52 protein-coding genes and 2 pseudogenes are annotated in these 54,898 nt (G+C 67.7%); 24 read left to right on the top strand and 30 right to left on the bottom strand.

The window, feature by feature from the left end:
• The 5 genes from VL129_RS03200 to VL129_RS03220 form a co-directional block, all read left to right on the top strand.
• Nucleotides 1-455 (top strand): TIGR00645 family protein (locus VL129_RS03200; RefSeq protein ID WP_325410003.1); only part of this gene is annotated, 455 nt, incomplete at its 5' end.
• 95 nt (nucleotides 456-550) lie between these two features.
• A complete protein-coding gene (locus tag VL129_RS03205) occupies nucleotides 551-832 on the top strand; it encodes a DUF6482 family protein (RefSeq protein WP_325410005.1) in 282 nt (93 codons plus the stop codon).
• 110 nt (nucleotides 833-942) lie between these two features.
• Nucleotides 943-1,560, top strand: coding sequence for a BamJ family beta-barrel-assembly machinery protein (locus VL129_RS03210; protein WP_325410007.1), 618 nt, complete (start codon nucleotides 943-945; stop codon nucleotides 1,558-1,560).
• Between the two features lie 196 nt (nucleotides 1,561-1,756).
• Entirely contained in the window at nucleotides 1,757-2,194 is a 438-nt protein-coding gene (locus tag VL129_RS03215; protein WP_325410009.1) for a GNAT family N-acetyltransferase, read from the top strand.
• On the top strand, nucleotides 2,191-2,874 hold the full coding sequence (locus VL129_RS03220; RefSeq protein WP_325410012.1) for an energy-coupling factor ABC transporter permease: 684 nt from the start codon (nucleotides 2,191-2,193) through the stop codon (nucleotides 2,872-2,874). The genes VL129_RS03215 and VL129_RS03220 overlap by 4 nt, the downstream gene beginning before the upstream one ends.
• A 173-nt stretch (nucleotides 2,875-3,047) precedes the next feature.
• Here VL129_RS03220 and yacG read toward each other — a convergent pair whose 3' ends face one another.
• Genes yacG through yaaA form a run of 3 tightly spaced genes read right to left on the bottom strand, consistent with a single transcriptional unit; the run spans nucleotide 3,048 to nucleotide 4,644 of the window.
• Nucleotides 3,048-3,245 (bottom strand): DNA gyrase inhibitor YacG, encoded by a 198-nt coding sequence (gene yacG / locus VL129_RS03225; RefSeq protein ID WP_325410014.1) that lies wholly within the window; start codon nucleotides 3,243-3,245, stop codon nucleotides 3,048-3,050.
• Complete coding sequence (gene coaE / locus VL129_RS03230; protein ID WP_325410016.1) at nucleotides 3,242-3,853, bottom strand: dephospho-CoA kinase; 612 nt, start codon at nucleotides 3,851-3,853, stop codon at nucleotides 3,242-3,244. The genes yacG and coaE overlap by 4 nt, the downstream gene beginning before the upstream one ends.
• A gap of 11 nt (nucleotides 3,854-3,864) precedes the next feature.
• Entirely contained in the window at nucleotides 3,865-4,644 is a 780-nt protein-coding gene (gene yaaA / locus VL129_RS03235) for a peroxide stress protein YaaA (protein WP_325410018.1), read from the bottom strand.
• Between the two features lie 244 nt (nucleotides 4,645-4,888).
• Here yaaA and VL129_RS03240 point away from each other — a divergent pair.
• From VL129_RS03240 to moaE, 4 genes and pseudogenes are all read left to right on the top strand, one after another.
• A pseudogene (locus VL129_RS03240) lies at nucleotides 4,889-6,264 on the top strand (PhoH family protein).
• A gap of 149 nt (nucleotides 6,265-6,413) precedes the next feature.
• Nucleotides 6,414-6,899 (top strand): cyclic pyranopterin monophosphate synthase MoaC, encoded by a 486-nt coding sequence (moaC, locus tag VL129_RS03245; protein WP_325410020.1) that lies wholly within the window; start codon nucleotides 6,414-6,416, stop codon nucleotides 6,897-6,899.
• A complete protein-coding gene (locus VL129_RS03250) occupies nucleotides 6,896-7,144 on the top strand; it encodes a MoaD/ThiS family protein (protein ID WP_325410021.1) in 249 nt (82 codons plus the stop codon). The genes moaC and VL129_RS03250 overlap by 4 nt, the downstream gene beginning before the upstream one ends.
• A 1-nt stretch (nucleotide 7,145) precedes the next feature.
• Entirely contained in the window at nucleotides 7,146-7,598 is a 453-nt protein-coding gene (gene moaE / locus VL129_RS03255) for a molybdopterin synthase catalytic subunit MoaE (RefSeq protein ID WP_325410023.1), read from the top strand.
• Here the strand turns inward: moaE and VL129_RS03260 are convergent.
• The 4 genes from VL129_RS03260 to VL129_RS03275 form a co-directional block, all read right to left on the bottom strand.
• Nucleotides 7,592-7,756 carry a hypothetical protein gene (locus VL129_RS03260; protein ID WP_325410025.1) on the bottom strand — a complete coding sequence of 55 codons (165 nt, stop codon included), beginning with the start codon at nucleotides 7,754-7,756 and terminating at the stop codon, nucleotides 7,592-7,594. The two genes, moaE and VL129_RS03260, sit on opposite strands and share 7 nt — an antisense overlap.
• A gap of 75 nt (nucleotides 7,757-7,831) precedes the next feature.
• A complete protein-coding gene (locus VL129_RS03265) occupies nucleotides 7,832-8,872 on the bottom strand; it encodes a DUF2157 domain-containing protein (RefSeq protein WP_325410027.1) in 1,041 nt (346 codons plus the stop codon).
• 23 nt (nucleotides 8,873-8,895) lie between these two features.
• Nucleotides 8,896-10,359: an ATP-dependent RNA helicase RhlB gene (rhlB, locus tag VL129_RS03270; RefSeq protein ID WP_325410029.1), complete on the bottom strand. Its 1,464-nt coding sequence runs from the start codon at nucleotides 10,357-10,359 to the stop codon at nucleotides 8,896-8,898.
• A gap of 179 nt (nucleotides 10,360-10,538) precedes the next feature.
• Complete coding sequence (locus tag VL129_RS03275) at nucleotides 10,539-11,198, bottom strand: alpha/beta hydrolase (protein ID WP_325410031.1); 660 nt, start codon at nucleotides 11,196-11,198, stop codon at nucleotides 10,539-10,541.
• A gap of 314 nt (nucleotides 11,199-11,512) precedes the next feature.
• On the opposite strand from VL129_RS03275, the gene VL129_RS03280 reads away from it, so the two are divergent.
• The 4 genes from VL129_RS03280 (at nucleotide 11,513) to VL129_RS03295 (ending at nucleotide 15,700) form a co-directional block, all read left to right on the top strand.
• On the top strand, nucleotides 11,513-12,541 hold the full coding sequence (locus tag VL129_RS03280) for an amino acid ABC transporter substrate-binding protein (protein ID WP_325410033.1): 1,029 nt from the start codon (nucleotides 11,513-11,515) through the stop codon (nucleotides 12,539-12,541).
• A 99-nt stretch (nucleotides 12,542-12,640) separates the two neighbouring features.
• Nucleotides 12,641-13,822: an amino acid ABC transporter permease gene (locus VL129_RS03285; RefSeq protein ID WP_325410035.1), complete on the top strand. Its 1,182-nt coding sequence runs from the start codon at nucleotides 12,641-12,643 to the stop codon at nucleotides 13,820-13,822.
• A gap of 2 nt (nucleotides 13,823-13,824) precedes the next feature.
• The gene (locus VL129_RS03290) at nucleotides 13,825-14,922 is read left to right on the top strand and encodes an amino acid ABC transporter permease (protein ID WP_325410037.1); all 1,098 of its coding nucleotides are present in this window, start codon (nucleotides 13,825-13,827) and stop codon (nucleotides 14,920-14,922) included.
• Nucleotides 14,923-14,932: 10 nt separating this feature from the next.
• On the top strand, nucleotides 14,933-15,700 hold the full coding sequence (locus VL129_RS03295; RefSeq protein ID WP_325410039.1) for an amino acid ABC transporter ATP-binding protein: 768 nt from the start codon (nucleotides 14,933-14,935) through the stop codon (nucleotides 15,698-15,700).
• Between the two features lie 69 nt (nucleotides 15,701-15,769).
• Here the strand turns inward: VL129_RS03295 and mvaT are convergent, their stop codons facing one another.
• Entirely contained in the window at nucleotides 15,770-16,144 is a 375-nt protein-coding gene (gene mvaT / locus VL129_RS03300) for a histone-like nucleoid-structuring protein MvaT (protein WP_325410041.1), read from the bottom strand.
• 358 nt (nucleotides 16,145-16,502) lie between these two features.
• Between mvaT and purU the strand changes: the two genes are divergently transcribed.
• From purU to VL129_RS03315, 3 genes are read left to right on the top strand one after another with little or no spacing between them, the layout of a single operon-like run.
• Nucleotides 16,503-17,354 (top strand): formyltetrahydrofolate deformylase, encoded by an 852-nt coding sequence (gene purU / locus VL129_RS03305; protein WP_325410043.1) that lies wholly within the window; start codon nucleotides 16,503-16,505, stop codon nucleotides 17,352-17,354.
• Nucleotides 17,351-17,560 carry a hypothetical protein gene (locus VL129_RS03310; protein ID WP_325410045.1) on the top strand — a complete coding sequence of 70 codons (210 nt, stop codon included), beginning with the start codon at nucleotides 17,351-17,353 and terminating at the stop codon, nucleotides 17,558-17,560. Before purU ends, VL129_RS03310 begins: the two co-directional genes overlap by 4 nt.
• 38 nt (nucleotides 17,561-17,598) lie before the next feature.
• Complete coding sequence (locus VL129_RS03315) at nucleotides 17,599-17,832, top strand: hypothetical protein (RefSeq protein ID WP_325410046.1); 234 nt, start codon at nucleotides 17,599-17,601, stop codon at nucleotides 17,830-17,832.
• A gap of 223 nt (nucleotides 17,833-18,055) precedes the next feature.
• On the opposite strand, the gene VL129_RS03320 is transcribed toward VL129_RS03315, so the two are convergent.
• The 4 genes and pseudogenes from VL129_RS03320 to VL129_RS17120 form a co-directional block, all read right to left on the bottom strand.
• Nucleotides 18,056-21,109, bottom strand: coding sequence for a multidrug efflux RND transporter permease subunit (locus VL129_RS03320; protein ID WP_325410048.1), 3,054 nt, complete (start codon nucleotides 21,107-21,109; stop codon nucleotides 18,056-18,058).
• Nucleotides 21,110-21,116: 7 nt separating this feature from the next.
• Complete coding sequence (locus VL129_RS03325) at nucleotides 21,117-22,223, bottom strand: efflux RND transporter periplasmic adaptor subunit (protein WP_325410050.1); 1,107 nt, start codon at nucleotides 22,221-22,223, stop codon at nucleotides 21,117-21,119.
• Nucleotides 22,224-22,319: 96 nt separating this feature from the next.
• Nucleotides 22,320-23,090 (bottom strand): methyl-accepting chemotaxis protein, encoded by a 771-nt coding sequence (locus VL129_RS17115; RefSeq protein ID WP_414705128.1) that lies wholly within the window; start codon nucleotides 23,088-23,090, stop codon nucleotides 22,320-22,322.
• Between the two features lie 102 nt (nucleotides 23,091-23,192).
• Nucleotides 23,193-23,948, bottom strand: a pseudogene (locus VL129_RS17120) (HAMP domain-containing protein); the annotation flags it as partial.
• Between the two features lie 318 nt (nucleotides 23,949-24,266).
• Here VL129_RS17120 and VL129_RS03335 point away from each other — a divergent pair.
• Complete coding sequence (locus VL129_RS03335; RefSeq protein ID WP_325410054.1) at nucleotides 24,267-24,467, top strand: hypothetical protein; 201 nt, start codon at nucleotides 24,267-24,269, stop codon at nucleotides 24,465-24,467.
• 16 nt (nucleotides 24,468-24,483) lie between these two features.
• On the opposite strand, the gene VL129_RS03340 is transcribed toward VL129_RS03335, so the two are convergent.
• The 7 genes from VL129_RS03340 to VL129_RS03370 form a co-directional block, all read right to left on the bottom strand.
• A complete protein-coding gene (locus VL129_RS03340; protein WP_325410056.1) occupies nucleotides 24,484-25,581 on the bottom strand; it encodes a DUF1513 domain-containing protein in 1,098 nt (365 codons plus the stop codon).
• A 170-nt stretch (nucleotides 25,582-25,751) separates the two neighbouring features.
• Complete coding sequence (locus VL129_RS03345) at nucleotides 25,752-26,816, bottom strand: imelysin family protein (protein ID WP_325410058.1); 1,065 nt, start codon at nucleotides 26,814-26,816, stop codon at nucleotides 25,752-25,754.
• A gap of 9 nt (nucleotides 26,817-26,825) precedes the next feature.
• On the bottom strand, nucleotides 26,826-28,247 hold the full coding sequence (locus VL129_RS03350) for a di-heme oxidoreductase family protein (protein ID WP_325410060.1): 1,422 nt from the start codon (nucleotides 28,245-28,247) through the stop codon (nucleotides 26,826-26,828).
• 145 nt (nucleotides 28,248-28,392) lie between these two features.
• Nucleotides 28,393-29,721 carry an imelysin family protein gene (locus tag VL129_RS03355; RefSeq protein ID WP_325410062.1) on the bottom strand — a complete coding sequence of 443 codons (1,329 nt, stop codon included), beginning with the start codon at nucleotides 29,719-29,721 and terminating at the stop codon, nucleotides 28,393-28,395.
• Nucleotides 29,722-29,841: 120 nt separating this feature from the next.
• On the bottom strand, nucleotides 29,842-31,941 hold the full coding sequence (locus VL129_RS03360) for a putative bifunctional diguanylate cyclase/phosphodiesterase (protein ID WP_325410064.1): 2,100 nt from the start codon (nucleotides 31,939-31,941) through the stop codon (nucleotides 29,842-29,844).
• Between the two features lie 177 nt (nucleotides 31,942-32,118).
• Entirely contained in the window at nucleotides 32,119-32,700 is a 582-nt protein-coding gene (sodB, locus tag VL129_RS03365; RefSeq protein ID WP_325410066.1) for a superoxide dismutase [Fe], read from the bottom strand.
• A gap of 170 nt (nucleotides 32,701-32,870) precedes the next feature.
• On the bottom strand, nucleotides 32,871-33,482 hold the full coding sequence (locus VL129_RS03370) for a LysE/ArgO family amino acid transporter (protein ID WP_325410068.1): 612 nt from the start codon (nucleotides 33,480-33,482) through the stop codon (nucleotides 32,871-32,873).
• Between the two features lie 99 nt (nucleotides 33,483-33,581).
• Here VL129_RS03370 and VL129_RS03375 point away from each other — a divergent pair, with 99 nt between their 5' ends.
• Nucleotides 33,582-34,472 carry a LysR family transcriptional regulator ArgP gene (locus VL129_RS03375; protein WP_325410070.1) on the top strand — a complete coding sequence of 297 codons (891 nt, stop codon included), beginning with the start codon at nucleotides 33,582-33,584 and terminating at the stop codon, nucleotides 34,470-34,472.
• On the opposite strand, the gene VL129_RS03380 is transcribed toward VL129_RS03375, so the two are convergent.
• Complete coding sequence (locus tag VL129_RS03380) at nucleotides 34,473-34,760, bottom strand: hypothetical protein (protein WP_325410072.1); 288 nt, start codon at nucleotides 34,758-34,760, stop codon at nucleotides 34,473-34,475.
• 229 nt (nucleotides 34,761-34,989) lie between these two features.
• On the opposite strand from VL129_RS03380, the gene VL129_RS03385 reads away from it, so the two are divergent.
• The gene (locus VL129_RS03385) at nucleotides 34,990-35,835 is read left to right on the top strand and encodes an ATPase (RefSeq protein WP_325410074.1); all 846 of its coding nucleotides are present in this window, start codon (nucleotides 34,990-34,992) and stop codon (nucleotides 35,833-35,835) included.
• Between the two features lie 303 nt (nucleotides 35,836-36,138).
• Here VL129_RS03385 and sbcB read toward each other — a convergent pair whose 3' ends face one another.
• From sbcB to VL129_RS03400, 3 genes are all read right to left on the bottom strand, one after another.
• A complete protein-coding gene (gene sbcB, locus VL129_RS03390; protein ID WP_325410078.1) occupies nucleotides 36,139-37,578 on the bottom strand; it encodes an exodeoxyribonuclease I in 1,440 nt (479 codons plus the stop codon).
• A 42-nt stretch (nucleotides 37,579-37,620) separates the two neighbouring features.
• Entirely contained in the window at nucleotides 37,621-37,986 is a 366-nt protein-coding gene (locus VL129_RS03395) for a PilZ domain-containing protein (protein ID WP_325410231.1), read from the bottom strand.
• 188 nt (nucleotides 37,987-38,174) lie between these two features.
• Nucleotides 38,175-38,543: a tetratricopeptide repeat protein gene (locus VL129_RS03400; RefSeq protein ID WP_325410080.1), complete on the bottom strand. Its 369-nt coding sequence runs from the start codon at nucleotides 38,541-38,543 to the stop codon at nucleotides 38,175-38,177.
• Nucleotides 38,544-38,714: 171 nt separating this feature from the next.
• On the opposite strand from VL129_RS03400, the gene VL129_RS03405 reads away from it, so the two are divergent.
• The 3 genes from VL129_RS03405 to pyk all read left to right on the top strand — a co-directional run bounded on the left by VL129_RS03405 (nucleotide 38,715) and on the right by pyk (nucleotide 42,013).
• On the top strand, nucleotides 38,715-39,515 hold the full coding sequence (locus VL129_RS03405; RefSeq protein WP_325410082.1) for a tetratricopeptide repeat protein: 801 nt from the start codon (nucleotides 38,715-38,717) through the stop codon (nucleotides 39,513-39,515).
• A gap of 67 nt (nucleotides 39,516-39,582) precedes the next feature.
• Nucleotides 39,583-40,506: a universal stress protein gene (locus VL129_RS03410; protein WP_325410084.1), complete on the top strand. Its 924-nt coding sequence runs from the start codon at nucleotides 39,583-39,585 to the stop codon at nucleotides 40,504-40,506.
• Nucleotides 40,507-40,561: 55 nt separating this feature from the next.
• Nucleotides 40,562-42,013, top strand: coding sequence for a pyruvate kinase (gene pyk, locus VL129_RS03415; protein WP_325410086.1), 1,452 nt, complete (start codon nucleotides 40,562-40,564; stop codon nucleotides 42,011-42,013).
• Nucleotides 42,014-42,043: 30 nt separating this feature from the next.
• Here the strand turns inward: pyk and VL129_RS03420 are convergent, their stop codons facing one another.
• Complete coding sequence (locus VL129_RS03420) at nucleotides 42,044-43,093, bottom strand: acyltransferase family protein (protein ID WP_325410088.1); 1,050 nt, start codon at nucleotides 43,091-43,093, stop codon at nucleotides 42,044-42,046.
• Between the two features lie 195 nt (nucleotides 43,094-43,288).
• Here VL129_RS03420 and VL129_RS03425 point away from each other — a divergent pair, with 195 nt between their 5' ends.
• Nucleotides 43,289-44,167, top strand: a complete 879-nt coding sequence (locus tag VL129_RS03425) for an SGNH/GDSL hydrolase family protein (protein ID WP_325410090.1) — start codon at nucleotides 43,289-43,291, stop codon at nucleotides 44,165-44,167.
• A 7-nt stretch (nucleotides 44,168-44,174) separates the two neighbouring features.
• On the opposite strand, the gene VL129_RS03430 is transcribed toward VL129_RS03425, so the two are convergent.
• The 4 genes from VL129_RS03430 to VL129_RS03445 form a co-directional block, all read right to left on the bottom strand.
• Nucleotides 44,175-44,528, bottom strand: a complete 354-nt coding sequence (locus tag VL129_RS03430; RefSeq protein WP_325410092.1) for a DUF1428 domain-containing protein — start codon at nucleotides 44,526-44,528, stop codon at nucleotides 44,175-44,177.
• Between the two features lie 88 nt (nucleotides 44,529-44,616).
• Entirely contained in the window at nucleotides 44,617-45,786 is a 1,170-nt protein-coding gene (locus VL129_RS03435; protein ID WP_325410094.1) for a polysaccharide deacetylase family protein, read from the bottom strand.
• The gene (locus VL129_RS03440; RefSeq protein WP_325410097.1) at nucleotides 45,786-46,976 is read right to left on the bottom strand and encodes a YfaP family protein; all 1,191 of its coding nucleotides are present in this window, start codon (nucleotides 46,974-46,976) and stop codon (nucleotides 45,786-45,788) included. Before VL129_RS03440 ends, VL129_RS03435 begins: the two co-directional genes overlap by 1 nt.
• 137 nt (nucleotides 46,977-47,113) lie before the next feature.
• Complete coding sequence (locus VL129_RS03445; RefSeq protein ID WP_325410099.1) at nucleotides 47,114-48,472, bottom strand: SEL1-like repeat protein; 1,359 nt, start codon at nucleotides 48,470-48,472, stop codon at nucleotides 47,114-47,116.
• 143 nt (nucleotides 48,473-48,615) lie between these two features.
• On the opposite strand from VL129_RS03445, the gene VL129_RS03450 reads away from it, so the two are divergent.
• Complete coding sequence (locus tag VL129_RS03450; protein ID WP_325410101.1) at nucleotides 48,616-53,334, top strand: DEAD/DEAH box helicase; 4,719 nt, start codon at nucleotides 48,616-48,618, stop codon at nucleotides 53,332-53,334.
• On the opposite strand, the gene VL129_RS03455 is transcribed toward VL129_RS03450, so the two are convergent.
• Together VL129_RS03455 and VL129_RS03460 are read right to left on the bottom strand one after the other, a co-directional pair.
• Nucleotides 53,303-53,809 (bottom strand): hypothetical protein, encoded by a 507-nt coding sequence (locus tag VL129_RS03455; RefSeq protein WP_325410103.1) that lies wholly within the window; start codon nucleotides 53,807-53,809, stop codon nucleotides 53,303-53,305. The two genes, VL129_RS03450 and VL129_RS03455, sit on opposite strands and share 32 nt — an antisense overlap.
• 364 nt (nucleotides 53,810-54,173) lie before the next feature.
• Nucleotides 54,174-54,884: an RNA pseudouridine synthase gene (locus VL129_RS03460; protein ID WP_325410105.1), complete on the bottom strand. Its 711-nt coding sequence runs from the start codon at nucleotides 54,882-54,884 to the stop codon at nucleotides 54,174-54,176.
• Nucleotides 54,885-54,898 lie beyond the last annotated feature (14 nt).

Here is a 54,898-nt window from a genome sequence, read left to right on the forward strand (position 1 = left end):
TGGCGCCCATCTATCTGGGCCTGTCGCTGGCGTTGCTGGCACTGTCGCTGAAGTTCTTTCAGGAAATCTTCCACCTGCTGCCCCATGTGTTCGAGCGCACCGAAGCGGACCTGATCCTGGTGCTGCTATCGCTGATCGACATGGCGCTGGTCGGTGGCCTGCTGGTGATGGTGATGATTTCCGGCTTCGAGAACTTCGTCTCGCAGCTGAATATCAAGGCCGGCACCGAGAAGCTGGACTGGCTGGGCAAGATGGATTCCGGCTCGCTGAAGATGAAGGTGGCTGCCAGCATCGTGGCGATCTCCTCGATCCATCTGCTGCGCATGTTCATGAATGCGCAGCACATCGAGAACGACAAGCTCATGTGGTACGTGATCATGCACATCACCTTCGTGGTCTCCGCCTTCGCCATGGGCATGATGGAGAAGGGCAAGGGCAGCGCGCAGGCGCTCTGAGCGCGGCGGGCATACGTCCGAAAGCGGACGCAGCGGCTGGCGGCCGGCGCAGGCTGGGCGAGACTGAAAGCTCATCCCGCTAAGAGGTATGCCCGATGAACCTGCATGAACTGAGCACCCGCGCCCGCGCCGGGCAGATCGAAAGCGCCAACCTGGTCTGTCTCGAAGGCGGCGCCTACCTGATCGAGGCGCGGGTCGGCTCCCGCCTGCTGACCCTGCAGGACGCCGACGGGCAGCCGATCAAGGTGCCGTCTCTCGATCAGGCCCGCGACCTGCTCAAGGGCGTGCCGCTGACCCTGGAACTCGAGCAGGCCGACGCCAGCGAGGAGATGTGCGGCTTGCGCGAAACGCCGCTGCGCAGCCACCCGGCCGGTTGAACAAGCGCTGCCTGTCCTGGAGGAGGCGCCTCAGCGGCAACCGGGCAGCCGCCACTCGCTTCCTGCTGTGATAGTCTGGCCGCCCTTTTTAGCCTGGCGGGAGCCCGACCATGTCCCAACTCGACCTTTCCACTGACGAAGCCCGTGTCAGCTACGGCATCGGCCGTCAGATCGGTGAACAACTGCACGACAACCCGCCGCCCGGCGCCAGCCTGGACGCCATCGTCGCCGGCCTGCGCGATGCCTTCGCCGGCAACGACAGCCAGGTCAGCGCCGAGGACCTGAACGCCAGCTTCCAGGTGATCCGCGAGCGCATGCAGGCCGCCGCCGATGCCAAGGCCGCCGCTGCTGCCGAAGCCGGCAAGACCTACCTGGCCGAGAACGCCAAGCGCGAAGGCGTGACCGTGCTGGAATCCGGTCTGCAATATGAAGTGCTGGTTGCCGGCGAAGGCGCCAAGCCGTCCCGCAACGACCAGGTGCGAACCCACTACCACGGCACCCTGATCGACGGCACCGTGTTCGACAGCTCCTACGAGCGCGGCCAGCCGGCCGAGTTTCCGGTCGGCGGCGTGATCGCTGGTTGGATCGAAGCCCTGCAGCTGATGAACACCGGCAGCAAGTGGCGTCTGCACGTGCCCAGCGAATTGGCCTATGGCGGCCAGGCGGTCGGCAGCATCCCGCCGCACAGCGTGCTGGTGTTCGACGTCGAGCTGCTGGACATCCTGTAAGCCGCCCCTCGGCCGGGGTAAACCCGGCCGTCTACGGCAGCTCCTGTAGGGCCGGCAGCGGAGGCGACGCCCGGCCTGCCCGAGCCGGCGCCGCTGAAGCACCTCCTACAGGGTTCGGTGGGGCAACCACCGCCGGCAAATCCCCGATGGCCTGATAAACTCCGCTTCCCAATCGACATTCAGGGGGGGCGCGGTCATGCCGACCTTCGGCCACATGCGCGAAATCGTTACCACGGACCATGCCGCGCTGCTGGCGCTCTGGCAGCGCACGCCCGGCATCCAGGTGCGCGACGAGGACGCCTACGCGCCGTTCTGCGCCTATCTGCAACGCAATCCCGGGCTGAGCCTGCTGATCGAGGCCGATGGCCAGCCGATCGCCTGCCTGATGGCCGGCCATGACGGTCGGCGCGGCTATCTGCAGCACCTGCTGGTCGACGAGGCCTGGCGCGGGCGCGGCCTGGCCACCCGGCTGCTGGACGAAGCGCTGCGCCGGCTGGCCGAGCTCGGCATCCACAAGTCCCATGTGTTCGTGCTGCGCGACGCGCCCGAGGCGCTGGCCTTCTGGCACGGGCGTGACGGGTGGGGCGCGCGGCAGGACATCGCGGTGTTTTCCACGCGGGCAGTCGGCGCGTGATCGCCGCCGAACTGCTGGCTTCGCGCACCCTGCTGCTGGGCTGGGCGCTCTACCTGCCCGTGCTGCTCTGGGCCGCCGCTCGTGCGCCCTGGATCGAACTGTTCAGCGACCTGCGCCGCCAGCACCTGCTGTTCGGCACCGTGGTGGTGCTGTTCCTGCTCTGGCTGGTGCGCCGCGATTTCGCGTCCGGGCTGTCGATGCACTTCATCGGCATGACCGCCGTGACCCTGCTGCTGGACTGGCCGCTGGCGATCCTCGCCGGGCTGCTGGCGCAACTGGGGCTGATCGCGGTGGGCCGGCCGGACCTGGCCTCGCTGGGCATCAACGGCATCCTGCTGGTGCTCATCCCCGTCGCCATCACCGAGGCCTGCGCGAACCTGGTGGAGCGCTTTCAGCCGGACAACCTGTTCGTCTACATCTTCTGTTCGGGGTTCTTCCCGGCGGCGCTCACGGCGATTGCCTGCGTATTTGCCGGGCTGGGGCTGCTGCTGCTCGACGGCCGCTACGAGATGCCGCCGTGGCTGGAGGATTTCACCGGCTACCTGTGGCTGCTGGCGTTTCCCGAGGCCTTCATCAACGGCATGGTGATCGCCGGGCTGGTGGTGTTCTGCCCGGACTGGCTGGAAACCTTCAACCGCAGCCGCTACCTGGCGGCGCCGTGGAAGGACGAGGACAAGTAGCGGCACCGAAACCCTGGGGGCCGGCTTCATGCCGGCCGACGAAGGTGAGGGCGACAGCACGGCGGCGGATTCGACTCCGCTGGCCGGCATAAAGCCGGCCCTACAGGCTGAGGGAGGGTCGGCGCCTTTCCGGCCGCCGTCGGCTACGGCACGGTGGCCAGGATGGACCCACCCTACGAATGCTTGTCCAGGTCCTCGGAGAACAGCTCGTCGTTCAGTGGGTCGCCGGGAATCGCGTGTTCCTCGGCCGCCCAGGCGCCGAGGTCGATCAGTTTGCAGCGTTCCGAGCAGAACGGCCGGGTTGGCGTCGCCTCGTTCCATTCCACCGGGGCGCCGCAGGTGGGGCATTTGACGATCAAAGGTTTGCTCATTGGGGCTGGCCTCCACGCAGGGTCAGGTAAAAACGGTGCAGGCGTTCGACTTCCTGCTGCAGCCAGGACAGGTCACGGTCGTTGACGATCACGTCGTCGGCCTTGGCCAGACGTTCGCTGCGTGAGGCCTGGGCGGCCATGATGGCGCGCACCTGCGCCTCGTCGTTGCCGTCGCGCGAGACGGTGCGGCTGATCTGCACGGCCTCGGGCACGTCGATCACCAGCACGCGCTGGCACAGCTGAGACTGGCCCGACTCGATCAGCAGCGGCGATTCGAGGATTGCATAGGGCGAGGTGGCGCGCGCCAGCACCTCGATGATTTCCTGACGAATCAGCGGGTGCAGCAGCCGTTCCAGCCAGCGGCGCTGTTCGGCATCCTGGAAGACGCGCGCGCGCAGGGCGGCGCGGTCCAGGCTGCCGTCGGCCTGCAGGATGTCCGCACCGAAATGTGCGGCGATCTGCGCCAGCGCCGGGCGACCGGGTTCCACCACCCAGCGCGCGGCCTGGTCGGCGTTCACCAGGTCGATGCCCAACTGGGCGAAATGGGCGGCGGCGGCGCTCTTGCCGCTGCCGATGCCGCCGGTCAGACCGAGAATCCAGGGTTGCATGGCAGCTCCAGTCAGTCTTCGGGATGGTCGCGCAGGAACACCAGCTTGTCGGCGCTGGACTGCTCTGCGCTGAAGCGGTAGCCCTGCTCGGCGAAGTCCTTCAGGCGTTCCGGGTCGCTGATGCGTTCCTTGATCACATGGCGCGCCATCAGGCCGCGGGCCTTCTTGGCGTAGAAGCTGATGATCTTGTACTGGCCGTTCTTCAGGTCCTTGAATTCGGTGTCGATCACCCGCGCCTTGAGCGCCTTGCGCTGCACGGCGCCGAAGTACTCGTTGGAGGCCAGGTTGAGCAGGACGTCGTCGCCCTGCGCGGCCAGCGCCTCGTTCAGCCAGCCGCTGATGCGCTCGCCCCAGAAGGCATACAAGTCCTTGCCGCGCGGGTTGGCCAGTTTGGTGCCCATTTCCAGCCGATACGGCTGCATCAGGTCCAGCGGGCGCAGCACGCCATACAGTCCGGAGAGCATGCGCAGGTGCTCCTGGGCGAAGGCGAAGTCGTCTTCGCAGAAGTCCTCGGCATGCAGGCCGGTGTAGACATCGCCCTTGAAGGCCAGCAGTGCCTGCTTGGCGTTAGCCGGGGTGAAGTCCGGCTGCCAGCTGCCGAAGCGCGCCACGTTGAGCGCGGCCAGCTTGTCGGACAGGTGCATCAGCTCGGCGATCTGCTGGGGGGAATACTCGCGCAACTGCCGGATCAGCGCCTGGCTGTGGTCCAGGTGCTCGGGCAGGGTGAAACGCTCGGTCACCGGCGGCGTGTCGTAGTCGAGGGTCTTGGCGGGGGATATCACCAGCAGCATGGGCAGTCTCCGGAAACAATGCGGGCGATTGTAGGGAGCATCGGGTCACGACTCCACCTATCGGCACCATTGGCGGGCGGCTGGACACGGAACTGTCATCCGCGCCGGTGACTATCGACAGCGGCCCGTCTCTTGCTTGACCAACGGGCAGTCCGGCGGGAACGAGCAGGACGCGGGACTATCCTTTCCCTGGGCAAGCAGGACGGCGATGGCCGCCTGTCCCCGTCAGCAAAGGTGATTGCCAATGGATGACCACGCAAAGCCGATCCTCTACGTCCTGGACACCAACGTGCTGATCCATGACCCCAACGCGCTGCTGAATTTCCAGGAGCACCAGGTCGCCATCCCCATGACGGTGCTGGAGGAGCTGGATCGCCTGAAAACCGGCAAGCACAGCACGGCGGCCGAATGCCGGCAGGCGATCCGCCTGATCGACCGCACGCTGGGCGAGGCCACGCCCGAGCAGGTGGAGCAGGGAGTGCCGATCCAGCGGGGCAAGAGCGGGCCGCGGGGCAGCCTGTCGATCCTGATGAATCGCCCCGGTGCGCAGGCAAGCCCGCTGCCGGAGACCATCAACGACAACCGCATCATCAACCAGCTCCTCGACCTGAGCCAGCGCAAGCCGGAGTTGGACGTGGTGCTGGTCAGCAAGGACATCAACATGCGCCTCAAGGCGCGCGCCTGCGGCATCGCCGCCGAGGACTACCAGACCGACCAGCTGGTCGACGATGTCAGCCTGCTGTCGCGCGGTTACCACAGCCTCCCCGGCTCCTTCTGGGAGCGGGTCGGCAAGGTGGAAACCCGCCAGGAGCTGGGCCGCACCTGGCATCGGGTGCGGCTCACCGGCAACTTGCCGGCGGTGAACCTCAACGAGTTCATCCTCGATGAGCAGGGCTTCGTCGGCTGGATCAAGCGCATCGACGGCGACGAACTGCTGATCCTCGACCTCTACCAGGAGAAGCTGCTCGGCCTGGAAGCCTGGGGCCTGCAGCCGCGCGACATCTACCAGGCGCTGGCGCTGTATGCGCTGCTCGACCCGGACATTCACCTGGTCAACCTGTCCGGGGCCGCCGGCTCCGGCAAGACCATCCTGGCGCTGGCCGCCGCCATCGAGCAGACCCTGGTCAGCAAGCGCTACCGGCGCATCATCGTCACCCGCAGCGTGCAGGCCTGGACGAGGACATCGGCTTTCTGCCCGGCACCGAGGCGGAGAAGATGGAGCCCTGGCTGGGCGCCATCACCGACAACCTGGAGGCCCTGCACATGGATGACGAGAGCACGCCGGGCAGTGTCGACTACCTGCTGCAGCGCGTGCCGCTGCAGTTCAAGTCGCTCAACTACATCCGCGGCCGCAGCTTCCAGCAGAGCCTGCTGCTGATCGACGAATGCCAGAACCTCACGCCGCACCAGATGAAGACCATCATCACCCGCGCCGGCACCGGCACCAAGGTGATCTGCCTGGGCAACCTGGCGCAGATCGACACGCCCTACCTGTCGGCCACCAGCTCGGGCCTCACCTACCTGACCGAGCGCTTCAAGGACTTCGCCCATGGCGTGCACATCACCCTGCAGGGCGTGCCGCGCTCGGTGCTGGCCGAGTACGCGGAGGCCAATATGTAGTCCTGTGGGAGCGAATTCATTCGCGAGCTTTTGGTGCGGATTGCAGGAAGAGCTCGCGGACCAGTCCGCTCCCACAGCTTGGCTTGACCAGACGCAAGCCCGCCACCGGGGTGGCGGGTAGAATGGCCCCTCGTTCCGAGGAGAATGCGATGAGCCTGACCCATCTCGACAACCAGGGCCACGCCCGCATGGTGGATGTCACCGACAAGGCGGTGACCTTCCGCGAGGCGGTGGCCGAGGCGCGGGTGCGCATGCGTCCGCAAACCCTGGCGCTGATCCAGCAGGGCGGCCACCCCAAGGGCGACGTGTTCGCCGTGGCGCGCATCGCCGGCATCCAGGCGGCCAAGAAGACCCACGAATTGATCCCGCTGTGTCACCCGCTGCTGCTTACCGGCGTGAAGGTGGAACTGCGGGCCGAGGGCGAGGACTGCGTGCACATCGAGGCGCGCTGCAAGCTGGCCGGGCAGACCGGCGTGGAAATGGAGGCGCTGACCGCCGCCAGCATCGCGGCGCTGACGATCTACGACATGTGCAAGGCCGTGGACAAGGACATGACCATCGAGCAGGTACGCCTGCTGGAGAAGGCCGGCGGCAAGAGCGGCCACTACCGGCGCGCGACGGAGGACACCCCATGATTCGCCTGCAGTATTTCGCCCGCTACCGCGAGGCGCTGGGCAGCGACGGCGAGCAGTTGGACTGGCAGGACGGCTTCGCCACCCTCGGTGCGCTGCGCGATCACCTGCTCGCCCGCGGCGGCGCCTGGCAGGTGCTGGCCGAGCGCAACCTGATGTGCGCGCGCAACCAGGAACTGTGCGGGCTCGACGAACCGCTGGAGGATGGCGACGAAGTGGCCTTCTTCCCCACGGTCACCGGAGGCTGAGATGAGTGTTCGCGTACAGACCGCGCCCTTCGACGCCGGTGCCGAGCTCAACGCGCTGCACGCCGCCCAGTTGGGCATCGGCGCGGTGGTCGGCTTCGTCGGCTATGTACGGGATTACAACGACGGCCAGGACGTCGCCGGCATGTACCTCGAGCACTACCCGGGCATGACCGAGAAGGCGCTGGCCAAGATCGTCGCCGAGGCCGAGGCGCGCTGGCCGCTGCTGCGCGTCGAGGTGCTGCACCGGGTCGGCGCGCTGACCCCGGGCGAGCCGATCGTCTTCGTCGGCACCGCCAGCGCCCACCGGCAGGCGGCGTTCGCCGCCTGCGATTTCATCATGGATTACCTGAAGACCCGCGCGCCGTTCTGGAAGCGCGAGGACACCGCCGAAGGCGCGCGCTGGGTCGAGGGCCGCGACAGCGACCAGCAGGCCGCCGCGCGCTGGGATCAGTAGAGGATGGTGTAGAGCTTGAGCAGCACGGTGGACAGGGTGACCACGATGCCCATGGCCATCAGGCAGACGCCGACCAGATGGTCGCGAAAGTTGAAGCCGAAACCCAGCAGCAGGAAGCCGGTGACGATCAACAACAACATCCAATGAAGGCTTTCCACAAGAATTCTCCGGCAATCGATAGCAGCGCAATGATATCTCACTCGCTGATCGGCGGCCTGACTTGTATCAACGCGTCAACGGCGCAGCGCGGGTAGCAGGTTCACCAGGCTCGCCGGCAGCCGGTGCCGCAGCCGGGTGGTGAGCGGGCCACGGTGTTTCTGATACAGCAGGCCCAGGGCGATGACGCCGAGGCCGATCAGGCTAAGGACGACGGGAAACAGCAGGGAGTTCTTGAATACATCATGGGCCAGCCAGGTCAGGTAACCGGCCACGCCGAGCCCGCCGAACACCATGAACATCGGTCGGCGCAGCAGGATCGCGCAGGCCATCAGCCCCAGGTTGATCAGGCAGTACAGCGCCTTGCCCCAATGACTGTCGCTCTCCATCAGGCTCAGACCACCCCAGAAGGCCAATAGCCCCGCGAGGTAGCCCCAGAAGGCGAAATCGCGCGGGAAGCGCCCATCCACCAGCAGGCTGGCCAGCAGTAACGCCAGACCGAACCAGAACGATACGTCGCGGCGCTCTTCCCAACTGAAGGACTCGCCATGCAGCAGGGCGGTCAGGTCCATGGACAGAAACCAGAGCGCCAGGGCGATGGGCATGACGATGAAGGGGAAGGGCAGCAGGCGCAGCATCAGCAGGCCGACCAGCACTGTGGCCAGCTCCATGGCCAGCCAGCCGTCACGGATGTAGCGGTAATAGTCGTTGAAGGTGTCCGGGTCGTCGGCCAGCGGCCCCAGGCCGGTCAGCCGCTGCAGGGCGAAGACCGCCAGCGGTGTCAGGCTGACCGCCACGGCGCCCAGCAGGCCGCCGGGAATCGGCTGGCCGCGGCGCCAGAGCAGATGGCCGCCGAGGGTGAGCAGTGCGATATAGAGCAGCGAGACGCCGAACAGCGCCGCGTAGCCGATGCGCATCCAGGCTTCAGTGAGCAACCAGCCGAGGGCGGCCATGATCAGCAGCGCGCCGAAGTAGAAGGCCACATGGGCCAGTTGCAGCGAAGGACGCCGGGCGTCCTGCGGCTGCAGGAAGGCGAGCAGGGCCCGGGCCTGCTCGTCGCGCAGAATGCCCGCCGCCACGGCGCGGGCCAGGTCCTTGCTGTCGACCTCGATGGCCATGCGCGACCTCCTTGTCGGCGGGATCAGTGCTTGCGCGGCACCGGCTTGAGCAGCTCGTCCGGCGGCGTCTCGCACTGGATCTTGCGGCCGATCAGCGTCTCGATGGGCGGCAGGGCGAAGGCGTCGTCCTCCCCGGCGAAGCTGATCGAGGTGCCGGTGGCGCCGGCGCGGCCGGTGCGGCCGATGCGGTGCACATAGTCGTCCGGCACTTCCGGCAGGGTGAAGTTGATCACGTGGCTGATGCCGTCGATGTGGATGCCACGGCCGGCCACGTCGGTGGCCACCAGCACGCGGATGTTGCCCTCACGGAAGCCTTCCAGCACCTTGATGCGCTTGTGCTGCGGCACGTCGCCGGACATCTGCGCGGCGCTCACGCCGTCGCGGGTCAGGCGTTCCTCGATGCGGCGTACTTCATCCTTGCGGTTGGCGAACACCATCACCCGGCTCCAGTCGTTCTGGGTGACCAGGTTGTAGAGCAGCTTGTACTTGTCCTTGCTGGCCACGGCATAGACGTGCTGCTCGACGGTCTCGCTGGCGACGTTTTCCGGCTCGATCTCGACGATGGCCGGATCGACCGTCCACTGGCCGGCCAGGTTCATCACGTCGTCGGTGAAGGTGGCGGAGAACAGCAGGGTCTGGCGCTCGCCCTTGAACGGGGTCTGGCGGATGATCTGGCGTACCTGGGGAATGAAGCCCATGTCCAGCATGCGGTCGGCCTCGTCGAGCACCATCACCTCGACCATGTCCAGGTGCACCTCGCCACGCTGGTGGAAGTCCAGCAGGCGGCCGGGGGTGGCCACCAGGATGTCGCAGAAGCGCTTTTCCAGGCCCTTGAGCTGCTTGTCGAAGTCCATGCCGCCGACAAAGTGCATCACGCTCAGGCCGGTGTACTTGGTCAGATCCTCGGCGTCCTTGGCGATCTGCACCACCAGTTCGCGGGTCGGCGCGATGATCAGCGCGCGCGGCTCGCCCATGTAACGCTCGCGCGGCGGCGGGGTCTGCAGCAGCTGGGTGATGATCGACACCAGAAACGCGGCGGTCTTGCCGGTGCCGGTCTGGGCGCGGCCAATGGCGTCCTTGCCCCTGAGGGTATGACCCAGTACCTGCGCCTGGATCGGCGTGCAGTAGGTGAAGCCCAGATCCTGGATGGCGTGCATCAGTTCCGGGGCCAGCGGGAAGTCGTGGAAACGGGTCTTGCCTTCGACCGGCTCGACCTTGAAGTCTTCCGGGTTCCAGGGCGCGGCGGGCGCCTTGGGCTTGCGCGGCGGGCGCTCGCGGCGCGGCTTGTCGGCTTCCGGCGCGGCCTGTTGCGGCTGTTCGCTCTTGGCGGCGCGCGGCGGACGGCTGGTGCGGGTCTCGTCGCGGGGCGGGCGGGGCGTCTTGGCACGCGGCGCCTGGCCCTCGGGGGCATTCTGACGCTCGGGGGCGGTGGGCGTTGCGGCGGGTTCTTCACCCTTCTTGAACATGTTCTTGAGTGCTTTGAGCACGGTGATCTCGATCGCTGGTTAAGGAATGAACGCCGGCAGTGTAAAGCAAGACGCCCTTCGGGCGAAGGGCCATGCCAAGGCTGGCTTGACGGGATTCTCAGGTGCGGCTTGTGGGGTGGCGCTTCCGGTTCAGCGGCCTGCGCTGGCGTAACGCCGGCCCCACAGAAAGGCTGGCCGTGTCAGGACAACCGTTCCTGCAGCCACTGGCCGATCGCCTCGATCTCCGCCAGGCAGACTTCGTGGCCCATCGGGTATTCGCGCCACTGCACCGGCACGCCGCGTGCGGCGAGGAAGTCATGGGCGGCGCGGCCGAGGAAATAGGGCACCACCTCGTCACGGTTGCCGTGCAGACAGAGCACCGGCACGGCGCTGTGACTGGCCTCCAGTTGCAGCGCCGCTTCGAAGGTCGGCGCGTAGGTGGACAGCGCCAGCACGCCACCCAGCGCGCCCTGCCAGCGCAGAAAGGCGGTGTGCAGCACCACGGCGCCGCCCTGGGAGAAGCCGGCCAGGAAGATGCGCGCGGGATCGATGCCGCTGTCGCGCTGCGCCTCGATCAGGCGGATCACCGTCTGTGCCGAGGCTTCCAGTTGAGCCTTGTCGATGGTGCGGCCATCGGCGCCCATGCTGAGGATGTCGTACCAGCTGGGCATCGACCAGCCGCCATTGATGGTTACCGGCTGGCTCGGCGCCTGGGGCAGCACGAAGCGGGTGGTGTGCAGGGATTCCTGCAGCTGTTCGGCCACCGGCTCGAAGTCGAAGCGGTCGGCGCCCAGGCCATGCAGCCAGATCACGCAGGCATCGGCGGGCTGGCGGGAAGGGAGGATCAGCGGCTCGGTCATGGTGGCTCCAGGTCGGTGCGGGTGCCCCGTTCGGGGGCGTGCCGGGCGACAGTCCCGGCGTGATGTTCGGGTGGCAAGGATACGCCGCTGGCGCCTTTGCGGGTAACCACCGTTCTGGTACGGCCCTTGCTCTGCAGGCAGGGGGCCGGGTGACTCCGGCCGGAGAGGGGATTCTGGTCGGGCGTGGTTTGCCAACTAGACTGCTGAGCGAGGTTTGCACGGATAACCGTTAACGCCGCCATTCAATCGTTCGAACAACCAGGGAATGGTGTGTGCCGAGAATCCAACACAATAAAAAGCAACCGGAGGTTCGAATGAAAAGGCTCAACTCCATGCTGGCCGCGCTGAGTGCCGTTGCGCTGCTGGGTGCGGCGGGCGCGGTCCAGGCCGGCGCCACCCTGGATGCGGTAAAGAAGAAGGGCTTCGTGCAGTGCGGCGTCAGTGACGGCCTGCCCGGGTTCTCCTATGTGGATGCCCAGGGGCGTTATCTGGGCATCGATGTCGACGTGTGCCGGGCCGTCGCGGCAGCAGTGTTCGGCGATGCCGGCAAGGTCAAGTACAGCCCGCTGACCGCCAAGGAGCGCTTCACCGCCCTGCAGTCCGGCGAGGTCGACGTGCTGTCGCGCAACACCACCTGGACCAGTTCGCGCGACTCGGCCATGGGTCTCAATTTCACCGGCGTTACCTACTACGATGGCCAGGGCTTCCTGGTGAACAAGTCACTCGGCGTATCCAGCGCCAAGGAACTGGACGGCGCCACGGTGTGCATCCAGGCCGGCACCACCACCGAACTGAACCTGGCCGACTACTTCCGCGCCAACAACCACAAGTACACCCCGATTACCTACGACACCTCGGACGAAAGCGCCAAGTCGCTGGAGTCCGGCCGTTGCGACGTGCTCACTTCCGACCAGTCGCAGCTGTATGCCCAGCGCATCAAGCTGGCCAAGCCCGACGATTACGTGGTGCTGCCCGAGGTCATCTCCAAGGAACCGCTCGGCCCGCTGGTGCGCCAGGGCGACGAGGAATGGTTCGACATCGTGCGCTGGACCCTGTTCGCCATGCTCAATGCCGAGGAACTGGGGGTCGACTCGAAGAATGTCGAGCAGATGGCCAAGAGCGCCAAGAACCCGGACGTTGCCCGCCTGCTGGGTGCCGAAGGGGAATATGGCAAGGACCTCAAGCTGCCCCGCGACTGGGTGGTGCAGATCGTCAGGCAGGTGGGCAATTACGGCGAGGTGTTCGAGCGCAACATCGGCAGCGGCAGCCAGCTGAAGATCGAGCGCGGCCTCAACGCCTTGTGGAATCAGGGCGGCGTTCAGTACGCACCACCGGTGCGCTGATCGCTGGCAGTCCGCCGCCCGCTGGCGGGCGGCGGTTCCCATCGTGCCCGCGCCGTGGCCCGAGTCGGGTGGCGGTGCAGGGCTTTCGAGAGAATTCCCATGCCAGTAGCAACTTCTCCCGGGCGTCGCGGTTCGCTGTTGACCGATCCGCAGGCGCGCGCCTGGATCTTCCAGATCGTCGCGGTGGCAGCCGTGGTCGCCTTCGGCTGGTTCCTGTTCCACAACACCCAGGCCAACCTGCAGCATCGCGGCATCACCTCCGGCTTCGGCTTTCTCGATAACGCCGCCGGCTTCGGCATCACCCAGCACCTGATCGACTACCGCGAGAGCGACAGCTACGGCCGGGTGTTCTGGGTCGGCCTGCTCAACACCCTGCTGGTCAGCGTGATCGGCATCCTCCTGGCCACCCTGCTGGGCTTCATTCTCGGCATTGCCCGGCTGTCGTCCAACTGGCTGATCCGCCAGCTGGCCACCGTCTATATCGAGATCTTCCGCAACATCCCGCCGTTGCTGCAGATCTTCTTCTGGTACTTCGCGGTCATCGGCCCGCTGCCGGGGCCGCGCGACAGCCTGAGCCTGGGCGGCCTTATCTTCCTCAACAATCGTGGTGTGCAGATGCCGGCGCCGAGCGCCAGCGACGCATACGCGCCCTTCATGCTGGCGCTGCTGGCAGCCCTGGCGTTGGTGGTGCTGCTCAGCCGCTGGGCCCGGGCCAGGCGGCTGGCCACCGGCGCGCGCTTCCCGGTGTTCTGGGCCAGTCTGGCGCTGGTCGTGGCCATTCCCGGCGCCTGTGTGCTGCTGTTCGGCTCGCCGGTCAACTGGTCGGTGCCCGAGCTGCAGCGCTTCAACATCCGCGGCGGCTGGGTGGTCATCCCCGAGCTGGTGTCGATCGTCATGGCGCTGTCCATCTACACCGCCGCCTTCATCGGCGAAACGGTGCGCTCGGGCATCCAGGCGGTCAGCGGCGGGCAGACCGAGGCGGCTGCCTCGCTGGGCCTGCGCCCCGGCCAGGTCCTGCGCCTGGTGGTCATTCCCCAGGCCCTGCGGGTAATCGTGCCGCCGCTGACCAGCCAGTACCTGAACCTGACCAAGAACTCCTCGCTGGCGGCGGCCATCGGCTATCCGGACATGGTGTCGCTGTTCGCCGGCACGGTGCTCAACCAGACCGGTCAGGCCATCGAGACCATGGCCATCACCATGAGCGTGTACCTGGCGATCAGCCTGAGCATCTCGCTGCTGATGAACTGGTACAACGCGCGCATCGCGCTGGTGGAGCGCTAGCTATGGATAACCACGTCTTCAAGCCCGATCTGCCCGCGCCAGCGCTGAGCGTGGGGCCGCTCGGCTGGTTGCGCGCCAACCTGTTCTCCAACTGGCGCAACACGCTGTTGACCCTGCTCGGCCTGTACCTGGTCTGGCAGGTCGTGCCGCCGCTGATCGACTGGGCGTTCATCGAGGCCGACTGGAGGGGCGAAACCCGCGCCGACTGTTCCCGCGAGGGGGCCTGCTGGGTGTTCATCGGCGAACGCTTCGGTCAGTTCATGTATGGCTTCTACCCGCAGGACCAGCGCTGGCGGGTCGACCTCTGCGTGCTGCTGGCGGTGCTTGGGGCGGCGCCGCTGTTCGTGGCCGCGTTCCGTCACAAGGTGCGTTACGGGCTGGCGTTCCTGCTGGTCTATCCGCTGCTGGCCTGGTGGCTGCTGCACGGCGGCCTGCTCGGCCTGCCCAGCGTGCCGACCAGCCAGTGGGGCGGCTTGATGCTCACCCTGGTGATCGCCGCCGTCGGTATCGCCGGCGCCCTGCCGCTGGGCATCCTGCTGGCGCTGGGCCGGCGCTCCGAGCTGCCGGCGATCAAGGTCATCAGTGTCACCTTCATCGAGTTCTGGCGCGGCGTGCCGCTGATCACCGTGCTGTTCATGTCCTCGGTGATGCTGCCGCTGTTCTTGCCCGAGGGCATGAACCTGGACAAGCTGCTGCGCGCCATGCTCATGGTGATCCTCTTCGAGGCCGCCTATATCGCCGAGGTGGTACGCGGCGGATTGCAGGCCATCCCCAAGGGCCAGTACGAAGCCGCCCAGGCATTGGGGCTGGGCTACTGGCGCATGACGGGGCTGGTGATCTTGCCGCAAGCCCTCAAGCTGGTGATTCCCGGCATCGTCAACACCTTCATCGCGCTGTTCAAGGACACCAGCCTGGTGATCATCATCGGCCTGTTCGACTTCCTCAACAGCATCAAGCGCGCCACTGCGGACCCGGCCTGGCTGGGCATGTCCACCGAGGGCTATGTATTTGCGGCGGCGGTCTACTGGATCTTCTGTTTCGGTATTTCTCGTTATTCGCAGCACCTGGAGCGAAGACTGGAAACCGGGCACCGGCATTAAGGAGCGGACCATGACACAAGCAAGTACGCAGGCGGCGCCCGACGGGAAGCTGATGATCGAGATGGTCGACGTGAACAAGTGGTACGGCCAGTTCCACGTGCTCAAGGACATCAATCTTCAGGTTCATAAAGGTGAGCGCATCGTCATCTGTGGGCCGTCCGGCTCGGGCAAGTCCACCGCCATTCGCTGCATCAACCGGCTGGAGGAACATCAGGCCGGGAAGATATTCGTCGAAGGCGTGGAACTCACCCGCGATCTGAAGCAGATAGAAGCGATCCGCAGCGACGTGGGCATGGTGTTCCAGCACTTCAATCTGTTCCCGCACCTGACCGTGCTGCAGAACTGCACGCTGGCGCCCATGTGGGTGCGCAAGTTGCCGCGCCGCGAAGCCGAGGAAGTCGCCATGTATTACCTGGAAAAGGTGCGTATTCCCGAGCAGGCCAACAAATACCCCGGGCAATTGTCCGGTGGGCAGCAACAACGGGTGGCTATCGCCCGGGCGTTGTGCATGAAGCCGAAGATCATGCTGTTCGACGAACCGACTTCCGCCCTTGATCCGGAAATGGTCAAGGAGGTGCTGGATACCATGATCGCGCTGGCGGAAAGCGGCATGACCATGCTGTGCGTGACCCACGAAATGGGCTTTGCGCGCACCGTGGCCAATCGGGTGATCTTCATGGACCGTGGCGAGATCGTCGAACAGGCCGATCCGGAAACCTTCTTTCATCATCCCCAGAACGAGAGGACTCGCCTGTTTCTCGGGCAGATCCTGTACTAATTCCGCCGGGAAACCCGGAAAACAAAAACGCCAGCATTGCTGGCGTTTTGTTATGGCGCGGCGGATAACTCAGCCGAGTACGGTCGCCCAGCCTTCCACTTCGTCAGAGCCCCACTTGGCCTTCCACTCCTTGAGGGTCTTGTGGTTGCCGCCCTTGGTCTCGATGACTTCATTGGTGTGCGGGTTGCGGTATTGCTTGACCTTGCGCGCGCGCTTGGCGGCCGGAGCGGCCTTGCCGGCGGCACGGCTGGCGCGGGTCGAAGCGGGATCGAGAATGGCGATGATATCGGCCAGCGACTTGCCATATTGGCCCATCAGATCACGCAGGTTCTTCTCGAATTCGATTTCCTTCTGCAGCTTGCCATCCAGTTGCAGCGCCTTCAGGCGCTCCTGCAGTTCCTTGATGGCTTCTTCGGTGGCGCGGAATTCGGAAATAAGGGACATGGTTCTTTCCTGTATGGAAATGGGACGGGAGTCGTGGGCAAATGATAGTCAGGCAAATCCATCAAGTAAATGGAAAGTCTGCTCATGAATGAAGGTTTTATCGGGCTGGCTTCACATTATCGGGGCGCAAACATTGCAATCGTTTAGTCGTGTTCGAGCAACTCCGCTGTATTGATGGCTGGTATTCGACGAACGCCATAAGCGGTAATGCTCCGCTCGTTTAAATAATGGCGAGTTGCCGCTCAGGCTGGCGATGGCGGATTTCTGTCCGGCAGGCGGACGCGCCAGGCAGACGTGGCTATGCAGTCCTTCGCGGGGCTGGCTAGAATTGCCCCCTTTGCAATTCTGGAGCTCCCCCATGCGTACGTTCCGGCTGGTAATCGCCTGCCCTGATCGCGTCGGTATCGTCGCCAAGGTCAGTAATTTCCTGGCGACCTATAACGGCTGGATTACCGAGGCCAGTCATCACTCGGATCATCACAGCGGCTGGTTCTTCATGCGCCACGAGATCCGCGCCGACTCGCTGCCCTTCGATCTGGACGGCTTCCGTCAGGCCTTCGCGCCCATCGCCCGCGAGTTTTCCATGGAATGGCGCATCGCCGATTCCGCGCAGAAGCGTCGCGTGGTGCTGATGGCCAGTCGAGAATCCCATTGCCTGGCCGACCTGCTGCACCGCTGGCGCAGCGACGAGCTGGATTGCGAGATTCCCTGCGTGATTTCCAACCACGACGACCTGCGCAGCATGGTCGAGTGGCATGGCATTCCCTTCCACCATGTGCCGGTCGATCCGGCCAACAAGCAGCCGGCCTTCGAGCAGGTGTCGGCGCTGATCGATGAGTACAGCGCCGACACCGTGGTGCTGGCCCGCTACATGCAGATCCTGCCGCCGGACCTGTGCCAGCGTTACCGCCACCAGGTGATCAACATCCACCACAGCTTCCTGCCCTCGTTCGTCGGCGCCAAGCCGTACCACCAGGCCTCGCTGCGCGGCGTGAAGCTGATCGGCGCCACCTGCCACTACGTCACCGAGGAACTGGATGCCGGCCCGATCATCGAGCAGGGCGTGGAGCGCGTAACGCACCGCGACAGCATCGAGACCATGGTGCGCCTGGGCAAGGATGTGGAGAAGCTGGTGCTGGCGCGCGGCCTGCGCTTCCACCTGGAGGACCGCGTGCTGGTCCACGACAACAAGACCGTGGTGTTCGATTGAGCGATCCGTTCGAGCGTGCCGCCGCCAGCGCGCCGCCGACCCTCGGCGAGGGCTGCCTGCGCCGTTTCGATCCCGAGCACATGGGCGAGGAGCTGGGTGCCGAATTCGGCGCCGCCGCCGCGCTGTGGGCCGAGTGGCGGCAGGCGGCCGAATCCGCAGAGGACCATCGGTCACGAGACGGCGTCCCGCCGGCCTCGCTGGACTAAGGTTTTCAGGGCTGTACTGGCACCCAGAGGAAGCTGCCATGAAGCCTGGCAACGCACGGGGCCTGTTCCTCGTGTGTGCACTGGGCGTGGCCTCGGCGGCGGCGGCCGCCTGGCACGAACCGGGATCGGGGGTTGTGCGTGGAGCCAGCAAGGGAATGCAGCAATGCCCGATGCCGCCCAATACGCGCGCGAAAATGGCCCAGGTTGAACCGGGAGATGGACTGCTGCTGTTGCTGTTCGCATTGTCGCAGGGACGCCGGTCGGACGGATAAGACCGGCGGCGACGGAAAGACGAGCCAGTAGCACTCGAGAGCCCCGCGGCACTTTGCCGGCGGGGCTTTTCATGGGTGGGCCACCCGGCCAGGCAGCGCGTTGGATGTGCTCCCTTGTGGGGCCGGCTTTATGCCGGCCCGCACTGCAGCTTCGTGCCCACCGCTGTCGGCCGGGATAAACCCGGCCCCACAGTTGTTTCCCCAACCACGGGCTCTCGCAATCCTAAACAGGTTCGCCCGCCGGCTCGGTGGCCGGCGCATGCCGGCCGGCCAGCAGGGTATAGACGCTGGGCAGCACGAACAGGGTGAACAGGGTGCCGATCGTCATGCCGCTGGCGATCACCAGGCCGATGTTGAAGCGGCTCACCGCACCGGCGCCGCTGGCCAGCAGCAGCGGGATCATGCCGCAGACCATCGCCGCAGTGGTCATCAGCACCGGGCGCAGGCGGATGGACGCCGCTTCCGCCACCGCCTGGCGGGCGTCCCAGCCATGCCGCTCGCGCAACTGGTTGGCGAACTCGACGATCAGGATGCCGTGCTTGCTGATCAGGCCGATCAGTGTCACCAGCCCCACCTGGGTGTAGATGTTCATGCTGGCCAGGCCGAGGAACAGCGGGATCAGCGCGCCGCAGATCGACAGCGGCACCGTCACCAGGATCACCAGCGGATCGCGGAAGCTCTCGAACTGCGCGGCCAGCACCAGGAAGATGATCGCCACCGCCAGGGCGAAGGTCACGTACAGGGCGCTGCCTTCCTGGACGAACTGGCGCGCCGGCCCGGCGTAGTCGAAGGTGTAGCCGCGCGGTGCTTCTTCCCGGGTGATCTGCCGCAGGGTCTCGATGGCCTCGCCCATGCTGACGATCGGCACGCCCTGGATGGTGGCCGCGTTGAGCTGCTGGAACTGGACCAGCTGGGTGGGGCGCGCGCGGTGGTAGGTGTGGATCACGGTGGACAGCGGCAGCATCTGGCCCTGCTCGTTGCGCACGTAGTAGCTGGCCAGCCAGCCCGGATCGGCGCGGAACTCCCGCTCGACCTGGGCGATCACCTTGTAGCTGCGGCCTTCCACGGTGAAGCGGTTGATCTCGCCCTCGCCGAGCAGGATCGCCAGGGTCTGCCCCAGGCTTTGCATGGACACGCCCATCTGCGCCGCCTTCTGGCGATCGATCTCTACCACCAGCTCCGGCTTGTCGAAGGCCAGGTTGACGTCCAGGAAGGCGAACTTGCCCGACGCCTCAGCGCGCTTCTTCACCCGTTCGGCCACATCCAGCAGCAGCTCGTAGTCGTTGGCGGTGTTGATGATGAACTGGAAGGGCAGGCCCTCGCCGGTGCCGGGCAGCGAGGGCAGGTTGAAGCCGAAGACCTGCAGGCCGGGTATGGCGTTGAGGCGTACCTGCACTTCAGGCAGCAGTTCCATCTGCGTGCGCTGCCGTTCGTCCCAGGGCTTGAGCAGGAAACCGCCGATGCCGCTCTGCACGCCGTCGAAGCCGTTGATCTGGAAGGCCGAGTAGTACTCGGGGAAGTCCTGGAAGATCGGCTGGAAGGCTTCCGTGTACTTGTTCAGGTAGTCGAGGTTGGTGGCCTGCGGCGCGCTGGACATCATGAAGATCACCCCCTGGTCCTCGTCGGGCGCCAGTTCGCTCTGGGTGAACATCAGCAGCGCCGGAATCAGCGCCAGGATCAGTGCGGCGAACACCAGCACCACCGGGCGGCTGTCCAGGGTGGAAGCCAGCGTGCGCCGGTAGCGGTTCTTCAGGCCTTCGAACAGCCGGTCGATGCGCTGGGCCAGTCCGGACGAGGGGCTGTGCGGGCGCAGCAGATGGGCGCACATCATCGGCGAGAGGGTCAGCGCGACGATGCCGGAGATGATCACCGCGCCGGCCAGGGTGAAGGCGAATTCCTTGAACAGCACGCCGGTGATGCCGGTCAGCAGGCCGATCGGCGCGTACACCGCCGCCAGCGTGATGGTCATCGACACCACCGGCAGGGCGATCTCGCGCGCGCCGAGCAACGCCGCCTGGTAGGGCGTGTGGCCTTCCTCGATATGCCGGTGGATGTTCTCCACCACGACGATGGCGTCGTCCACCACCAGACCGATGGCCAGCACCATGGCCAGCAGGGTGAGCAGGTTGATCGAGTAGCCCATCAGCTGCATGAAGAACAGCACGCCGATCATCGACAGCGGGATGGTCACCACCGGGATGAGCACCGAGCGCAGCGAGCCGAGGAACAGGAACACCACCAGGATGACAATCAGCACGGCCTCGGCCAGGGTCTTCACCACCTCGTCGATGGAGGCCTGGATGAAGCGCGTGGCGTCGTAGGCGATCTCCATGCGCAGGCCGGGCGGCAGCTGGGCCTGCAGTTCCGGCAGCAGGGCGCGCACACCGTCGATCACGTCCAGCGGGTTGGCGCTGGGGGTGCCGTTGATGCCGATGTACACCGAGGGAATGCCGTTGAAGGAGCTGACGCTGTCATAGCTTTCCGCGCCCATCTCCACCCGCGCCACGTCGCGCAACAGCACCCGGCTGTCACCCTCGGTGCGCAGGGGGATGGCGGCGAAGTCTTCGGGGGTCTTCAGGTCGGTGTCGGCGTTGAGGCTGGTGACCACGTACTCGCCCTTCACCTCGCCGGCGGTGGACAGGAAGTTGTAGCGGCGCACCGCCTCGGCCACGTCGCCGGCGGTGAGGCCGTGGGCGGCCAGGCGCACCGGGTCGATCCACAGGCGCATGGCGAACACCTGGTTGCCGAGGATCTCCGCCTCGGCGATACCCGGCAGGGTGGACAGCTTGGGTTGCACCACCCGCGACAGGTAATCGGTGATCTGCGGGTTGGACAGCGATTCGCTGAACACGCTGATGTACATCAGCGCCGTGGAGTCGGCGGCCTGGCGGGCCAGCACCGGGTCCTCGGCCTCCTGCGGCAGGCGGTTCTTCACTTCGTTGGCCTTGGCCAGCAGCTCGGTGAACAGCCGGTCGCCATCGCTGCCGATGCGCGCATAGATGGAAATCACCGAAACGTTCTGGCGGCTCACCGAGGTCATGTAGTCGATGCCTTCGGCGCTGGCCAGGCTCTGCTGCAGCGGCTGGGTGATGTAGCCTTGGATGGTCTCGGCGTTGGCCCCCGGGTAGGCGGTGGTCACGGTGATCAGCACGCTTTCCATCTGCGGATACTGGCGGATCGACAGGCTCTGGAAGGCCTGCGTGCCGAGCAGCAGGAGCAGCAGGCTGACCACGCTGGCCAGCACCGGGCGGCGGATGAAGGGATCGGTCAGGGCCATGGCTGCCTCAGGGTGCTGCCGCGCGGGCGGCCGCCGGCGCCAGGGTGACCGGACTGCCGTGGTCCAGCTTGAGCTGGCCGGAGGTGACCACCCATTCGCCGGCCTGCAGGCCCTGTTCGATCACCACCAGCCCGTCGCGGCGCTCCCCGGTGCTGACGAAGCGACGTTCCGCCACCTGCCGCTTCTGTTCGCCCTCGCCGTCCTGCTCGTCGACCACATACAGCGCATTGCCGTACAGGCTGTAGGTCACGGCGGTTTCCGGCACCACGATCTGCTGGCGCTCGCCCGGCAGCACCACTTCCAGCTGGGCGAACATGCCGGGCAGCAGCCGCTCCTCGGGATTGGCCAGGCGAGCGCGCAACTGCAGGTTGCGGGTGCTGTCGTCCACCCGGGGGTTGATGGCGATGATCTCGCCCTCGAAACGCTCGTTCGGGTAGGCGGCCACGCGGATCAGCACCCGCTGGCCGACCGCGAGTTGCGGGGTGCGGTTTTCTGGCAGGGAGAAGTCCACCTCCAGGCTGGACAGGTCCTGCAGGGTGGCGATCGGCGCGCCGGCGGCGAGGAAATCGCCGCGCTCCACCCGGCTCAGGCCGATGCGCCCGGAGAACGGGGCCAGCACGCGGCGCTTTTCCAGGGTAGCGCGCAGTTGCTCGACGCTGGCCTTGGCTTGTAGCGCCTGGGCGTCCAGGCGGTCGTACTCGCTGCGGGAAATGGCCTGCCGGCCCACCAGGTTGCGCGCTCGCCCGAGCTCGATATTGGCCAGCGCCAGGGCGGCCTCGGCGGATTTCAGGCTGGCCTGCTCCACCTCGCTGCTCAGGCGCAACAGCGGCTGGCCGCGTTCCACCCGCTGGCCGGACTGGAACAGCAGCTCGCTGACGGTGCCGGGGATTTCTGCCGTCAGGTCCACACCCTGCACGGCCTTCAGGCTGCCGATGGCCGGCAGGCGCTGCTGCCAGGCGAGGGCGCGCGCCGGTTCGGCCTCGACGCTGATCGGCGGAGGCGGGGCGGAGAACATCTGGACCTGCTGGTAGATCGAGTAGCCCTTGTAGGCAGCCAGTGCCAGGACCACGAGAACCACTGCGGCCAGCATGAGCAGCATGCGGCGGAGCACCATGGGGAACGCTTCCTGCGAAGGTGCATCAACCTTAGACAGCGGATATAGAGGGGTCAAAGCGCGCCGGCGGTTGTTCGTCGGCGCGCAGGAGGGACGTCAGTCGAGGTGGATCTGGCGGGTCACCGTGCCCAGCTCGGCGGAGATTTCCAGCAACTGGCCGGCGGCCTGGTGGGTGCGCTCCACATGCTGCTGGTTGGCCTTGGCGATGCCGGTGATGTCGGTGAGGCTGTGGGTCATTTCATCGGCCACGGCGGTCTGCTCCTCGGCGGCGGTGGCGATCTGCCGGTTCATGTCGCGAATCGCCTCCACTGCCTCGCTGATGCCGCGCAGGATTTCCACCGCGCGGTTCACCTGCTCGACGCCGTCGTCGCTGCTGCGCTGGCCGCTTTCGATGGCCTGCACGGCGTTGCGTGCGCCGCCCTGCACGGCCTCGATGATCTGCTGGATCTCGGCGGTGGATTCGGCGGTGCGACGCGCCAGGTTGCGCACCTCGTCGGCCACCACGGCGAAGCCGCGACCCTGCTCGCCGGCGCGCGCCGCCTCGATGGCCGCGTTGAGGGCCAGCAGGTTGGTCTGCTCGGCGATGCCATGGATCACTTCCAGCACCGCGCCGATACGCGCGCTGTCGTTGGCCAGGCTGTGCACCACGTCGGCGGTGTGGCTGATTTCCTCGCGAATGCTGGCGATGCTGCTGACCATCAGGCGCATGGCCTGCTCGCCCTGCTCGCAGGCGCTGTCGGCGGCGTCGGCGGCCTGCGCCGCCTCGGTGGTGTGGCGGGCGACTTCCTGGGAGGTGGCGGACATTTCCTGCATCGCGGTGGCCACCTGGTCGGTGCGCTCGAACTGCGTGCGGCTGTCGCTGGCCATTTTGCGCGACACCGCCTCCAGGTCGCGGTTGGCGCTGTCCAGCTCCGCGCTGCTGTGCTTGAGCTTCTTGAAGGTCTCGGTGAGGAACTCGCGCAGGCGGTTGGCGGCCTGGGCCAGACGGCCGAGTTCGTCCTGGCGGCGCACCTCCAGCGGCTGGCCGAGGCGACCCTGGCTGAGGGCGTCGATATGGCCGATCAGGCGGTTGATGGGCTCGATCAGCTGACGGCGCAACAACAGCTGTCCCAGCACGAAGACCACCACGGCCGACCCCAGCATGAACAGCAGGCCGAAGATCACCGTGTTGCGCGTGCTGCGTTCCAGCACCGGCACCTGTTCCTGGGTCCGGTCGCGCCAGGCCTCCGTGAGGTTTTCCAGCTGCTCGCTGAATTCCCGATCGATGCCGCGCACGACCTTGTCACCGGCCGAGGCGTCGAAGCCGCTGTTGAGGAACGCCTCGCGACCGCGGCGGTAGGCCTCGCCGATGCGCCGGTGTTCCTGTTGCAGTTTCTGCAGCTGGCCGCGCAGCTCCGTGGTCAGTTGCGGCATGCCCAGCAGATCGCTCATCTGCCGCTGGACCAGCTGCTCCTCCTGCTCGAAGCGGCGCCAGTAGTTGGCGGCGTCGTCATTGTTGTGGCCGCGCAGCAGCAGGTTTTTCCATTCCTGCACCTGGGTCTTGAAACCGATATCCGCTGCAGCCACCCGCAGGCTGATGGTGGCGGGCCCCTCCAGCAGTCGCTGGTAGGCGCGGGCGCTGTCGTTGAGCATCTGGAAGCTGGCGAGGGTGAGCAGCAGCATCAGCAGCAGGCTGCCACCCAGCAGGGTGAGCACCTGGCCGCGCAGGGAGCGAGCAAATGGCATGGCATAGTCCGTTGTGTGAGTACTGGCCTGGATTGTTCCGGATCGTGCGGGGATTTTTGTTGTTTGGCCGCGACAACGTTTTCGGCGTGCGGCGCGCGAACTTGAAGGCTTTTCCGAAGGGCGGCAGGCCGCCGGCGCGCCCGAAACTGTGATCCGGTCCGCAAAAACCCACCATCCGCGTCACCGTGGCGCTTCACAAATCGGTGCCGGCTGTCGCTTGTCACCTCAGAGGGGCAATCTATCGTCCCGGACGCTGGCGCACGCCGGCGCTGGGCGCTTTCATTTCTGCCAAGTCAGCCCCTGCGAGGGATTCGAAAAATGAGACCACTTGTCATGCAGTGGCTGCTGCGTTCCTTTGACAAGACCGCGATCGTGGCGGCGATTGCGCTGTGCTGCCTGTGGCTGATCGGCCAGCCCGGTCAGCGTGTGCTGATCATGCTCGGCGCGGTGTGCGCGGCCGGCACGCTCGGCGGGCTGCTGACCCGCCGAGCGATTGCCCGGGGCATCCAGGAGGGCTGATGGTCGCGCCAGGCGGTCAGGCCAGGCGCAGGTGGTTGTCCCACAGGCCGGCCGGCAGTTCCAGGTAGTCGCTGACAATCCGGCTTGCGCGACAGTCGTAATGCCGGCAGCGGCCGATGCCGGCGCTGACCACGAAACCGTCGCGCGAGGCGGCCACGCCGGCGCAGTCCGGCAGCGGCGCGTCGAGCAGCAACTCGGCGCTGTCCAGGTCCCAGATATAGAAGCGATTGCCACGCGGCGCGGTGACGGCCAGGCGGCGCAGTTCGCTGTGGATAGCCACGCTGGCGGTGTACTGGTGCATCGCCTGGCGCTGCGCCTCGCCCAGCGGGAAGGGCTGGAACGGCTGGCCGGGACGCTTGATGGCCAGCAGCGGCACCGCGTGTTCGGGATCGCCCTCGTATTGCTGGCCGGTGACCACCGTGCCGTCGCTGGCCACCGCCATGTGGCGCACGCTGTTCATCGGCTCGGCCAGCTGTTCCTTACTGAGCAGTGTGCCGTCGCGGCGCATGAGCACCAGGCTCGGTTCCATGTTGTCCAGGTTGAGCATCGCGCGGCTGTCGGCCTCGGTGCGGATGCCGCCGTTGGCGACCGCCAGGGTTTCGCCGTCGGGCATCCACAGCAACTGGTGCGGGCCGATGCCATGGGTGGGCTGTTCGGCGACGCGCTCCAGTTGGCTGTTTCCCTGCAGGCGATAGACGCCCAGCACGCCGCGGCCCGGGTCAGCGGTGTCGTTCTCGGTGCTGTAGAACCACTCGCCATCGGCATGGAACACGCCATGGCCGTAGAAGTGCCGCTGTTCGGGGCTGGCCAGGGTCTGCAGCAGCCTGCCGTCGCGGGTGTCGATCAGGTAGCTCTCGCGGCTCGGCCGCCGGCCGACGAACACCGCCAGCGGCAGGCTGGGGTGCGGCACCACATCGTGGCAGCGCTCATTGACCCGCGTGCGGAAGGCCTCGCGACCATCCAGGTAGTAGCCCACGGCGTAGTGGTTGCCGTCGGCGTCGTTGCGCGCCGAGAGCAGCAGCGGGGTGGCCTGGCGCTGGACCAGCGTCCAGCCGCCGAAGGTGCCGGCGGCGGCCAGCAGGCCGCCAAGGGCGAGGAAGGTGCGGCGTTGCATGATGGGCAGGAACCCTCGATTAAGTGGCGGTACCGCTGCGGAGAAGAGGCCGGCCTTCACCTTGTGGGGGCCGGCTTTATGCCGGCCGCCGCGGGCAAGAACAACGGCATGGGTGTGGGGCTTCCTCCGCTGGCCGGCATAAAGCCGGCCCTACAGAGGCGGGGCGTGGCTCAGTCCCCGTCGTGGGCGTTGAAGCCGATCTGGATGCCCAGCGCACGGGCCAGCTCGCCTTCCTGCAGGCGATGCAGGCGGTTCAGGCTGTCATACAACTCGTTCAGCGCGCTGCGCCCGGCTTCCTCGCGCAGCAGCTGACCGAGCGGCTGGTTCAGCGCGCCCTGGCGCTGCCGGGTGTCGGCGTAGGCCGCGTCGATGCGCGTGGCCAGCTCGCTGTGCTCGCTGCCCAGCAGGCTGCGCAGGCCGTCCTGGTTGGCGCCCCGCCAGAGGCGCTCGGCGCTGTCCACGGCGGCGGCCAGGATGGCCAGGCTGTCGCCGCTGCGCCAGGCTTCGGCCTGGTAGGGTTGCGGCACGCCCTTGCTTTGCCGGCCGAGTGGCGCGCCGAGCCTCTTCTTCAGGCCGTCGATGGCCGAGACCTGGGTGCGCAGCAGGTCGGAAATGGCTTCCTGGGCGTCGGCGTAGCGGTCGTTGGGGAAGCTGCGCAGGCGTGCCTGCATGCCGTCCGCGCCGTTCCAGCGTGCCAGCACGTCGGCGCTGAGCGCCTGCTGGTGGTTGCCGATGGCGACCAGCAGCGGGCAGTAGCGCAGCTGGGTGGCGCTGTCGGCGAGGTCGATGTTCGGGTCGAACAGCACGTACTCATAGGCAGTGAGGCCCTGGACCACCACGCTGCCCTTGTCCAGCTCGGCCTGGGTCAGCTGCGGCTGGCTGTTGAGCAGAGCCTCGACCTGGCGGGCCACCAGGTTCTTCTTGTCCGGCCAGAACTGCACCTGCCAGGCCAGGTTGTTTTCGCTCAGCGGGCCGAGTTGCAGCGGCTGCAGCGCCGACCAGCCGCGGTGGGCGGCCAGGTAGCCGGCGCGGGCCTGCTCCAGGCTCTGCTCGCCGGCGCAGAAGGCCTGGGCGCTGTCGGCCAGCTGGCGGTCGGCCTCGGCCCAGGCGGCGTAGGCTGGCAGCAGCACACCGTCGGTCAGCGCGGCGCTGACCCGGCTGTGCGGATCCTCGGCGCCACAGCCGGCCAGCAGCAGGCCGAGGAGGGCGGCGGCGAGTGGGGTGCGTTGCAACATGGAGACTCCTCAGAGTGAATTCAGGAAGGCCAGCAGCGCCTCGCGCTGTTCGGCATTGAAGTTCAGCACCCGCTGCTTCGCCGGCTCGGCTTCGCCGCCGTGCCAGAGCACGGCCTCGAGCAGGTTGCGGGCGCGGCCGTCGTGCAGGAACTGGGTATGGCCGTTGACCGCCTCGGTCAGGCCGATGCCCCACAGCGGCGGCGTGCGCCATTCGCGGCCGCTGGCCAGGAACTCGGGACGGTTGTCGGCCAGGCCCTCGCCCATGTCGTGCAGCAGCAGGTCGGTGTAGGGGCGGATGGACTGGTTGGCCAGCTCCGGCTCGGCGGCGTCGGCGCGCGTCACGTGGCTCGGCGTGTGGCAGGCGACGCAGCCGGCGGCATGGAACAGCTGCTTGCCGGCCAGCACCTGGGCGTCGTCGACGCTGCGGCGCGCCGGCACGGCCAGGTTGCGGGTGTAGAACAGCACCTGGTTGAAGATGTTCTCGCTGATTTCCGGGTCGCCGCCGTTGGGCAGCGTCCGGCAGGCGTCCTGGCCCGCGCTGCAGTTGTCGCCGCGCAGCAGCGGGGTGGACAGGCCCATGTCGTTGAGGAAGGCATCGGCGTTCTGCTGGGCCAGGCTCGGCTGGCCGGCCTTCCAGCCGAAACGGCCGAACACCTGCTCGCCGGTGGCCTGATCGCGCACGTAGTTGGGCCGGCCGGAAATGCCGTCGCCGTTGCGGTCGTCCGGATCGGCGTTGGCCAGCAGGGTGTCCTCGGCGATGGCCTCCAGCAGGCCGAGACCGATCATCGGCGGCGCGATGCGCGCGGAGAACAGCGTGTCCGGGTGCAGTGGGCCGTAGCCGAGCTGGTCGATCTGCAGACGCGGCTGGCGCAGTTCTACCGCGAAGCCGTCGGCGAAATGCTCGGTGCGGGTGTCGTAGGCCACGCGCACACGGCCCTCCGGGGCCACGCCGGGAATCGCCATGTCCTGCAGCTGGCCGCCGTACACCGGCTCGGGCACCACCCCGGCCTGGGCGAGCAGCGCGGCGTGCTCGGGGCCGGCCGGCAGTGACAGGCGCACCAGCATCGACACGCTGTGGCTGGCATCGCTGGCCGGCGGATGGCCGCGGCCGTCCTTGATGTGGCAGTTCTGGCAGGCGTTGGTGTTGAACAGCGGACCCAGGCCGTCGCGCGCCGTGGTGCTGGCCGGGGCGATCACCCAGGGGTTGCGGAAGAAACTGTTGCCGACGTTGAAATCCAGGCGGCGGCTGGGCGGCAGGTTGGCCGACGGCAGTGAGAAGGCGTTGACGTCGCTGCGGTTGACCGTGGCGGCGCCGCCGGACAGGGCTTCGCCGGGTTCGGCACGGGTGAAGTCGAGGGCGGGTGGCTGTTCCTGGCAGGCGGCCAGCAGAACGGTGATCAGCAGCAGGCTACAGCGGGGGAGGGCGGACATCGAAAACGCTCCGGTGCGGGAAGGCGCACAGGGTAACAAGGCAAATGGGAATGGTTTCTATCTTGAAGTGAGGTAAAAGGTCGCAAGGCTGAAAGGAACCTGCGGAAGCGGCTGACCGCTCCCGCAGGGGTGTCGGGGTGGACGATCAGAACGCGTGATCGGCGGTGTCCGGGTTGAGGTCGCCGATGCCCAGCTTGGCGGCAGCCTGCTCGATGGCGGCGGTCTGCTTGACCAGCGCGGCGATGCCATCGCGGATCAGCTGGTTGCCGGCGGCGTTGTCGGCGGCGATCAGCTGGTCGTAGTGCACGCCCTGCGCGGCGCTGTCCACCAGGGCCTGCAGTCGGGCCTGGCTGGCGTCCAGGTCGGCCTTCAGGGTGCTGTCGGTCGCGGCGTCGATCTTGGCCACCAGCGAAGACAGGCTCGGGCCGCTCAGCAGCTCACCGTTCACGCGGCGGTACTCGCCCAGATAGACGTTGCGAATGCCCAGTCCGTTGTAGAAATGCGAGTTGTGGGTGTTGTCGCTGAAGCAGTCGTGCTCGTCCTCAGTGGAGTTGGCTTCCAGCGAGACCTTCATGCGCTCGCCGGCCAGCTCGCCCAGGGACAGGCTGCCCATGCCGAACAGCATCTTGCGCAGGCCGTTCTCGGCCGATTCGGCTTCCAGGCTGGCGCGGTAGTTGTCGGCGTCCGGTTGCCACTGGGCGACCATGTCCTCCAGGTCGGAGACCAGCAAGTCGGTGGCGGCCTTCAGGTAGTCGCGGCGACGTTCGTTGTGGTCGCCGGTGGCGCCTTCGCCGACCAGGAAGTCGCTGTAGGGGCGCTGGCCGGCGCCGGCTGTGGTGCCGTTGAGATCCTGACCCCAGAGCAGGAATTCGATGGCGTGGTATCCGGTGGCGACGTTGGCTTCGGAACCGCCCAGCTCGTTCAGGCTGGCCAGCAGCTCGCCGTTGATGGTGCTGACGTCGAGCACCTCTTCGCCGACGCGAATCTCGCTGTTGGCAATGATGTTGGCGGTGGCGCCGGGGTTGCCCAGGGCATGCTGGTAGTCGCCGGCCACGTAGTCGATCAGGCCCTCGTCCAGCGGCCAGGCGTTGAGCTGGCCTTCCCACTCGTCGACGTTCGGGTTGCCGAAGCGGAACACTTCGGTCTGCATGTAGGGCACGCGAGCGGCCAGCCAGGCCTGCTTGGCGGCATCCAGGGTGGCCTGGCTGGGCGCGGCGAGGAAGGCGTCGACGGCGACCTGCAGGTCCTTGGCGGTGCTCAGTGCGTCGCCGAAGACGGCGGCGGCCAGTGCGGCATAGTGCTTGACCACGGCCTGCGCCTCGGCCTGATCGAAGGCGGCCGCCACCGGAGCGTTCTGCTGGCTGGCGGGCGCGGCGGACTGGCTGGCAGGGGTGGCGTTCTGGTCATCGCCACAGCCGGCCAAGGCAATGGCGAGGGCGAGCAGGCTGGCCGAGGCCAGGGGCAAACGGGGCATGGCTGAATCCTTTGCGGGTGTTGGGGGAGGTTCCTCGTAACCCGGCAATAATGCGAAAGATTTGCATCCTTGCACAAGAGCTAATTGAGACTCGCCCTCATTTACTCGCCCGGCGTTCGCCTATATGGCGCCCGTATGCCCGGCGCCCGTTTGCACGGCGCCCACTTCCCTTGGGCGGGACGCTGGCTGGCCATGCAGCAGCGCCGCCAGCTCGCGGGCCGGCAGCGGCTTGCTGTACAGGTAGCCCTGGCCTTCGTCGCAACCCTGGCCGATCAGGTAGTGTTCCTGCTCGCGGGTTTCCACCCCTTCGGCGATGACCTGCAGGTCGAGGTTGCGCGCCAGCTGGATAATGGCGCGCACGATGGCGGTGTCGCCCTCGCTGGCCGGCTCGGTCTTCAGGTCGCGCACGAAGCTCTTGTCGATCTTGATCTTGTCCAGCGGCAGGCTCCGGAGGTAGCTCAGCGAGGAGTAGCCGGTGCCGAAGTCGTCGATGGCGATCAGCGCACCGGCCTGACGCAGGCGCAGCAGATGCTCGGCGGCGGCCTGCACGTCCTCCATCAGGCAGGTCTCGGTGATCTCCAGCTCCAGGCTGCCGGCCGGCAATCGGTGGCGCTGCAGCAGCTCGGCGACCAGGACCGGCAACTGGCCGTGATGCAGTTGCACGGCGGACAGGTTGACCGCCATGCGCAAGTGGGCGAGGCCCTGGTCGTGCCACAGACGCAGTTGCTGGCAAGCCTGATCGAGCACCCAGGCGCCGATCGGCAGGATGCTGCCGTTCTGCTCGGCCAGCGGAATGAAGTGGTCCGGGGCGATGGGACCGTGCAGCGGATGCTGCCAGCGCAGCAGCACCTCGACGCCGCAGATGCGCTGCGTGCGGTAGTCGATCTGCGGCTGGTAGACCAGGTGCAGTTGCTCGCTGGCCAGCGCCTGCAGCAGATCCTTGTCCAGCTCGCGGCGTCGGCGCATCTCGCGGTCGACGCTGGCGACATAGAACTGGTAGCGGTTGCGTGCGCGGCGCTTGGCCAGCGTCATGGTCAGCTCGGCCTTCTGCAGCAGATCGCCGGAGTCGGCACCGTCCTCGGGGTAGAGGGCAATACCGAGGGTGGCGCGCAGGGTGACCGGCTGGCCGTCCAGCTCGAACGGCTCGTCCAGGCTGTCGAGGATGCTCTGCGCCAGCTCGGCGGCCTGGTAAGGCTGAGCCAGATCGTTCTGGATCAGGGCGAACTGGTCGCCACCCAGGCGCGCCAGGCACTGCACCTGCTCGGCGTAACGGCGCAGCCGCTCGCCGACGGCGGCCAGCAACTGGTCGCCGCAGGGGTAGCCGAACTGCTCGTTGATCTCGCGAAAATCGTCCACGCCCAGGCACAGCACCGCCACCTGGTGCTGACGCTGGCCGGCCTCGGCGAGGATGCGCTGCAGGCATGTCTGCAGTTGCAGGCGGTTGGGCAGGTCGGTGAGCGCATCGTGCTCGGCGGCATGCAGCAAGTTGTCTTCGGCCTGCTGGCGCCGCTGGCTGTGGTGCTCGATGGCGCCAAGCAGGCGATTGGCGGTATGCACCCACTGCCCCAGCTCGTTGTGCTCGTGACCCCTGGGCAGTGGCAGCTGGTACTCGCCGGGACGCTCCGGGTTGATACGGCCCAGGTGATCGAGCAGACGTTCCAGCGGCCGGGTGAGCAGCCACTGGTAGATCAGGTGCAGCAGCAGTGCCAGGCCCAGGGCGCGCAGGATGCTGGTGAGCATCAGCAGCAAGGCATCGCGCAGGAAGGCCTGGCCATGCAGCGCCGTGTCCAGGCTCAGGCGCAGTTCGCCGGGGTGGGCTTCATTGGGGGCCGGTTCGCGCAACACCACACTGAGCAGATGCTCGCGGCCCAGCAGCAGGTCGGTGAAGGCGCGTCCGGGCAGCTCCAGCAGCGGGCGGCTGCGCTCGGCCAGCGGCGGCTCGCCGGCGCTGCCGATGAAGGCATGGCGAACCGATTCGTGGTTGAACAACCCTTCGATCACCTGTTCGGCCATGGCGCTGTCCAGGGTCAGTACGGCCTGGGCGGACGGGTCGCGGAACATGCTCAGGATGCGCTCGGCCTCGCTGTCGAGTGTCTGGCGGGCCTGCTGCAGGGTGTAGAGGATCTGTACGGTGCTCAGCAACAGGCCGACGGCCAGGGCGCACAGCAGGGCGACCTGGAGCAGTTTGCGGGACAGGCGGCGGTGACGTACCTGCGTCAATGCTTGGATTCCTGAACAACGGCATGAAGGACAGGGCAGACGGTTTGCGCGCTGTCGGTTCTTTCTGTGTCGGAAGACGGGGCGCGGACTTTAATGCGCCGGAGTGTCGCGGTACCGGCGTGAGCGCCGGGGAGGAGCGGGGGACTGCGGCGGTCGGGGACCGCCGCAGGGGGAACGTCAGGCAGCGTAGTTGGCGGCCACGAAGTCCCAGTTCACCAGGTTCCAGAAGGCTTCGACGTACTTCGGACGCAGGTTGCGGTAGTCGATGTAGTAGGCGTGCTCCCACACATCGCAGGTCAGCAGCGGGGTGTCGCCGCTGGTCATCGGGTTGCCGGCGCCGATGGTGCTGGCCAGGGCCAGGGAACCGTCGGCCTTCTTCACCAGCCAGGCCCAGCCGGAACCGAAGGTGCCGATGGCGACCTTGGTGAATTCTTCCTTGAACTTGTCGAAGGAGCCGAAGGCGGCGTTGATGGCGTCAGCCAGGGCGCCGGTGGGCTGGCCACCGCCGTTGGGCTTCATGCAGTGCCAGTAGAAGGTGTGGTTCCACACCTGGGCGGCGTTGTTGAAGATGCCGCCGGAGGAGCTCTTGACGATCTCTTCCAGGGACTTGCCTTCGAACTCGGTGCCCGGGATCAGGTTGTTCAGGTTGGTGACGTAGGCCTGGTGGTGCTTGCCGTAGTGGTATTCCAGGGTCTCGGCGGAAATCTGCGGGGCCAGGGCTTCCTTGGCATACGGCAGCGGCGGCAATTCAAAAGCCATCGAATTTCTCCTCTCTTCAGGGGGCAAGGCAGGCGGCTGGCGGGTTTGCCAGCAAGGGTCTCGGGAGTGTGACTCCCTGTTCTATGAGCTCGGGAATCATAGCATCGGCCCCCCGGCATATCCACGCGCGAACCGTGCGGGAAGGCTCTGGCGCAACGGCTGCGCTGGCTCTACGCGCCCAGCGCCAGGCGCGCGGCGATGCCCAGCAGGGTGGCGGCCACCGCCAGGTCGATCAGCCGCCAGGTCAGCGGCCGCGCCAGCTTCGGCGCCAGCCAGGCGGCGCCCAGCGCCAGGCTGAAGAACCACAGCAGCGAAGCGCTGGCCGCGCCCGCCACATAGGCGCCCGGCGCCGCTTCGCGGGCGCCCACCGAACCGATCAGCAGCACCGTGTCCAGATAGACGTGCGGGTTGAGCAGGGTCACCGCCAGCGCGGCGAGCAGCACCGCGCGCAGCGAGCGCGGCCTGCGCCCGCTGTCCTGTTCGAGACCCTGCGGGCGCAGTGCACGCAGTAGCGCCAGGCCGCCGTAATAGAAGAGGAACGCCGCGCCGCCCCAGCGCGCGACGGCCAGCCACGCCGGATGGCTGGCCAGCAGTCCGGCCAGGCCGAACACGCCGATGGCGACCAGCACCGCATCGCAGGCAACGCACAGCAGCGCCACCGGCAGGTGGTGCTCGCGACGCAGGCTCTGCGCCAGCACGAAGGCGTTCTGCGCGCCGATCGCCATGATCAGGCCGGCGGCGATCAACAGGCCGTTGAAATAGCTTTGCCAGAGGGCGTGCATCCGAGGAAATCCGCGTTGGGGAGAAAACGCTGGCCATTCTCCTCGGCGGATCTATATAAGAAAAACAAATCCTCTTTATGTCTCATTAGGAGAAGCGATTTGTTCGACTACAAGCTGCTCGCCGCGCTGGGTGCGGTGGTCGAGCAGGGCGGCTTCGAGCGGGCCGCCCAGTTGCTGGGGCTGTCGCAATCGGCGGTGTCCCAGCGCATCAAGCTGCTGGAAACCCGGGTTGGCCAGCCGGTGCTGGTGCGCTCGACGCCGCCGGCGCCGACCGAGATCGGACGGCGTCTGCTCAACCATGTGCAGCAGGTGCGCCTGCTGGAGGGCGAACTTGGCGCGCTGCTGCCCGGCCTTGATGAGAGCGGCCTGCCGGATCGCCTGCGCATCGCGCTGAGCGCCGACAGCCTGGCCACCTGGTGGGCGCCGGCGCTGGCGGACTACTGCGCCGAACAGGCGCTGCTGTTCGACCTGCTGGTCGAGGACCAGGACGTGGGCCTCAAGCGCATGCGCGCCGGCGAGGTGGCGGCCTGCCTGTGCGCCGTGGAGCGCCCGGTGGCCGGGGCGCGCAGTGTGCCGCTGGGGCGGATGCGCTACCGGGCGCTGGCCAGTCCGGCCTTCATCGCCCGGCATTTCCCGGACGGGGTGACGGCGCGCGGGCTGGCCCAGGCGCCGGCCATCGTGTTCGGTCCGGACGATCGTCTGCAGCACCGCTACCTGGCGGCGCTGGGGCAGGAGGGCGGCTTCCTGCACCACCTCTGCCCATCCTCCGAGGGCTTCGTGCGCCTGATCGAGAACGGCATCGGCTGGGGGCTGGTGCCGGAAATCCAGGTGCGCGAGGCCCGCGCCGCCGGTCGCCTGCGCGAGCTGCTGGCGGAGCGGCCGATCGAGGTGCCGCTGTACTGGCACCACTGGCGCAACGGCGGCAGCCTGCTGGTCAGCCTGACCCGCCACCTGCAGCGGCGCGCGGGCGACTGGCTGCTGCCGGGCTGATCAGCCGAGCACGCGCTGTCCCCGGTAGATGCGCACGCGCACAGTGTCCGGCGGGCTCTCCGCCTGATGCACCGCCAGGGCCGCGACCGCAGAGGGTTCGTCCGCCTCGATCAGCCGGGCCAGACGTTCCCCCAGCTCGTGGGTCTGCGGGTCCCGCGAGGTGCGACTGGCCATCAGCAGCGCGGCGATCGCATCGGCCTGATGCAGGTGAATATCCAGGCCCTGCTCGTTGCGCACGCGGCGGCGCAGCAGCTGCATGCAGTCGATGAGGGTCTTGTTCATGTCCATGAATGGGTCTCCCGAGCAGCGAACCGATGGAACCACCGACTCCGCCCGGGGTAGAAGCAAGCGGCATACCAGACCGCCAGCGCCGCGCCCGGCGGGCTGGCGGGGTGTCGGCCGGCCGGTCGCGCACCGCGCCGGTGCGCGGGGTATTCGCATGGTGCGGGCTGCCGGGGGCGGGTCGGCGTGGTTATACTTTCGCCGTTTGCGTCCCTACGTCCCCCAAGAGCTGCCCATGCGTAACGATGCCTTTGATGAAGTTGACGATCTGCCCAGCCTGAGCGTCGAGCCCCGTGACCGGGACGCGGTCCCCCCGCCGTTCGCCGAGCCGCGCCGTGACCACCGGCCGGTAGCCGAGCCGCCCGCGCGCAATCCGATCAACGGCCTGCTCTGGGCGCTGCTGCTGGCGGCGCTGATCGCCCTGGCCGGGCTGGCCTGGTGGAGCTACACGCAGATGAGCCTGATGTCGCAGCAACTGGTGGCCACCCAGGAAAGCTTCGCGCGCATCAGCGAAGAGGCGGCCGGCCGCATCCAGGACATCAGCGGCAAGGTGGTCGCCACCGAGAGCAGCATCAGCGCCGGCACCGAGACCCTGCAGCGCCAGTTGCGCCAGGTGGAGGGCAAGCTTGAGGCCCTCAGCCGGCAGATGCGCGTACAGGAAGCCAAGCAGGACAAGCGCCTGGATGCCCTGGAAGGCGAACTGAAGGCCCAGCTGGCTGCCGCCGGCAAGCTCGACGAGCGCCTGAAGACCCAGGGTGGCGAATTGGCCGCGCTGAAGGGCGTGCCCGAGCAGCTTGGCAAGATTCGCAGCGAGCAGGGCAAGCAGGTCGAGGCGTTGCTGGCCCTGGACAAGGTGCTCAAGACCCTCACCAACGACGTGCAGGCGCTGAAGAAGCTCAACGCCGGCCCGACCCTCAAGCGTCTGGAGCAGGACCTGCTGGTGCTGCGCAGTGAAGTGGCGGGCCTGCCGAGCGGCACCGGCACCACCGAGTTCGACACCTTCCGTGCCCAGGTGACGCGCAACATCACCACCCTGCAGACGCAGATCCAGACCCTGCAGCGGCAGATCGACGGCCGCTGAGGCGTTTCGTAGGGCGGTCAAGGCAGCGCCTTGGCCGCCGAGGGATGCCTGTAGTCCGTAGGGTGGACAACGCTTTCCTTGTCCGGCATGGCAGTCGCGCGATGGCCTGTCGGCGGCCAGAACAGCGCTGACCGCCCTTCGCTTCGCATCGAACGCGTGGGAGCGGCTTTAGCCGCGATGCTTTCGTGCCGACCACCCCTAGGCGGGCGCCCCAAAGCTCGCGACTGAAGTCGCTCCTACAGGTATGTGCCGCGCCGCTTTTTGTAGGAGCGGCTTCAGCCGCGATGCTTGCCGTGCTGGCTCTCAGGCGCAACCCAGGCGCCGGGCCAGCTCTTCGGCATACGCCTGCCAGTCCAATAACAGCGCGCGCCGGCTGCCCTCGGCGTCGGGCAGCAGGCTGTTCAGCTCGCTCGCGAAAGATTCCAGGGTAATCGGCGCGCCCCGCGCCGGATCGAGCAGGCGCTCGCGGCAGAACGTCTGCCAGCGAGCCCGCTCCTCCGCCGTCAGGCTGTCCGGCAGGTTGCGCGCCCGGTAGCGAAACAGCAGCTCGGGCAGGCGCGGGTCGTCGAACGACCAGGACGCTTTCGCCAGCGCCGGCGGCTCGCTGAGGCGCACCTGTTCGCACAGGCGGCGATCACGCTCACCGAGGAAACCGCCGTACAGCTGCTGCTCGGGGTCATCCTGGCCGTTACTGGCGAAGGCTTCCTCGGCATACAACGCGGAAAGCTTGTCGCGCCATTGCACGGCATGTTCCTGCAGCAGCGCGGCGCGCTGCTGGCACAGCTCCAGGTCCAGCCCCAGGCGCTCGCGGTCCTCGCCGCGCAGCACGTTAAGCGGCGCCAGCACCGGGCACTTGTTGATATGCACCAGCTTGAGCGGCACGGGCAGCTGGCCGTCCGCCAGTTCATCGCGCCGCGTGTACAGCCGCTGGCGCAGGGTCTCGGCGTCCAGCTCCAGCAACGGTGCGGGGTCGGCCTGCAGGTCGCAGACGATCAGTGCGTTGCGGTTGCGCGGGTGCCAGGCCAGCGGCAGCACCACCGCCAGGTAATGGCGGTCGGCGGCGAAGCGCCCGGAAATGTGCACCAGCGGTTGCAGCAGGCGCACCCGCTCCATGACCTGATGCTTGCTGCGCAGCTGGTACAGGTAGTCGTAGAGACGCGGTTGCCGCTCGCGCAGCAGGCGGGCCAGGCCGATGGTGGCCGTGACGTCGGACAGCGCATCGTGGGCCTGGCCGTGGTCGATGCCGTTGGCCTGGGTGAGCAGTTCCAGGCGCAGGCTGACGCGGCCGTCCTGTTGCGGCCAGACGATGCCTTCCGGGCGCAGCGCATAGGCGGCGCGCACCAGGTCGATCAGATCCCAGCGGCTGTTGCCGCCCTGCCATTCGCGCGCATAGGGGTCGAAGAAGTTGCGGTACAGCCCGTAGCGGGTGAACTCGTCGTCGAAGCGCAGCGAGTTGTAACCGGCGCCGCAGGTGCCCGGGCGCGCCAGCTCTGCATGCAGGCGGGTGATGAAGTCGGCCTCGTCCAGACCCTGCTCGCGCAGGGTCTGCGGGTGGATGCCGGTGATCAGGCAGGCGGCCGGGTGGGGCAGGATGTCGTCGGCCGGGCGGCAGTACAGGTTGACGGGGTCGCCGATGATATTCAGCGCTTCATCCGTGCGCAGGCCGGCGACCTGCAGCGGGCGATCGCGACGCGGATCGGTCCCGGTGGTTTCGTAGTCGTACCAGAAGATGCTCGGGGTCACGGTGGCCTCCTGTTGCCGAGGCCGCGAGTGTAGAGGCTTTTTTCAGTGCGCGGGCTTGTGGCCGGTGAAGGCGAAGTAGTCGCGCAGCGCTTCGACCAGTTCGAGGAACTCCGCCGGCGGCGCGTCGAGGTGAAAACCGGAATCGAAGCTGCCCGGGGTGACATCTTCCCGGCTCCACTGGCAGGTGGCATGGAAGTCGATGGGGCGCCAGCCGCCGTCAGCGGCGGGAATCTTCAGGCGCATGTCGAAGCGCGCGCCCACCAGCAGCGGCCACTGGCTGATCAGCATCAGTCCCTCGCACGACAGGTTGCCGAGGTAGCCCAGCGGCTTGTCGGTGATCCGGTTGAAGACCTTGAGGTAGTAGGGCAACTGCTGACGCTGAATGCGCCGCCGACCGTCGCCGGGCATGGCCTGGGCGTGGCTGACACGCGCTTCGCTCGACTTTTCCAGTTCAGGCACTCGTACCTCCAGTTCACCGGGAACACCCTACGGCGCGCATGCGGAGGGGGCAGGTACTCCGCATGGGTCAAGGTGTCGGCGGAGAGTAGCCGCTATCGGCGTCGATCTCCAGTGGTTGGGCCGGGGTGCGACACTCTTCAGCGTGCTCCGACGGTCTTCTCCGGATCGAAGTGGCCGAGCTGGCGCAGGGTCTCCAGACGGGCCTTGGCGCGGTAGGAATATTCGCTCATCGGGAAGCGATTGATGATGAACAGATAGGTCTGGGTGGCGTCCACGAACAGGCTCTGCCGCTCCAGGCACTGGCCACGCAGCATGGAGATTTCCGGCTGCATGTAGACGCGCGAACGGCTGGCGCGCTCGGCCAGCGACAGCTCCAGCATCACCTTCTCGCAGTTGCCGTCGTCATAGGCGCGATAGGCGGAGTTCAGGTGCTTGTCCAGATCGGCGCGGGTGGTGCAGCCGGCGACGGCCAGGCTCGCGACCAGCAGGATGAGGGGAAGTTTCATGAGGGAGGGTCTCCTGTGCTTTGCCACCATATCGACAGCACCGGCGATTTCTTCAATCGAATCACGCGGCTTTTTGTCCCAACCTCCGTTGGGTGTGATCCCTGCGCGTGCCCGCCCGACGAGCGGCGTTGCTAGACTCAGGCGCCTCCGCATCTGCCAAGGAATGCCCCCATGCGCCCCCTGTGCCCCAGCCTGCTCCTGCTGCTGTTTCTGGCCGGCTGCTCGCCGACCACGCCGCTGTTCGTGGCCCATGTCGCCACCCACGAAGTGGTGGAATACAAAACCCTGAAGAGCAAGCGCATGGCCGCCGCGGTCGAGGAGGAGGGCGATCTGCTCACCTACAGTGCCCTGGCCATCCGCGACGCCCACAGTCCCCAGGCCGAGCAGCTCTACCTTTCGGGCTACCGGGATCGCGGCCTGAGCGACGAGGTGCGCGCCATCGCCCTCTACCAGATCGGCCTCATCTATATGAGCCGCTACAACGATCAGCGTGACGACGCCACCGCCCAGGCCTACCTCAACCGCGTGCTCGATGAATTCCCCGGCACCCGCGCCGCCGAGCGCGCCGCCGAGCGGCTGATGGTCCTGCGCGGCCGCGTCGACGAGCCGCTGCAGAAGAATGCCCGCGAGCTGCTGGTCGACTGGAAGCCCGGGGCCGATCTGGATCTCAACAAGCCGAGCCTGGATCAGGACATGACCCTGCTGTCGCGCCGCGCGGTGCTCAAGAACCGCGTGGCCGAAGCCGAGGAACTGTACCTGCTGGCCCTGCGCGACCCGGGGGTGGCGGCCTCGATCAAGGAAAAGGCCCTCTACCAGCTGGGCCTGATGTACATGGCGGCGGACAACCCGCGCGCCGACCGCGACAAGGCCATCAACTACCTGCGCCGCCTGCTGGTGCAGTACCCGAACGGCGAGCTGGCCGGCAAGGCGGCCCGTCACCTGGACCGGGTGCTGAACAGTCCGGCGGCCTGATGCAAATCAACCCGGGGCGGGCGATCTGTGCTGCAATGGCTCGACTAGCCACCGTCAAGGAGCCGCAATGAAGATCCGCCAACTGCTGGTCGTCATCGACCCCACCCAGGAAGCCCAGCCCGCCCTGCAGCGTGCCGCCTGGGTCGCCCGCCGCAACGGGGCGGCGCTGGAATTGCTGCTCTGCGAGCATCAGTCCGCACTCGAAGGCGGTCTGCTGGACGGACCGCGCCTGCAGCACGCACGTGACGGCCTGCTCGAGCAGCGCCGCGCCTGGCTGGAGCAGCTGGCCGAGCCGTTGCGCGCCGAGGGCCTGACGGTCACCTGCGAAGCCCGCTGGGGCCGGCCGCTGTACAAGATGATTCTGGCCCGCGTCGATGAGCTCAAGCCCGACATCCTGTTCCGCAACGCTTACCAGCACAGCCTGCTGCAGCGCCTGCTGTTCACCAGCAACAGCTGGCAGCTGATCCGCAAGTGCCCCTGTCCGCTGTGGCTGACCGGCGCCCGCGAATGGCAACCCCAGCGGCTGTGCGCAGCCGTCGACCCGCTGCACTCGGCCGACAAACCCGCCGCGCTGGACCACCAGTTGCTGGCCATTTCCCGCGAGCTGGCCGAGACGCTGCAGCTGCAGGCCAGCTACGTGCATGCCTATGCGCCGCTGCCGCGCACCATGGTCTTCGATGTGGAGCTGGTCGCCGATTACGACAACTACTGCCGCAAGTACGGGGAGCAGCACCGTGAGGCCTTCGACCGTCTGCTGGCCGGCTACCCGGGCGCGGAAGGCCAGGGACACCTGATCGAAGGCTTCGCCGAGCAGGCGGTGCCGCGTTTCGTCGAGGAGCAGAACATCGACCTGCTGCTGATGGGCGCCATCGCCCGGGGCCACCTGGACAACGCGCTGATCGGCAATACCGCCGAGCGCATCCTGGAGGCCGTGCGCTGCGATCTGCTGGTACTCAAGCCGCAGGGATTTGGTAGTTCCGAGCGTGCATGACTACAGGCGACGGGCGTAGTAGCCTCCGGGCAGACCGAATCAAGGAGTCTCCCGCATGTCGTCCCGTCGCACCAAGATCGTCGCCACCCTCGGCCCGGCCAGCAGCAGTCCGGAAGTCATCGAACAGCTGATCCTGGCCGGGCTCAACGTGGCCCGGTTGAACTTTTCCCACGGCTCGCCCGACGAGCACAAGGCTCGTGCGCGCCTGGTGCGCGAGCTGGCCGCCAAGCACGGCCGCTTCGTGGCGCTGCTTGGCGACCTGCAGGGGCCGAAGATCCGCATCGCCAAGTTCGCCAACAAACGCATCGAACTGCAGGAAGGCGACGCCTTCCGCTTTTCCGTCACCCATCCGCGCGACGCCGGCAGCCAGGAGGTGGTCGGCATCGACTACCCGGACCTGATCAAGGACTGCGGCGTCGGAGACGAGCTGCTGCTGGATGACGGCCGCGTGGTCATGCGCGTCGACTCCACCACTGCCGACGAACTGCTGTGCACTGTGCTGATCGGCGGCCCGCTGTCCGACCACAAGGGCATCAACCGTCGCGGCGGCGGGCTGACCGCGCCGGCGCTGACCGCCAAGGACAAGGCCGACATCAAGCTGGCTGCGGAAATGGAGCTGGATTATCTGGCCGTGTCCTTCCCGCGCGACGCCGCCGACATGGAACTGGCCCGCCGCCTGCGCGACGAGGCCGGCAGCAAGGCCTGGCTGGTGGCCAAGATCGAGCGCGCCGAAGCGGTGGCCGATGACGAGGCGCTGGACGGCCTGATCCGCGCGTCCGACGCGGTGATGGTGGCGCGTGGCGACCTGGGGGTGGAAATCGGCGACGCCGAGCTGGTCGGCATCCAGAAGAAGATCATTCTGCACGCCCGTCGCTACAACAAGGCGGTGATCACCGCCACGCAGATGATGGAGTCGATGATCCACAGCCCGATGCCGACCCGCGCGGAAGTCTCCGACGTGGCCAACGCCGTGCTGGACTACACCGACGCGGTGATGCTCTCGGCGGAAAGCGCCGCCGGCGACTATCCGGTCGAAGCCGTGAAGGCCATGGCGCGCATCTGCCTGGGGGCGGAGAAGCACCCCATCAGCCGCAAATCCAGCCACCGTCTGGGCCAGACCTTCGAACGCTGCGACGAAAGCATCGCCCTGGCGGCCATGTACACCGCCAACCATTTTCCGGGCGTCAAGGCCATCATCAGCCTCACCGAGAGCGGCTTCACCCCGCTGATCATGTCGCGCATCCGTTCCTCGGTGCCGATCTACGCCTTCACCCGCAATCGCGAGACCCAGGCGCGCGTGGCGCTGTTCCGGGGCGTGGAAACCGTGCCGTTCGACCTGGCCGAGCATGCGCTGGACAAGGTCAGTCAGGCGGCGGTGGACGAGCTGCTCAAGCGCGGCGTGGTGGAGCGCGGCGACTGGGTGATCCTCACCAAGGGCGACACCTACCACACCATCGGCGGCACCAACAGCATGAAGCTGCTGCACGTCGGCGAACCGCTGGTCTGAGGCGGGGCGAGGGGCGTCGCCCGGCGCCCCTCAACGTCCCGGCAGCGGCGCGCCGACCGCGCGCGAACGGGGCGCCAGCAACCGGCTGCGCAGCCAGTTGGTCATCGGCTGTTCCACCAGCCGGTAGATGGCGACGGCGACCAGCAGGCACAGGCCGATGGTCAGCGGTGCCATCAGGAAGGCCACCGGCCCCGGCGCGTCGAACACATGGAAGACCTTGTTGAACACCTTCATCACGTAGGGGTGAAACAGGTACAGCGAAAAGCTGGCATCGCCGATCAGCACCACCCGCCGGGGCAACTGGCGCCCCGCCAGGCCATGCACCAGGGCCAGGAAGGCCAGGGCGGCGGGAATGCCCCAGCTGCCGCTGCGCCCCAGCCAGGGGTAAAGCAGGCCGCTGAACGGCAGGCAGAGGATGCAGGCCACACCCACCACGAGGAGTACCCTGCGGGTCGGGCGGGGAATCCCCGCCACCCGCCAGGCGGCGGTGCGCGTGTAAAAGGCGTAGCAGCCCATGCCCAGCACGAACTCCAGCAGGATCTCATCGGTGTAGAACGCCAGTACCACCGACTCGAAACGCAGCAGCGCGCCCAGCAGCACCAGCGCCAGCAGCAGCCCCGAGGCGATCAGCAGGCGATGCCGATGGCTGATCGTCATGGCCAGGGCGAACACCGCGTAGAAGAACATCTCGAAGTTCAGCGTCCAGCCCAGGAACAGCAGGGGCTGCACACTCTCGCCCTTCAGGTAGGGGATGAACAGCAGTGACTTGAGCAGGCCGGCAACATCGGCCGTGGTGTTGTCCAGCAGGTCGGGCAGCAGCAGGGCGACGCCGAAGACGCCGAAGGTGCCGAGCCAGTAGAGCGGCACCACGCGGATGACGCGCTTGGCGAAGAACTGGTGCGTCGACTTCTCGGTGACCAGCGCCATGATGAAACCGCTGATCACGAAGAAGATATCCACGCCCCAGGCGCCTTCGCGAAACAGGGGGATGTGGTAGGCGACCACGGCGGTCGCCGCGATCGCGCGCAATAGCTGGATGCTGTCCAGCCTGTCGGCCGAGGCCGGATGAACGGATGCCATGCGGGAAGTCCCTTTCACTCGCCCGAGCGGCGTCGGACACGCGGACCCTTTCCGGGGGCCCGCGGCTCAGTCAAGCAGACAGTCGGCGGAGCGCGAGCAGGTTTTGACAGACGGTCGAATCGCGGCTAGACCCTGCCTCGGCCGGGGCGTGCGGCCTGACGTCGGATAAGGAAGCCAAATACAGGGAGAGGCGCCATGCGAACACTGGCCGGTCTGATGCTGCTCGTCTGGGTGCTGAGCGCGCGGGGCGAGGCGGAAGGCGAGGCGAAATGGTTGCACGGCCTGCCGTCCATCGTGTGCTGGGGCGACTCGCTGACCACCTCCAGCTACCCGCGTTTCCTGGCCAAGCTCACCGGTCGCACGGTCACCAATCGGGGCGTGGGCGGCAACACCAGCGCGCAGATCGCCGCCCGCCAGGGGGGCCGGCCGACCTATGTGAAGCTGGCTGGCGGCAGGATCCCCGCCAGCGGGCCGGTGGACGTCGCGGAGTTCACCGTGGTGCCCATGACCCAGTACGGTCGCCAGCAGCTCGAAGGCACGCTGGGCGGTGTGCGCGGCGTGCTGCATCGCCACTCGGACACGGCCTACACCTTCACTCGCGCGCAGGCGGGGGAGGCCGTCGACGCGCCGGTCGCCCTGCCGTTTCTGATGGACATCGGCGACACCGACCACGAGATCGCCGTCATCTGGGCCGGGCGCAACAACTACGACGAGCCGCAGCAGGTGCTCTCCGACGTGCGCGCCATGGTCGAGTTCCTCAAGCCGCTGCACAAGCGCTTCCTGGTCATGCCGCCGCCGAATGCCGACTTTGCCCACGAATACATCGGCGGCCGGCATTACGCCGACTTCGTCGCCATCCGCGACGGGCTGCGCGCGGCCTACCCGAACAACTTCCTGGATATCTGGCAACTGCTGGTGGAAAGCTACGATCCGCGGGACGCCGGCGATGTCGCCGACTACCGGCGCGGCATCGTGCCCCGCTCACTGCGTGACGATCGCATCCACCTGAACGAGAAGGGCGCGCGGCTGGTAGCCGAAAAGGTGCGCGACTACCTCCATCTCAAGGGTTACTGACGCCCGGCTACACCTCGAGGATCATCTCGAAACCGCCGAAGATCAGCCGCTTGCCATCGAAGGGCATCGGATTGGTTTCCGGCGCCAGGCGCGGATCGCTCATCACCTTGTCGTGGGCCGCGTCGCGCACGGCCTTCGAGGGCCAGAGAATCCAGGAAAACACCACCGTCTCCTCCGGCTGGCACTGCACGGCCATCGGAAAGGAGGTCAGCTTGCCCTCCGGCACGTCATCGCCCCAGCACTCGACCACCGAGAGCGCGCCATGCTCCTTGAACACCTGCGCGGCGATATCCGCGTGGTGTTGGTATTTCTCCCGGTTGGCCGTCGGCACGGCCGCCACGAAGCCATCGACATAGGTCATCTCAAGGTTCCTCCGCAGGGGTGATGGAACTGATCAGAGTAGGTCGCGCGCGGCAAATGGCGAACGCCGCGACCAGCGGCGGCGTCGCTCAGTGCCGGACCGCCAGCTCCCGGCAGTCCGGCCAGGACACGGCCTCGCCGAGCGCGGCGAACACCCCGGGCAGGGCGTCGCGCGCCTTGCCATGCACGTCATGGAACAGCAGCACGCCACGCCGCTTGATCAGCATCAGCGCGAGCATGCGCGTGCCGATGGCGTCGGCGCCGAGCGCGCGCTGCCAGTCCTGGGAATCGAGGTTCCACAGCGCTACCTGGATGCCCTGTGCCGCGAAGAAGGCGCCGCTGTCCGCCGTGCGCTGGCCATAGGGCGGGCGGAACAGCGGCAGGATAGTGCTCTGCGGCAGGGCGCTGTGCAGCAGCGAACGGGTGGTGAGGACCGAGGCCTGCCAGTCGTCCCAGCGGGCATGCGAGCGATGTTCCCAGCCGTGGGAAGCCACGCATTGACCGGCATACAGGCGCGTCAGCGCCTCGGCGCCCTGTGCCCTCAGGCGTGCCTGCAGGTTCTCGCCGAGCACGAAGAAGGTCGCGGTCTTGCCATGCTGCGCCAGCATGGCCCGGGTGGCCTCGGTGTGGGCGCCGGGCCCGTCATCGAAGGTCAGGAAGAACTGCCGGTCGTCCCGCTCGTCGCCGGACCATTCGTGGCTGCCGAACGTGGCGATCTCGCTGCTCACCGTGGGGAACAGCGCGGCGAGGCGCATCTGTTCCGTCAGATAGGCCTGACTGAACGCCGTCAGTTGGCCGCGCCAGGCGGCCAACTCCTCGCCGAGCCCGGCCAGCGCGCGCTGCGCCGCCTCGCCCAGCAGGGCGAAGTCGCCGACCGGGCCGACGCAGCTCCAGTCGCCGGCCCGGCAGTCGGCGCTGGCGAGCTGGTAGTTGCGCCAGACGCGTGCCCGTTCCCCGTCCTGCCACTGGGCGAGCGAGGCGTGGTTCAGGCGCTTGATGCGCAAATGCGTCAGCAGCTGGGCCTCGTCCCGTTGCGGCAGGCCGTGCAGCGTGCTGGCGTAGACCAGCAGGGCCGCGCGCGAGGCGCGGTCGAAGCCGGCCGATGTATCCAGCGGCTCGCCCCAGGTGCGCAGGTCGAGCGTGGCGACGTCGGCCGGGCCGGCCGCCTGGACGGTTGCGCTCGCGCCGATCAACCCGCTCGCCAGGGCGACGGCCAGGCGGATTCGCCTGGCCGCGCCGCGTGCTGGCCAATGCGCCATCAGCGCGCGCCGTTCTGCATCATGCGCTCGATGGCCCGGTCGTAGACCGGATTGGCCTTCTGGTCGCGGGCGTAGCGGTACTCGCGCAGCGCGTCGGACCACTGCCCGGCCTTCTCATAGATGCGGCCGTTGTTGTAGTGCGAGCTGGCGCGCACGGTGGGCGCCGAGGCGCCGCTGGCCAGGGCGATGGCCTTGCGGTTGGCCCACAGCGCCTCGGCCACGCGACCGGCTTTCTGGAAGGCCAGGCCCAGGTTGCTGTAGGCCTGGCCGTAGTTGGCGTCCTGGTCGATGGCCGCCTGGTACAGACGGATCGCTTCGTCGTACTGGCCGGCGTGGTAGGCCTGCTCGCCCTGGCGATTGAGGCCCTTGGCGCGCTGCAGCCGGTCGGCGCCGTAGTCGGTGCGCTGGCTGACCAGGGTGCCCACCACGTCGCCGAACTCCGAGGTGCTCAGCCGCTCGAGGCTGGAGACGTTCTTGAGGGTGTTGAAGTCCTCGATGTCACCCGACTCGGTGACCGCGAACACGGTCCACAGGTTGCCCACCTGGTTGCGCGGCACGTAGTAGGTCTTGATCAGCGTCTGGCCGACATAGACGAACACCTTGGCGTTGCTCTCGGACAGTCGCTGGCTGTTCATCCGCGCGCGGTCGCTGAAGTTGTGCACCGCATAGACATAGCGCGAGCCGTCGTGCTTGCGCTCGATGGTGATGGTCTCCGGGCCGTAGCTGGTGGTGTCGTCGACATCCAGCAGGGCGTCGCGGCCGCGCATCTTGTCGAAAAACACGTGGTTGCCGGGGAACAGCAGGTGGGAGTCCAGGTCTTCGGGATAGCGGCCCCAGTTGAGCACGATGCGCATGCCGTCCAGGTTCTGCATCACCGGGCTGATGGCGTAGGTCATGCCGTCACAGGGGCACTTGACCACCAGGTCGGAATAGCCGGGCTTCTTGACGATCAGCAGGCTGTCGCTGGCGTCGAACGCCGGGTTCAGCGTGGCCTGGCCGCGGGCGTTGGTCACCGCCGTCACCGACTGCTCGCCGTTCTTCTGCAGGATCAGCGAGGCGCCTTCGATCTTCTGGTCGCGGATGGTCGCGCTGAGGATCTGGATGTCCAGCGGCGCCGCCTGCGTGGCGGGGGCGAAACAGGCCAGCAGGAGGGCGACCGGGCTCAGGAATTTCACTAGCGTGGTGTGCATCGATTCTCTCTTGGCAGTCATTGGGTCGGTAGGCGCACGCGCGTCGAACGTGCTCGATATGCGGCGCAGCCGTCTAACTCGCGCTTTCAAGCTCGCGGCATAGTGCCATCATGTGTCTCTGGGCGAAATGCCCCGTGTCAATGCCGCGACGGCTCGGCCGGCACCGGCGGTGCGTCTGGCTCGATTTCCAGCAGAAGCCGGCCTTCCACCTCGTTCATCGCCAGTGGCAGGCTGCGGTCGGGGAGCTTCAGGGCGAGGATCGCGCCCTGTTCCAGCGACTGGCGAATCGTCATCGACAACGGCCCGGCCGAGCGGGCACAGCCATCGGCATCGACATGGCCCTCCAGCAGCTGGCGCGGCGGCTGCTGCGCATGGTGGGCGTCGAGGCGCCAGCGGGTTTTTCCGCCGGAGGGCTGGGTGCCCGCGCAGGCCTGCAATACCAACGGCAGGTCGGCCAGCGGTCCGGCGACGCTCTGTTGCCGCCTGAGCATGCGGGACCATTCCAGTCGGGCAATGATCCGCTGCACCTCATCGGGAAGCTCGGCGCCCAGCCAGCTCATGGCGATGATCCGCCGCACGCCTTCGCGCAGCACCTCTTCGTCTTCTTCGCCGCGCAGCGAGGCCAGGATCGTTTCGCGAGCGGGATACATCGCCTCCTTGATGCCAAACAGCGCGGCATGCTCGTAATGGGGAAGCACCTGCTGCGCATCCCACTGGTCACCGCCAAGGCCCTTGGAGGCCATTTCGGCGAACTGGTAGTGGGCCATTGCCACGTCCTTTTCCGCGCCGACAAACAAGGCGGCGCGCGCCTCGACCAGCTTGCCCTCTTCCAGCAGCAGCATGCCGTAATGGGTCCAGGCATCGCCCAGCCCCAGCGCCTTGCCCTTGTCCAGCCATTCGATCGCGCGCGCCCGGAGGGCGGCCAGGTCCAGCGAGCCGGCCTCCGGCCCGGACGCCCGGCGCGCGGCTTGCAGCGCCTGCAGGTATTGCCATGCCGCCTTGAGCAGCATCATGTCCTGGCCGCTCTCGGCGTAGGCCTGGACGAAGTAGTCGCCGGCCCGCCCCGAACGCGCCACGAAGTCCGCAACGGCAAGCTCGCTATCCAGTGGCGACGGGCTGGCCAGCACGCCCAGGTTGTGCAGGGTCGGCATCTTCAGGCCGCGGGCCAGGGCCTCTTCGTACAACTGGATAGCCAGATCGGGGTCATTGCGCTGATGCAGGCTGGCCAGGTTATGGCTGGCCCGGGCGTAGCCCAGCTGGCGGGCCTGCTCATAGAACTCCCGGGCCCGCGTCCAGTCCATGCGGGCGCCCTTGCCGGTGTGGTGGGCCTTGCCCAGCAGGAACAGCGCCTCGGCATCTCCCGCAGCCGCCGCCTGCTGGGCCTGGGACAGGAACTCGGCGTAACGGCCGGTCTCGAACAGCTGCTCCAGCGTGGCGGCCTGGGCGGTGGCGCCGAGGCACAGGGTCAGCAGCAGGGGGCGAACAAACAGCTTCATAGCGAATTCCATGCAGTGGGCCGGACCGAACTTACTCGATTCGTCCCGGACCCGTCTATTACGGGGCTTGCAGCGGTTTCGCGCGGATCGCCTCCGACCGCCAACGCTTGAGGGCTGGCCCGACCCGTTCCATAGTGCCGGGCATGAACCGCGCCGACGCCAACGACCCGCTGGCCACCTTCCACCCTGCCGTGCAGGGCTGGTTTCGGCGCGCCTTTGCCGGGCCGACCCCGGCGCAGGTGACGGCCTGGCCGAGCATTCGCGCCGGGCGTTCCACCCTGGTGGCGGCGCCCACCGGCTCGGGCAAGACGCTCACCGCCTTTCTCGCCGCGCTGGACGACCTGTTGCGCCAGGGCCTGGCCGGAGAGCTGGCCGAGACCACCCAGGTGGTCTACGTCTCGCCGCTCAAGGCGCTGTCCAACGACATTCACCTCAACCTGGAGCTGCCGCTGGCCGGCATCGCCGAGGAGCTGCAGCGCCTGGGCCTGCCGCCGGTGGAGATCCGCACGGCGGTGCGCACCGGCGACACGCCGCAGGCCGAGCGCGCGGCGCTGCGCAAGCGCGCGCCGCATATCCTGGTGACCACGCCCGAGTCGCTGTATGTGCTGCTCGGTTCGCCATCCGGGCGGGCGATGCTGGCCGGCACGCGCAGCGTGATCGTCGACGAGATCCACGCGGTGGCCGGCAACAAGCGCGGCAGTCATCTGGCGCTGAGCCTGGAACGCCTGCAGGCGCTGTGCGCCCAGCCGCTGGTGCGCATCGGCCTGTCCGCCACGCAGAAGCCGTTGGCGGCGGTGGCGCGCTTCCTTACCGGCGGGCAGGACTGTGCGGTTGTCGACATCGGCCACCGCCGCGCCCTGGACCTGGCCCTGGAAGTACCGCCGGTGCCGCTCGAGGCGGTGATGAGCAACGAGGCCTGGGAACTGGTCTACGACCGGCTCGCCGAGCTGGTGCGCGAGCGGCGCACCACGCTGGTGTTCGTCAACACCCGGCGGCTGGCCGAGCGGGTGGCCCGGCACCTGTCCGAGCGCCTCGGCGAGGCGGCGGTGGCCGCCCACCACGGCAGCCTCGCCAAGGAGCAGCGCCTGCAGGCCGAGCGACGGCTGAAGGCGGGCGAGCTGCGCGTGCTGGTGGCCACCGCCTCGCTGGAACTGGGCATCGACATCGGCGACGTGGAACGGGTCTGCCAGATTGGCTCACCGCGCTCCATCGGCGCCTTCCTGCAGCGCATTGGCCGCGCCGGCCACCAGGTCGGCGGTGTGTCGAGCGGACGCATCTTTCCCACCTCCCGGGACGAGCTGATCGAGTGCGCCGCACTGCTCGATGCGGTGCGGCGTGGCGAGCTGGACCGGCTGCACATCCCGCGCGCGCCGCTGGACGTGCTGGCCCAGCAGATCGTCGCCGAAGTGGCCTGCCAGGAATGGCACGAGGAAGCGCTGCTGGCGCTGATCCGCCGGGCCGAGCCCTATGCCGAGCTGGATGAGGCGCACTACCAGGCGCTGCTGCGCATGCTCGCCGAGGGCTACACCCGCCGTCACGGCGCACACCGCGCCTACCTGCACCGCGACGCGGTGACCGGCACGCTGCGCGGGCGGCGCGGCGCGCAACTGACCGCGCTGACCAGCGGCGGCACCATCCCGGAAACTGCCGATTACGCCGTGCTGCTCGAACCCCAGGCGCTGAATATCGGCACGGTGAACGAGGACTTCGCGGTGGAAAGCCTGGCCGGCGACGTGTTCCAGCTCGGCAACCAGTCCTACCGCATCCTGCGCATCGAACCCGGGCGGGTGCGGGTGGAAGACGCCCACGGCCAGCCGCCGAACATTCCCTTCTGGCTCGGCGAGGCGCCGGGGCGCAGCGATGCGCTGTCCGCCGCCGTGGCGCGCCTGCGCGAGGAGGTGGAGCAGCGGTTGGGTGGGCCAACCTGTGGGGCCGGGTTTATCCCGGCCGAAGGGGGTGGGGGCGACACCCAGGCGCGCGGACGGCCTCCGTCGGCCGGCGTAAAGCCGGCCCCACAGGAAGCCGGCGAACCCGACCGCCTGGCCCCGGCTGTTGCCTGGCTCACCGACGAGCTCGGCCTGCCGCTGGCCGCCGCCGAGCAGATCGTCGACTACCTGGCCCGCGCCCAGTCCGCGCTGGGCGCGCTGCCGACGCAGCACTGTCTGGTGATGGAGCGCTTCTTCGACGAATCCGGCGGCACGCAGCTGATCATCCACTCGCCGTTCGGCAGCCGCATCAACCGCGCGTGGGGGCTGGCGCTGCGCAAGCGCTTCTGCCGCACCTTCAACTTCGAGCTGCAGGCGGCGGCCACCGAGGACGCCATCATCCTCTCGCTGTCCACCAGCCACAGCTTTCCCCTCGACGAGGTATGGCGCTACCTGCGTGCGGCCTCCGCCGAGCAGGTGCTGATCCAGGCGCTGCTCGACGCGCCGCTGTTCGGCGTGCGCTGGCGCTGGGTGGCCGGGGTCGCCCTGGCGCTGCCGCGCATGAGCGGCGGGCACAAGGTGGCGCCGCAGATCCAGCGCATGCGCAGCGAGGACCTGCTGGCCACGGTGTTCCCCGATCAGGTGGCCTGCCTGGAGAACATCGTCGGCGAGCGCGAGATTCCCGACCATCCGCTGGTGGCGCAGACCCTCGATGACTGCCTGCACGAAGCCATGGATAGCGAAGGCTGGCTGGCCCTGCTGCGGCGCATGGAGGCCGGTGAGGTGCGTCTGCTGCAGCGCGACCTGCCGGAACCCTCGCCGCTGGCGGCCGAGGTGCTCAGCGCACGGCCCTACGCCTTCCTCGACGACGCGCCGCTGGAGGAGCGGCGCACCCAGGCGGTGCTGGCGCGGCGCTGGAGCGACCCGCAATCCAGCGATGATCTCGGTGCGCTGGATGCCGAGGCGATCCTCGCCGTGGCCGAGGAAGCCTGGCCGCAGGCGCGCACCGCCGACGAGCTGCACGAGGCGCTGATGGGCCTGGCCTGCCTGACCGATGCGGAAAGCCGCAGCGATCCGCAGTGGCCGGCGCTGCTCGCCGCGCTGGCCGCCAGCGGGCGGGCGACGCGTCTGGAGGTCGCGGAAGGCGAAGGCCTGTGGCTGCCGCTGGAGCGCCTGGCGCAGTTTCGGGTGCTGTATCCGCATGCCGCGTATGCGCCGAGGCTGACGATTCCCGCCGCGTTCGCCGAGGCCGGCGACGAGGATGCTGTGCTGACAGACATCGTACGCGCCCGGTTGTCCGGCTTTGGCCCGCTGCCGTTGCCGCGCATTGCCCGCGCCCTGGCCCAGCCGGCCAGCGCCATTGCGGCGGCGCTGGCCGCGCTGGAGCGCGAGGGCTATGTGCTGCGCGGGCACTTCACGCCGGGCAGCCGCGAGGAAGAGTGGTGCGAGCGCCACCTGCTGGCGCGCATCCATCGCTACACGGTCAAGCGCCTGCGCCGGGAAATCGAGCCGGTGGAACGCCGCGATTTCCTGCGCTTCCTGTTCGACTGGCAGCGGCTCACCCCGGCGACCCGGGGCGAAGGGGCGGAGGCCGTGGCGGCGGTGCTCGACCAGCTCGAGGGCTATCAGGCTGCGGCCGCCGCCTGGGAAGGCGAGCTGCTGCCGGCGCGCCTCAAGCGCTACGACAGCGCCTGGCTGGATGCGCTGTGCCGCTCCGGGCGGGTGGTCTGGGCGCGGCTGGCCGGGCGGCAGACGGCCGGCGCCGGGCCGGTGCGTGGCACGCCGATCGTGCTGTTGCCGCGTCGCCGGTTGTCGCTGTGGATGTCCCAGGCCGGCACCGCCGAGGCGCAGCCGTCGCCGCGCGCCCAGCGGGTGCTGGACGTGCTGGAACGTCAGGGCGCGCTGTTCTTCGACGAACTGCTGGAGGACGCCCACCTGCTGCGCAGCGAGCTGGAAGATGCCTTGGGCGAGCTGGTCGCCCTGGGCCTGGTGAATGCCGACGGCTTCGCCGGTTTGCGGGCGCTGCTGACCCCGGTCGGCAAGCGTCCGACCCGCACGGGACGGCGGGCGCGCGGTGGCGCTTTGATCGGCGGCATGGCCGATGCCGGGCGTTGGGCCTTGCTGCGTCGACCCGTTGAGGAAGGCGCCGCCGCCGGGGCTGGCGGGCGCCAGCCGTTGGCCGGGATAAACCCGGCCCTACAGGGTGCGGCGGAGATGGGTACTACATCCGGGGCTGGCTGGCGCCAGCCTCTGGCAGGGGTAAACCCGGCCCCACAGGGTGCGGCGGAGGAGACTGTAGGGCCGGCTTTACGCCGGCCGGCGGAGGCGGGTTCTACATCCGGGGCTGGCGGGGGCCAGCCTTTGGCTGGGATAAACCCGGTCCTACCGGATGCGCAGGGATCTCCCCTCTCCCTCGACGGGAGAGGGGCCGGGGGAGCGGGTGTGCCTCCGAACCCCCTGGAACACATCGCCCGCGTGCTGCTGCGCCGCTACGGCGTGGTGTTCTGGCGCCTGTTGGAGCGCGAGGCCGACTGGCTGCCGCCGTGGCGGGAACTGCTGCGTGTGTACCACCGCCTGGAGGCGCGCGGGGAAATCCGTGGCGGGCGTTTCGTCACCGGCCTCAGTGGCGAACAGTTCGCCCTGCCCGAGGCGGTCGGCCTGCTGCGCGAGGTGCGGCGCCGGCCGGCGGCGGGGGAGCTGATCCGCGTCAGCGGCAGCGACCCGCTGAACCTGCTGGGTACCCTGCTGCCGGGCGAGAAGGTGCCGGCGCTGGCCGGCAACCGCCTGCTGTATCGCGACGGCGTGCCGGTGGCGACGCAGATTGCCGGCAAGGTCGAGTTCCGTGACGTGCCGGATGAAGGCGAGCAGGAGCGCCTGCGTCAGGCGCTGGTGCGCGATGAGTGGCTTACTGGCCGCGGACCCGGGCCGGCGGGTTGACCAACTGGTCGACCACCATCAGGGCGCGGGGGAACGAGGGGTAGCCGCCCTTGGCCACGTCCAGCTCGGCATAGGCCTGCCGGTAGCGCAGGGCGCGGTCGCGGTCGGCCTGGGGCGCCAGGAAGGGTTCGTTGTAGATCTTGTAGAGCAGCGCCAGCGCGTGGGGATGACGGCGTTCGGCGGCCCGTTCGAGCAGCGGCAGGATGCGTTCCAGTGCCGCGCGCTGGCGGATCAGCGACACCGCCTGGTACAACGCCACCTCGCCGCGGGGGTCCTGGTCGGCGATGCGCGCCAGCAGGGCATCGGCCAGCTCCAGGCTGCTCTGCGGGCCGGAGGTGACCAGCAGGCGGGCCTGCATCAGGTCGTTTTCCTGCAGCAGGCGCTGTGCGTGACTGTCGAGCACCACGGGCTCGCAGGGCTTGGCGGCACAGCCGCCCAGCGCCAGGGCGGCGCCGAGAAGAATCCATCGAGTCATGTACGGGTCCGTCGTCCGGGAGGGTGAGCACCCTGCTGGTCATAGTCGAGGAAGCGGATCAGTGTGGATCGGTGCTGGCAAATTGCGAGGCGCCGCACATATCGAGGGACGGCACGTCCCTTGTGGGGCTGGCTGGCGCCAGCCCTTGGCCGGGATAAACCCGGCCCCACAGAGTACGGCGGAGGAGACTGTAGGGCCGGCTTTACGCCGGCCGGCGGAGGTGGGCCTACAGCCGAGGCTGGCTGGCGGCAGCCCTTGGCCGGGATAAACCGGCCCCACAGGGTGGGCGAGTGGCGCAGCATCGGGGCTCGTGGTGGCCAGCCACGGCGAGGCGCAAACGGGTCTATGACCGGGCAAAAAGAATCTAGAAGCGCTCGTTCGGCTTCAGGTAGCGCCACTGTCCCTGCGGCAGCTTGGCCATGCTCACGGTGCCCAGGCGGATGCGGCGCAGGCTGACCAACTGCAGACCCACCAGCCTGCACAATGTGCGGATGTCGCCCGGCTGGGGCGCCTTCAGGGCCAGGCGCAGGTGGGTTTCGTTCTGCCAGCTGGCCTTGCACACCGGCAGGGTGCGTTCGCCCTGGCGGATGCCGCGCTTGAGCTTGTCCAGGCCGCCGTCGACGAGCGTGCCCTTGACCTCGGCAACATATTCCTCTTCCAGCGGCTTGTGGCGGTTGGTCAGGTGACGGGTCACGCCCCAGCTCTGGGTGAATACCAGCAGGCCGCTGGCCTCGCGCTCCAGCAGACCGACCGGCTGCTGGTGTACCAGATGCTTGTGCACGGCGCGCAGAGTAGGGTCATCCTCGGCCCAGCGATTCTCGCGGGTCAGCAGCGCCAGGGCCTGCTCCACGCTGCAACCGGCCGGCTTGTGCAGCAGCAGGGTGGCCGGCGGCACATCCTCGGCCTCGGCGCCGGGCAGCAGCACGATGGGTTCGTCGGTCACCTTGAACTGCGGCTGTTCCACCACTTCGCCAGCGACGGTGACCCAGCCGCCCTCGATGTACAGCTCGGCTTCGCGACGCGAGCAGCCGAGCAGCTCGACGAGGCGTTTGGACAGGCGGACGGGTTCGGTCATGGTGCAGGACTCCG

This window comes from Pseudomonas sp. (genome assembly GCF_035497915.1).
GTDB lineage: Bacteria > Pseudomonadota > Gammaproteobacteria > Pseudomonadales > Pseudomonadaceae > Serpens.

What these genes read in the sequence shown, in the direction of transcription:
- VL129_RS03410 (WP_325410084.1), top strand. Translation starts at nt 39,583, where the DNA reads ATGAAGATCCGCCAACTGCTGGTCGTCATCGACCCCACCCAGGAAGCC.
- VL129_RS03425 (WP_325410090.1), top strand. Translation starts at nt 43,289, where the DNA reads ATGCGAACACTGGCCGGTCTGATGCTGCTCGTCTGGGTGCTGAGCGCG.
- VL129_RS03435 (WP_325410094.1), bottom strand. Translation starts at nt 45,786, where the DNA reads ATGGCGCATTGGCCAGCACGCGGCGCGGCCAGGCGAATCCGCCTGGCC.
- yaaA (WP_325410018.1), bottom strand. Translation starts at nt 4,644, where the DNA reads ATGCTGCTGGTGATATCCCCCGCCAAGACCCTCGACTACGACACGCCG.
- VL129_RS03455 (WP_325410103.1), bottom strand. Translation starts at nt 53,809, where the DNA reads ATGACTCGATGGATTCTTCTCGGCGCCGCCCTGGCGCTGGGCGGCTGT.
- VL129_RS03335 (WP_325410054.1), top strand. Translation starts at nt 24,267, where the DNA reads ATGAGACCACTTGTCATGCAGTGGCTGCTGCGTTCCTTTGACAAGACC.
- mvaT (WP_325410041.1), bottom strand. Translation starts at nt 16,144, where the DNA reads ATGTCCCTTATTTCCGAATTCCGCGCCACCGAAGAAGCCATCAAGGAA.
- VL129_RS03320 (WP_325410048.1), bottom strand. Translation starts at nt 21,109, where the DNA reads ATGGCCCTGACCGATCCCTTCATCCGCCGCCCGGTGCTGGCCAGCGTG.
- VL129_RS03380 (WP_325410072.1), bottom strand. Translation starts at nt 34,760, where the DNA reads ATGGACATGAACAAGACCCTCATCGACTGCATGCAGCTGCTGCGCCGC.
- coaE (WP_325410016.1), bottom strand. Translation starts at nt 3,853, where the DNA reads ATGCAACCCTGGATTCTCGGTCTGACCGGCGGCATCGGCAGCGGCAAG.
- VL129_RS03265 (WP_325410027.1), bottom strand. Translation starts at nt 8,872, where the DNA reads ATGGCCATCGAGGTCGACAGCAAGGACCTGGCCCGCGCCGTGGCGGCG.
- moaE (WP_325410023.1), top strand. Translation starts at nt 7,146, where the DNA reads ATGAGTGTTCGCGTACAGACCGCGCCCTTCGACGCCGGTGCCGAGCTC.
- moaC (WP_325410020.1), top strand. Translation starts at nt 6,414, where the DNA reads ATGAGCCTGACCCATCTCGACAACCAGGGCCACGCCCGCATGGTGGAT.
- VL129_RS03350 (WP_325410060.1), bottom strand. Translation starts at nt 28,247, where the DNA reads ATGTCCGCCCTCCCCCGCTGTAGCCTGCTGCTGATCACCGTTCTGCTG.
- VL129_RS03210 (WP_325410007.1), top strand. Translation starts at nt 943, where the DNA reads ATGTCCCAACTCGACCTTTCCACTGACGAAGCCCGTGTCAGCTACGGC.
- VL129_RS03345 (WP_325410058.1), bottom strand. Translation starts at nt 26,816, where the DNA reads ATGTTGCAACGCACCCCACTCGCCGCCGCCCTCCTCGGCCTGCTGCTG.
- VL129_RS03290 (WP_325410037.1), top strand. Translation starts at nt 13,825, where the DNA reads ATGGATAACCACGTCTTCAAGCCCGATCTGCCCGCGCCAGCGCTGAGC.
- VL129_RS03405 (WP_325410082.1), top strand. Translation starts at nt 38,715, where the DNA reads ATGCGCCCCCTGTGCCCCAGCCTGCTCCTGCTGCTGTTTCTGGCCGGC.
- VL129_RS03445 (WP_325410099.1), bottom strand. Translation starts at nt 48,472, where the DNA reads ATGAAGCTGTTTGTTCGCCCCCTGCTGCTGACCCTGTGCCTCGGCGCC.
- VL129_RS03275 (WP_325410031.1), bottom strand. Translation starts at nt 11,198, where the DNA reads ATGACCGAGCCGCTGATCCTCCCTTCCCGCCAGCCCGCCGATGCCTGC.
- VL129_RS03340 (WP_325410056.1), bottom strand. Translation starts at nt 25,581, where the DNA reads ATGCAACGCCGCACCTTCCTCGCCCTTGGCGGCCTGCTGGCCGCCGCC.
- VL129_RS03430 (WP_325410092.1), bottom strand. Translation starts at nt 44,528, where the DNA reads ATGACCTATGTCGATGGCTTCGTGGCGGCCGTGCCGACGGCCAACCGG.
- VL129_RS03420 (WP_325410088.1), bottom strand. Translation starts at nt 43,093, where the DNA reads ATGGCATCCGTTCATCCGGCCTCGGCCGACAGGCTGGACAGCATCCAG.
- VL129_RS03280 (WP_325410033.1), top strand. Translation starts at nt 11,513, where the DNA reads ATGAAAAGGCTCAACTCCATGCTGGCCGCGCTGAGTGCCGTTGCGCTG.
- VL129_RS03450 (WP_325410101.1), top strand. Translation starts at nt 48,616, where the DNA reads ATGAACCGCGCCGACGCCAACGACCCGCTGGCCACCTTCCACCCTGCC.
- VL129_RS03205 (WP_325410005.1), top strand. Translation starts at nt 551, where the DNA reads ATGAACCTGCATGAACTGAGCACCCGCGCCCGCGCCGGGCAGATCGAA.
- purU (WP_325410043.1), top strand. Translation starts at nt 16,503, where the DNA reads ATGCGTACGTTCCGGCTGGTAATCGCCTGCCCTGATCGCGTCGGTATC.
- VL129_RS17115 (WP_414705128.1), bottom strand. Translation starts at nt 23,090, where the DNA reads ATGGCCAGCGACAGCCGCACGCAGTTCGAGCGCACCGACCAGGTGGCC.
- VL129_RS03385 (WP_325410074.1), top strand. Translation starts at nt 34,990, where the DNA reads ATGCGTAACGATGCCTTTGATGAAGTTGACGATCTGCCCAGCCTGAGC.
- VL129_RS03355 (WP_325410062.1), bottom strand. Translation starts at nt 29,721, where the DNA reads ATGCCCCGTTTGCCCCTGGCCTCGGCCAGCCTGCTCGCCCTCGCCATT.
- VL129_RS03215 (WP_325410009.1), top strand. Translation starts at nt 1,757, where the DNA reads ATGCCGACCTTCGGCCACATGCGCGAAATCGTTACCACGGACCATGCC.
- VL129_RS03440 (WP_325410097.1), bottom strand. Translation starts at nt 46,976, where the DNA reads ATGCACACCACGCTAGTGAAATTCCTGAGCCCGGTCGCCCTCCTGCTG.
- VL129_RS03460 (WP_325410105.1), bottom strand. Translation starts at nt 54,884, where the DNA reads ATGACCGAACCCGTCCGCCTGTCCAAACGCCTCGTCGAGCTGCTCGGC.
- VL129_RS03325 (WP_325410050.1), bottom strand. Translation starts at nt 22,223, where the DNA reads ATGGTGCTCCGCCGCATGCTGCTCATGCTGGCCGCAGTGGTTCTCGTG.
- VL129_RS03250 (WP_325410021.1), top strand. Translation starts at nt 6,896, where the DNA reads ATGATTCGCCTGCAGTATTTCGCCCGCTACCGCGAGGCGCTGGGCAGC.
- VL129_RS03295 (WP_325410039.1), top strand. Translation starts at nt 14,933, where the DNA reads ATGACACAAGCAAGTACGCAGGCGGCGCCCGACGGGAAGCTGATGATC.
- VL129_RS03285 (WP_325410035.1), top strand. Translation starts at nt 12,641, where the DNA reads ATGCCAGTAGCAACTTCTCCCGGGCGTCGCGGTTCGCTGTTGACCGAT.
- VL129_RS03395 (WP_325410231.1), bottom strand. Translation starts at nt 37,986, where the DNA reads ATGCCCGGCGACGGTCGGCGGCGCATTCAGCGTCAGCAGTTGCCCTAC.
- yacG (WP_325410014.1), bottom strand. Translation starts at nt 3,245, where the DNA reads ATGAGCAAACCTTTGATCGTCAAATGCCCCACCTGCGGCGCCCCGGTG.
- VL129_RS03400 (WP_325410080.1), bottom strand. Translation starts at nt 38,543, where the DNA reads ATGAAACTTCCCCTCATCCTGCTGGTCGCGAGCCTGGCCGTCGCCGGC.
- pyk (WP_325410086.1), top strand. Translation starts at nt 40,562, where the DNA reads ATGTCGTCCCGTCGCACCAAGATCGTCGCCACCCTCGGCCCGGCCAGC.
- VL129_RS03370 (WP_325410068.1), bottom strand. Translation starts at nt 33,482, where the DNA reads ATGCACGCCCTCTGGCAAAGCTATTTCAACGGCCTGTTGATCGCCGCC.
- VL129_RS03315 (WP_325410046.1), top strand. Translation starts at nt 17,599, where the DNA reads ATGAAGCCTGGCAACGCACGGGGCCTGTTCCTCGTGTGTGCACTGGGC.
- sodB (WP_325410066.1), bottom strand. Translation starts at nt 32,700, where the DNA reads ATGGCTTTTGAATTGCCGCCGCTGCCGTATGCCAAGGAAGCCCTGGCC.